The sequence below is a fragment of the Paenibacillus sp. AGC31 genome, assembly GCF_057334655.1.
In genome coordinates this window covers 230,687-288,357 of record NZ_JBHFJH010000032.1, presented here as the reverse complement: position 1 = coordinate 288,357, position 57,671 = coordinate 230,687, and the positions used below count along the sequence as shown (strand labels likewise).

General features: G+C 45.2%; 35 protein-coding genes (2 of these 35 running past the window's edge). 8 read left to right on the top strand and 27 right to left on the bottom strand.

Translation table 11 applies throughout. The annotated features are described in order from the left end of the window. The 11 genes from ACE04G_RS20860 to ACE04G_RS20810 all read right to left on the bottom strand — a co-directional run. Window positions 1-991, bottom strand: partial view of an SDR family NAD(P)-dependent oxidoreductase gene (locus ACE04G_RS20860; protein ID WP_486094680.1) — the 5' portion only. Its footprint begins 10,694 nt before the window's first position; 991 of the gene's 11,685 nt are visible here — the first part of the coding sequence; the start codon lies at window positions 989-991; its stop codon lies beyond the left edge, outside the window. 13 nt (window positions 992-1,004) lie between these two features. Then, window positions 1,005-7,697 carry a beta-ketoacyl synthase N-terminal-like domain-containing protein gene (locus tag ACE04G_RS20855; protein WP_449004450.1) on the bottom strand — a complete coding sequence of 2,231 codons (6,693 nt, stop codon included), beginning with the start codon at window positions 7,695-7,697 and terminating at the stop codon, window positions 1,005-1,007. Between the two features lie 47 nt (window positions 7,698-7,744). Then, the gene (locus ACE04G_RS20850; RefSeq protein WP_339308073.1) at window positions 7,745-13,954 is read right to left on the bottom strand and encodes an SDR family NAD(P)-dependent oxidoreductase; all 6,210 of its coding nucleotides are present in this window, start codon (window positions 13,952-13,954) and stop codon (window positions 7,745-7,747) included. After that, window positions 13,951-17,907, bottom strand: coding sequence for a type I polyketide synthase (locus tag ACE04G_RS20845; protein WP_339308071.1), 3,957 nt, complete (start codon window positions 17,905-17,907; stop codon window positions 13,951-13,953). Before ACE04G_RS20845 ends, ACE04G_RS20850 begins: the two co-directional genes overlap by 4 nt. Before the next feature lie 30 nt (window positions 17,908-17,937). Continuing rightward, complete coding sequence (gene fabD / locus ACE04G_RS20840; RefSeq protein ID WP_221824840.1) at window positions 17,938-21,225, bottom strand: ACP S-malonyltransferase; 3,288 nt, start codon at window positions 21,223-21,225, stop codon at window positions 17,938-17,940. A gap of 20 nt (window positions 21,226-21,245) precedes the next feature. Then, a complete protein-coding gene (locus tag ACE04G_RS20835; protein ID WP_076217160.1) occupies window positions 21,246-21,926 on the bottom strand; it encodes an MBL fold metallo-hydrolase in 681 nt (226 codons plus the stop codon). Window positions 21,927-21,941: 15 nt separating this feature from the next. Next, complete coding sequence (locus ACE04G_RS20830) at window positions 21,942-22,685, bottom strand: diacylglycerol/polyprenol kinase family protein (protein WP_221824842.1); 744 nt, start codon at window positions 22,683-22,685, stop codon at window positions 21,942-21,944. 170 nt (window positions 22,686-22,855) lie between these two features. After that, entirely contained in the window at window positions 22,856-23,692 is an 837-nt protein-coding gene (gene bacA, locus ACE04G_RS20825) for an undecaprenyl-diphosphate phosphatase (protein WP_256704411.1), read from the bottom strand. Window positions 23,693-24,062: 370 nt separating this feature from the next. Next, window positions 24,063-24,944, bottom strand: coding sequence for a membrane protein insertase YidC (gene yidC, locus ACE04G_RS20820; protein ID WP_260633019.1), 882 nt, complete (start codon window positions 24,942-24,944; stop codon window positions 24,063-24,065). Further along, window positions 24,881-25,231 carry a hypothetical protein gene (locus tag ACE04G_RS20815; protein WP_336759800.1) on the bottom strand — a complete coding sequence of 117 codons (351 nt, stop codon included), beginning with the start codon at window positions 25,229-25,231 and terminating at the stop codon, window positions 24,881-24,883. Before ACE04G_RS20815 ends, yidC begins: the two co-directional genes overlap by 64 nt. A 92-nt stretch (window positions 25,232-25,323) precedes the next feature. Then, window positions 25,324-26,943, bottom strand: coding sequence for a DUF4153 domain-containing protein (locus tag ACE04G_RS20810; RefSeq protein ID WP_221824845.1), 1,620 nt, complete (start codon window positions 26,941-26,943; stop codon window positions 25,324-25,326). A gap of 134 nt (window positions 26,944-27,077) precedes the next feature. Here ACE04G_RS20810 and ACE04G_RS20805 point away from each other — a divergent pair, with 134 nt between their 5' ends. The 5 genes from ACE04G_RS20805 (at window position 27,078) to ACE04G_RS20785 (ending at window position 34,997) form a co-directional block, all read left to right on the top strand. Further along, the gene (locus tag ACE04G_RS20805) at window positions 27,078-28,883 is read left to right on the top strand and encodes an ABC transporter substrate-binding protein (RefSeq protein ID WP_449004449.1); all 1,806 of its coding nucleotides are present in this window, start codon (window positions 27,078-27,080) and stop codon (window positions 28,881-28,883) included. Window positions 28,884-28,970: 87 nt separating this feature from the next. Continuing rightward, the gene (locus tag ACE04G_RS20800) at window positions 28,971-29,555 is read left to right on the top strand and encodes a P-loop nucleotide/nucleoside kinase family protein (protein ID WP_449004448.1); all 585 of its coding nucleotides are present in this window, start codon (window positions 28,971-28,973) and stop codon (window positions 29,553-29,555) included. Between the two features lie 298 nt (window positions 29,556-29,853). Next, window positions 29,854-31,896: a serine hydrolase domain-containing protein gene (locus ACE04G_RS20795; RefSeq protein WP_449004447.1), complete on the top strand. Its 2,043-nt coding sequence runs from the start codon at window positions 29,854-29,856 to the stop codon at window positions 31,894-31,896. A 387-nt stretch (window positions 31,897-32,283) separates the two neighbouring features. After that, window positions 32,284-34,362, top strand: coding sequence for a sensor histidine kinase (locus ACE04G_RS20790; RefSeq protein ID WP_449004446.1), 2,079 nt, complete (start codon window positions 32,284-32,286; stop codon window positions 34,360-34,362). Next, window positions 34,362-34,997 (top strand): response regulator, encoded by a 636-nt coding sequence (locus ACE04G_RS20785; protein ID WP_221824855.1) that lies wholly within the window; start codon window positions 34,362-34,364, stop codon window positions 34,995-34,997. Before ACE04G_RS20790 ends, ACE04G_RS20785 begins: the two co-directional genes overlap by 1 nt. Window positions 34,998-35,135: 138 nt before the next feature. Here ACE04G_RS20785 and ACE04G_RS20780 read toward each other — a convergent pair whose 3' ends face one another. The 10 genes from ACE04G_RS20780 to ACE04G_RS20735 form a co-directional block, all read right to left on the bottom strand. Beyond that, entirely contained in the window at window positions 35,136-36,101 is a 966-nt protein-coding gene (locus ACE04G_RS20780; RefSeq protein WP_221824858.1) for a sugar phosphate isomerase/epimerase family protein, read from the bottom strand. 289 nt (window positions 36,102-36,390) lie between these two features. Then, window positions 36,391-38,109 (bottom strand): hypothetical protein, encoded by a 1,719-nt coding sequence (locus ACE04G_RS20775; protein WP_221824859.1) that lies wholly within the window; start codon window positions 38,107-38,109, stop codon window positions 36,391-36,393. Window positions 38,110-38,130: 21 nt separating this feature from the next. Then, complete coding sequence (locus ACE04G_RS20770) at window positions 38,131-39,003, bottom strand: carbohydrate ABC transporter permease (RefSeq protein WP_076249554.1); 873 nt, start codon at window positions 39,001-39,003, stop codon at window positions 38,131-38,133. Between the two features lie 39 nt (window positions 39,004-39,042). Then, window positions 39,043-39,945: an ABC transporter permease gene (locus ACE04G_RS20765; protein ID WP_062834078.1), complete on the bottom strand. Its 903-nt coding sequence runs from the start codon at window positions 39,943-39,945 to the stop codon at window positions 39,043-39,045. A gap of 112 nt (window positions 39,946-40,057) precedes the next feature. Continuing rightward, window positions 40,058-41,659, bottom strand: a complete 1,602-nt coding sequence (locus ACE04G_RS20760) for an extracellular solute-binding protein (RefSeq protein WP_221824862.1) — start codon at window positions 41,657-41,659, stop codon at window positions 40,058-40,060. Window positions 41,660-42,246: 587 nt separating this feature from the next. Beyond that, window positions 42,247-44,490: a helix-turn-helix domain-containing protein gene (locus ACE04G_RS20755; RefSeq protein ID WP_339184510.1), complete on the bottom strand. Its 2,244-nt coding sequence runs from the start codon at window positions 44,488-44,490 to the stop codon at window positions 42,247-42,249. Window positions 44,491-44,511: 21 nt separating this feature from the next. Then, the gene (locus tag ACE04G_RS20750) at window positions 44,512-45,735 is read right to left on the bottom strand and encodes an MFS transporter (RefSeq protein ID WP_260633020.1); all 1,224 of its coding nucleotides are present in this window, start codon (window positions 45,733-45,735) and stop codon (window positions 44,512-44,514) included. A gap of 49 nt (window positions 45,736-45,784) precedes the next feature. Then, complete coding sequence (locus tag ACE04G_RS20745) at window positions 45,785-46,837, bottom strand: ROK family protein (protein WP_221824869.1); 1,053 nt, start codon at window positions 46,835-46,837, stop codon at window positions 45,785-45,787. Between the two features lie 35 nt (window positions 46,838-46,872). After that, the gene (locus tag ACE04G_RS20740; protein ID WP_221824870.1) at window positions 46,873-48,078 is read right to left on the bottom strand and encodes an ROK family transcriptional regulator; all 1,206 of its coding nucleotides are present in this window, start codon (window positions 48,076-48,078) and stop codon (window positions 46,873-46,875) included. A 538-nt stretch (window positions 48,079-48,616) separates the two neighbouring features. Then, complete coding sequence (locus ACE04G_RS20735) at window positions 48,617-49,456, bottom strand: YitT family protein (protein ID WP_017688839.1); 840 nt, start codon at window positions 49,454-49,456, stop codon at window positions 48,617-48,619. 374 nt (window positions 49,457-49,830) lie between these two features. On the opposite strand from ACE04G_RS20735, the gene desA reads away from it, so the two are divergent. The 3 genes from desA (at window position 49,831) to ACE04G_RS20720 (ending at window position 52,721) form a co-directional block, all read left to right on the top strand. Continuing rightward, window positions 49,831-50,889 carry a Delta(5) desaturase DesA gene (gene desA, locus ACE04G_RS20730; RefSeq protein WP_091016855.1) on the top strand — a complete coding sequence of 353 codons (1,059 nt, stop codon included), beginning with the start codon at window positions 49,831-49,833 and terminating at the stop codon, window positions 50,887-50,889. A gap of 87 nt (window positions 50,890-50,976) precedes the next feature. Next, complete coding sequence (locus ACE04G_RS20725) at window positions 50,977-52,125, top strand: sensor histidine kinase (protein WP_445253568.1); 1,149 nt, start codon at window positions 50,977-50,979, stop codon at window positions 52,123-52,125. Continuing rightward, complete coding sequence (locus ACE04G_RS20720; protein WP_036608692.1) at window positions 52,122-52,721, top strand: response regulator transcription factor; 600 nt, start codon at window positions 52,122-52,124, stop codon at window positions 52,719-52,721. Before ACE04G_RS20725 ends, ACE04G_RS20720 begins: the two co-directional genes overlap by 4 nt. Before the next feature lie 185 nt (window positions 52,722-52,906). Here the strand turns inward: ACE04G_RS20720 and ACE04G_RS20715 are convergent, their stop codons facing one another. From ACE04G_RS20715 to ACE04G_RS20690, 6 genes are all read right to left on the bottom strand, one after another. Continuing rightward, window positions 52,907-53,815 (bottom strand): hypothetical protein, encoded by a 909-nt coding sequence (locus ACE04G_RS20715; protein WP_449004445.1) that lies wholly within the window; start codon window positions 53,813-53,815, stop codon window positions 52,907-52,909. A 44-nt stretch (window positions 53,816-53,859) separates the two neighbouring features. Further along, window positions 53,860-54,600: a polysaccharide deacetylase family protein gene (locus ACE04G_RS20710; protein WP_449004444.1), complete on the bottom strand. Its 741-nt coding sequence runs from the start codon at window positions 54,598-54,600 to the stop codon at window positions 53,860-53,862. Window positions 54,601-55,070: 470 nt separating this feature from the next. Beyond that, complete coding sequence (locus tag ACE04G_RS20705; protein WP_221824880.1) at window positions 55,071-55,574, bottom strand: ferritin; 504 nt, start codon at window positions 55,572-55,574, stop codon at window positions 55,071-55,073. A gap of 156 nt (window positions 55,575-55,730) precedes the next feature. Continuing rightward, window positions 55,731-55,850: a hypothetical protein gene (locus tag ACE04G_RS20700; protein ID WP_017688846.1), complete on the bottom strand. Its 120-nt coding sequence runs from the start codon at window positions 55,848-55,850 to the stop codon at window positions 55,731-55,733. Window positions 55,851-55,950: 100 nt separating this feature from the next. Continuing rightward, window positions 55,951-56,208 carry a YolD-like family protein gene (locus ACE04G_RS20695; protein WP_036608707.1) on the bottom strand — a complete coding sequence of 86 codons (258 nt, stop codon included), beginning with the start codon at window positions 56,206-56,208 and terminating at the stop codon, window positions 55,951-55,953. Window positions 56,209-56,361: 153 nt separating this feature from the next. Continuing rightward, window positions 56,362-57,671, bottom strand: the 3' portion of a protein-coding gene (locus ACE04G_RS20690) for a hypothetical protein (RefSeq protein ID WP_449004443.1). 382 nt of this gene lie beyond the right edge of the window; the window shows 1,310 of its 1,692 coding nt (coding positions 383-1,692); its start codon lies beyond the right edge, outside the window — the gene reads right to left on this strand; it ends in the stop codon at window positions 56,362-56,364.

The window sequence follows — 57,671 nt, the reverse complement described above, 5'->3', positions numbered from 1 at the left end:
TGATGACAGGTGAATCTTGTATATTGACCTTTGTGGCCAGCTCTGGTACAGATGAATCCTCTGAACCTGAGCCTGCTACCCCATTTGGATTCTGATGTACTTCGGCCCATTGCTGTATCAAATGAGGATTACGAATACGTTTAGCGGTTAAACGCTCAAATTCAACCAAGGACTTGCCAGCAGAATCAACCACTCTAATATCTGTAGAAATCAGATCTGGTGATGAGACAGAATTATCGTTTATCAATGGTCGAGCGAGCGAGTACACACCAATGGTGTCAGGTAACGGACCATAAATACAGAAGCGTTCAATCATAAAAGGAATATAGGGAGTCTGATCATCAAACATCCCCTGTGCTTTTTCCTTTAAACGAAATGAGGAGCCCGCAAAAGTTGCCCCATCCAAAAAAGCTGCATGTGCATAAAATTCATTGGAGTAAACGGAAGCCTGCTCACTGAGATTCAGACACATAAGCTCCTGATTCTCATATTGGTAGACGACCCCTGAAGTTTGCATAAATGGCCCATGCTCGATGTTGACCTGCCTCGCCAATTGATAAACCTCATCCATGCTCCACTGATCTCGGGATTGAGTTTTCAGATCCTGAATATGGATCACGGGTGGATTAAACTCAGGATCAACAAGAAACATCGTACATTGCATATGTTGTTCTTCACTGCCCTGATCGATGGTACCATTCATCACTTTGTTGCTTGTAATGGTTACCCTCCATTGCAACTCTGAAGGTACAGGTGAGAACGTCACAGCAATCTCGCGATCAAATTGCTCTGATGTCACAATGGGCGTTGTAAACAAAATCTGCCGCAATTCGACAGAGTGTGTCTCCAAATATAAAGCCGACAAACGATAGATCATATCCAGTAGGGTGACCCCGGGTAACGTACAAATTCCGTGTACACGATGATCCTGAACGATGGCGTTGCTGTGGCTTAAACGTTGCACGTATGTTTCTTGATTGCGACCTATCAACGACAGTTCCCCCTTACTGCAATTTTTTCGGTGTGAAGAAAGACAGCATATGCTCAGGCTTACGATGGGTTTGTCCTGAAGACGATCCGAACACCAAGTTTTTCTCCTCAACCTCATCCGGCCAAAACCGGGCTCTATTCCAGATAATGCGATTGAAACGAGGTTCCAGTGTTGCTTTATTTGGGTCTGGTACACCTTCATTGCTGACAAGGATATGAGCGTTATTTCCTCCGAGTCCAAACGCGCTGACACCCGCACGCAACACTTTATTGGTCCAAGGTGTAAGTTCTTGAACAAGGAATAACGGACTTTCTTCAAACCGAAATCTCGGATTCGGATGCGGACAATTTAAACTGGGCGGGATCTGACCATGTACCATACTCAGCAAAACCTTGATCATGCTAACTGCCCCTGCTGCACTCAACAGATGTCCCACATTGCTTTTGACACTTCCCACACCGCAAAGATCCCCCTTTTTCATACTGGTTCCCAGCACTTGGGTTAACGCTTTAAGCTCAATGGGATCTCCAATGACCGTGCCTGTTCCATGTGTTTCTACATAATTGATTGAAGCCGGATCAATATTTGCATCCTTGATGGCACGTTCGATTAACGACTGCTGAGCCTGGGGATTCGGTGTGGTGACGCCCATTGTATGACCATCATTGTTAATCGCAGAGCCATCAATCACTCCGTAGATTTTGTCACCGTCCGTTATGGCCTGTTCCAATCGTTTCATGACGATTACTCCACAGCCCTCCCCAACCCCAATTCCATTAGCGGAGGCATCAAAGGTTTTACATTGTCCATCTGGTGACAGCACCTTTGATGCAGTCAGGGAAAGATAAGGGGTCTCGTCCAATAAAACTTCAACCCCACCGGCGATCACCAGATCTGCTTCCCCATTCTGCAAACTCCGGGCACCCAGATGGATGGCTGTTAGGGAACTGGAACAAGCGGTGTCCACGACCATGTTGGGACCTCTGAGGTTATATAAATGAGCCAAATGTGCCGTAATAAAATTTTGACCTGTGCCAATAATGGTTTGTTTGTTGTCCCGACGTATTTTGCTCATGAAATGACCTGTTCTTGCCCCTGCAAATACACCAACCTCAAGCGACTCAAGCTGACTCTTTCCATATCCTGCATCTGCAAGTGCTTCAGCGCTAACCTCAAGCCACTGCCTTTGCAAAGGGTCCAGATGAGTTGCCAGGGAATGATCCATTCCGAAAAAATCGGGATCAAACCATTCCAGCTCATCGAGAAAAGCCCCCCATTTGCTCATGCTTTTCCCGGCTTTGCCATCAGGATGGTAGTACGTTCTCCAATCCCACCGGGATGACGGAATTTCACGTATACTGTTTTTGCCTGTTTTTAGATTGTTCCAAAATTGTTCCGGGTTCACCGCATCCGGGAAATGACAGGCCATTCCAATGATGGCCACTCGGGATCGAGAACGATCTTTGGGCGGCTGGAGAATCTGTCGAGCCTCATGTCTGTTGATCTGTTCGGGAGATGTACGTGGACTTGTTGCGTATTTTTGCAGCAAAGCCCCTGTCAGTCCTGCAATCGTTGGATAGTCCAAAAAAAGACCAGGTTCCACCACAGGAATTTGAAGTTCGCGTTCCATCCGGCGTGCCAGCTGAGCAATCAAGATTGAATCCATCCCGAAATGTTCGAAGGATCGGTCCGGGTTCATTTTCTCGGGTTCAATACACAATTCCTCGGCGAATATGGAACTTAATTTCATCTGTAATATCTCGGATGTATCAGAAAAAGGAACACCACTTGTCATAGGTATTTCGGACATCGTTTCTGCTTTCACCACTCTGGAAATTCCCAATTTCCCCTCAGTGTCAATGAATTCGCTACTCACGATTGCCGGAAGCATAACTGCACCTGGTTGAGTGATTAGTGCCCAGTCCAGCAGCTTCAATCCTTCTTCATCCGTGATGCTAAGCAGACCGGTTTCGTTATAAGCTTGACTTGGAAACTCACCCATCCCGGATTCCTTCCAGTTCGGCCATTGGATACTGATGAGTGGACTGGTATGGGCATTCGCTTCGGCATAATAATCCATGTAGGTGTTAGCCATAGCGTAATCGCTTTGTCCGACACCAAGTTTCGAAATGGCTCCAGCCACAGAAGAGAACAGGACAAAAAATTTCAAAGGATCGTGACGGAAGCATTCATAGAGTGCTACAGTGCCTAATATTTTGGGAGACAATACGTTCCGAATCGACTCCAGTGGTTTACGAATAAAGGCGGGATTTTCCATGTCGGCTATGCCAGCTGCGTGAATTACTCCTCCGGCTACGCCCATCGTTGAACGTATGTGTTTTGCAGCCTCCAGAAGTTTCTCTTTATCACCTATATCAAAAGACAGTACTTCAATCTGAACGCCCTGCTTCTCCAATTCCAGGATACTTCTAACTTTACTGCCGATCTCATCTTTGTCCTCGCGTCGTGCCCCCCATTCATGTCGAGATGGAAATGGGGTCTGACCCATCAGAACAAGTTTACGGACCCCGTAGTGTCGGACGGCATGCTGCGCACAATGCATGCCTAGACCCCGTGTCCCTCCAGTGACCCAAAGAACGTGATTGGAGGGAAAAGCGAGTCGGTTTTGATTCAACTGCTGTATATTGATGTTTTCGAGTGTATCAAGATAAGCACTGTACCGCTGTCCTTCACGATAACAGACTTCCTGTTCCTTACCCGTATGAGTTAACTCCTGAACGATTTGTGCTGCGACATCAAGCTCACTGTCAGCCGGGTCCACATCGATATGCCGCGAAATAATATGTCTGTACTCACTTTGTAGTATCCTGTAGAGCCCAGCCCGTTCTGCTCCACCTAGATAAATCGATTTATTTTGGAAAGACTCCAGCCCCATAGTGACTCCAAGCAGCTTTAATTCTTTGTGACCACGGGTATCAATCATTTGTTGAAGCCTTGCTAACCAGTAGATCAGTTTGTCCAGCATCATTTCTTCTGCTTCCATCTTTCGCCCACAGCCTGACAGATCTATAAAAGCATCACAATTCATCAAAACATCGAGCAAACGTCCAGAGTCCTGCTCCTCCTCACTCACAAGCACAACCTGGCTGCCCTGTATCATTTGTGAAAGTTTATTGGCAAGCCCAACGGTTTCCAGTGTAGATCCAACCACAACTTTTCCATGCCCAGGATCAGGATTTGTAACTGCCGAATGCTTCCATTGCTTCAAAAGAAGCTTTGCTATTCTCTCCTCTTTGTTGTCAGAAGCAACATTCGAAATCTCACTTTTTACATCTGTTTCAACGGACCTCGTCGCTATCCCAGACCTCACCCAATATTTTTCCCGTGCAAAAGGATACGTTGGCAGAGGTATTCTTTTATACTTTTCTGTCAAATAAAGCCGGTTATAATCCAATTCATACCCTTGTACATACAGTTCTGCAATAGTATGCAGGTTTTCAACATATCGCGAATCATCTAATGATTCGGTAGCTATTTGTTGGATACATTCATTGCCAAAACGTCGAAGAACGGATTGCTCTTGGGAAGGCTGGCCTGATAAATCCGTCGTGTAGATCTGTGATGAGCCTCCGGTGTCCAGCCATTGTTCCAAAATGGAGGCCAGATCGTCCGAATGCTGGACTACACAGGCTGCCCGATGCTCCAAATGCCTTCTCCCCGTCATCAAAGTGAAGCTTGCACTAGCAAAATCAAGCCGGGCAGCCACTTTCCCGTAATGTTGCACCATTCGTCTCACTTGTTCCCTTAACTGTCCTGTCGATTGTGCAGACCACACCAATAGATAACCCGGTTTATGTATTAAAGGAGACAACTCTCCGGGAGGCTCCTCAATGGCAAGGTGAGCATTGGTTCCACTAAAGCCAAATGAGCTTACAAGTGCAGCCCTTTTTTGTCCGGGGGGTGTATGCCATGGAATTAATTGAGTGTTGACATAGAATGGACTTTTCGAAAAATCAATATCTGGATTCGCTTTGGAATAATGAATGGATGGCGGAATCTGTTGATGTTTCAAGGCCAATAATAATTTGATCACACCAGCTATGCCCGCTGCTGCAATCGAATGTCCCATATTGGACTTGATCGAACCTAGTGCAGCATATTGTGAACGACTTGTATACTTCCGGAAACTTCGATTCAGCGCATCGAATTCAATGGGATCACCCAACTTCGTTCCAGTACCATGTGCTTCAACCAATTGGATCTGCTCCGGATTAACACCGAACTGGTCGTATAACTGGCGTTCCAGTCTTTCCTGCGAAGCTCTACTAGGGGCTGTGATACCATTGGTACTCCCATCCTGATTGATACAGCTGCCTTTGATGATCCCGTGTACATGATCGCCATCTCGGATGGCATCCTCCAGCCGTTTGAGCAACACGGCTCCAACACCTTCACCCGGTACAAAACCGTCTGCACGTTCATCAAAGCTATGACACCTTCCAGCAGGGGACAACATGCCCGCCCGACTAGCAGAATTATAAAAATCAGGCGTCGATTGCACAAACACTCCACCTGCCAGAGCAAGCTCCACTTCCCCTGACCATAGAGCTTGACAAGCCAGATGAATGGCAACCAACGAACTAGAACATGCGGTATCCACTGCGATTGCTGGCCCCTGTAAATTCAGAAAATAGGATACCCGGGCAGGTACGATGGATGCAGCATTACCCCAAAAAGCTTGTGCAGGTGCCTGTTCACCGACCAACTTCTCATAGTCTCCTCCGCAATATCCGGTGTAGACTCCGCATTTGCGGCCATGAATCAGTTCCCCTGCATATCCAGCGTGTTCAAGGGTTTTCCACGATTCCTCCAGAAACAATCGCTGCTGTGGGTCCATATGCATTGCTTCAACATTGGAAATTTTGAAAAACAAGGGGTCAAAACAGTCGCTATCTTCCAAAAAAGCTCCATGATTATTTTCCGTTTTCTCTACGGATGATCCTGTCTGTTCCGAAGTCCACCGCGCCCCACGCTGAATCAAGTCATGACCTGCGGCCAAATGCTCCCATAATTCATCCACATTATCCGATTGCGGGAATCTGCCGCTGTAGCCAATGATCGCAATATCCTTGTGTCTGTTGTTGGAACCGGGGGATGTTATATCGCCATCGGAATGACTCTCCATGGCATCATCCAACGTGAACTCTCGCTCTTCACTAATCCGTTCAGTTCGTTGAACGTCGGGCTTCTCGGCACTGCAACCTCCATGAAACTCCATTTGTTGTTCTGGCTCCAGCGGTTTCTCCTGATACATAGGGGCAATATACTGTGCAAGCAGGTTGACACAAGGAAAATCAAAAATATCAGTGGTGAACAGCTCCGTTCCCAATCGTTCATTAATCGAATGAATTAATCGAACACCCGTTATGGAGTCAACCCCATAATCGGAAAAAGCCTCCTCATGGTCGATAAGCTGTGCCTCCACTTTCAAAGATTCGCATAGTGTCCGAACAAGCACTTCCTTTATGTACTTCAGTTTTTCTTCGGATGAACGTGAACTCTCCAATTCAGGTAACCGGATTTCTGACGGTTTTTCCTGCATATTCTGCGAATTACGGCTCGTTTGACTTTGGACCTGATGTTTTACCGTTTGCTCATGTTTCAAGGTTTGCTGACGTACCACGCCATTGCTTGTCCCCATTATCACTTGCTGGCCCTTGAATTCGTCAGTGTGAGCCAGTAACTGAACTTCCCCGAACCCCTCGGATAACAATACGTTTTTCCAAGTTTCCTGTTCAAGCAAAGGTCCTCCGGAAATACGCAGAGCAGGGTCCACATAGCTCCACCACCCATCCAATAACCCAAACGTAAGGTGATTCATAAGCGTATTTTCGGTAATTTCATTAATCAAAAAGACACCCTTACAACGGAGCAATGCCTTAACATTCCTTAAGGCAAGGCGAATATTAGGAGCAGCATGCATGACATTAGTTGCTATCGCTATATCATAGGTCCCCGCTTGCAAAGATTGGGTGGACACCGGTTTGGACAAATCAAACGTTCCGTATGTAAGGTACGGATAACGCGGGCCATATACCTTTTGGGCATGACTTAAAAAAGCCTGGGAAAGATCCGTATAACAGTATTCCAGAATATGGGGATAAAAATCATTCAGACGGTTAAAAACTGCCTGGCTCGTGCCTCCTGTTCCAGCTCCGATCTCCACAAGGCGAATATGTGCACTCGGCTCCCGCACAAGTTGCTGTTTTATAATAGCTGCAACCCGATCTGCCAAAACGGCATTGAAATAATCGGCAGCAGGATTGTTCATGTAAATGTTCTCCACCAGATGCATGGAACTATTCGGAAAAATAATGTCGGTTGCGGACTTCTGACCAGTCAAAATGTCCGGCAGTGCTCGGAGCGTGGCATCCAGCAGTGGAATGTAGGAAGACACATTTGGATCGGATAGCCACAGCAATTTTTTCCTATCCCATTCCTTCCATGCATGAGCCAGGTCCGTATCGTTGGTCTGAATCAAGGGATTTACAGCGTCAGTAGAGGTGCAATAACCGTATTTTCGCAAATAAAGGAAACTCTCCCGCCACCATCTTTCGTAACGCTCGATCAATGAATCAGGTATTTCTGCTACAGCTGCATCTTCACCCCGGAAATTACTCAAAAGTCCTGCAGCATGCAGTCTGCCCCATAATAATTGACCCAACAACTCTTTCAGTTCTGTCATTACACGTTCCCCCCACCGTCTGATAATCCCCGCTCTTCAGACCCCTGTTATATAACCTGAGACGGTACAGCCCCCTGATAGACCATAATGGATTCTTCTTCATCTAAGATCTGTATATCTACCAAAGACTGTTTCTTTATCAATGCAATCTGATCCAGCACACCATTCATCAGTACATCTAGAGCCTCCATCGCTTCAGGAGCTTCGATTGAACCTTGTCCTGCTTTCGCCATGCGTGTCTTATAATATTCAGAACGTACCGAACCCACACTTCCCCAATATCCCCAGTTCATCACTTTGATAGGAAAATCACAGCACTGTCTCAAAAATTGGGCAAATACATCTTTGAACGTACAGCCGGCTACGTAATTCGCCTGTCCGGCCGAATTCAAAAAGGAATTCATGGACGAAAAAAAGAGTACAAAGTCAGGCGACTCTCCGATACACGCTTTGGCTATATTGATGCTGATGTCTACCTTGGTGGAATAAGCTTTCCGAAAAGAAGCTTCGTCCATATATTCCAGACTGCGATCCTCCAACACGATGGCAGAATGAATAAAACCATTAATGGCTTGATGATTCCGCCTAATATTTATACATGCCTGACGCATTGCTTCTGAATCCGTTGCATTAACAGCCATGTAACAGGGCGCGGGGCCAAGCTCGCCCAGCCTTTGCAATTTCGCCTGAATATCAGCATCCATTTCCCTTCTTCCCAGCCAGATGATCTGGGCTTTGTAATGCCGGATCATATATTCACTCCATGCCTCTCCGATTCCGCCTGCTCCTCCAATAACAACGTATACACCCCCATGGCGATAGGAATGAGACTGCCCGGAACTCACAGGAGAATATGTAACGGGCACAAGTTGTTGACGAAACCATTCGCCTTGTCGGTTTACATATGGGAATCCATAGGAATCAGCAGACAGCGAAAACAATTCGTACATATTCTTATCATTCAACTGATCCAAATCCACCTGTCTAACCTTCCATCCGGGTCGTTCTTTGCACAGGACTCCTATAAGACCATGTATCCCGGCATGAGTGGGATCAACGGAATCAAGTGTATGAATGGCGTTTGCCCGCATCGTGATTACAGTCCATTCCATGCTCCGATTCCCATATCCATTCTGAAAAAGTGCCTTAATCAGTCTGTATAGAAGAAACACGCCATCTTCCTGAGCCTCAACCATTCCCTTGACATCAGGCGAGCTTCCAGCCGTGATCGGAGATATCCACACCATATGACGAAGGTTCATGATTAGGTTTAGTTGTTCAGAGATGCGCATGATCGAATCCTGTGGATTCAAAACGATCATCTCGGCATGTGGCAGGTGTTTGAGCAGCTGGGTCAAGTACGAGCTCTTCGTACCTACCAAGCATATTTCTCCCGGGAGATCGTTGAGTACACGTTCATGTTCATACAAGCCGATTGTCTGCTCTTTCCATACAGGGGCCAACATTTGTAACTCGTAAGTCTCCACACCTTTAGTTTCTTCAAGATCTGGAACTTTCGACTCAGGTCTTCTAAAACGCATTGCCCTAACGGATACCCGTACATCACCCTTCACACTAAACAAATCTATGTCATATTCGGTATCCGCGTGCACAGCAGCGCTGCCACTCTCCTGATGGACTCGGACATGAGCCCACATCTCAGCTTCACAGGAGCCAATGATTTGAATTTGTTGTATAGAGAAGGGCAACAAAGGCGTATCTTGCTGCTCGTCCTGAATACTTCCCGAAGTACTTAGCCAGATCCCGATTGCAGCCTGAAAAGCGTTATCCAGAAGTCCGGGATGAATGGTGCCGTCCTGATATCCATCCATAATACCCGGAGGCAAGGCAATTCTGGCCAGAGCTTGATCATGACCCACTGCTACAGATTTCAGACCCTGGAAGTCTGGACCATACTGCATACCCCTGGCTGAAAAAAAGGAATAACATTGCTCTGATGTAAAATTTCCCAGACTACAGCTGCTCAGGATAGTCTCCATTTCGTATGTTTTACGTACTTCACGCTTGGTTATCACAGCAGTCCCTTGGCTAAAAACCACGGTGTTTGTCTCATCCCCCTGAGAACTAGTTGGAGAATGAACGGTGACCTCAATAAATCCATTCGAAGATGGTTTAAGAAGTATTTGAAGCCTTCCCATGCCTTTTTTGGCGACAACAGGTTTGAGCCATACGAGCTTTTTAAGGCTGATTTGTTCGCCCTCTCCTGGTTGAGCAGCCATCATGACAGCGGCTCTGATCAATTCAATATGAGCTGAGGCAGGCAATACGTTATATCCGTTTATTTCGTGATCCCGAAAAAAGGATTCTTGTCCAGTAAATGCAAATTCGTAGCTGTATGCGCGAAAATCCGATCTATTTTCCAGCTTCATCATGAATCTGTTGTCCACTCCCGACCGATGAATCTCTTGGCTTTCTATCCGTTTGACTGGATTAGGAAGCCAGTGCCGTGTCTCTGCAAACGGATAAGTCGGGATGGAAATTTTCCGTTTCCGTTCTCCTTTATCCATTGAAGACCAATCAATCCGGTTGCCAGTTACCCAGAGCTGAGCAAGTTTATGGAGCTCTGCTTCAACCATGAAATCCTGATCTGTGGAAGGCTGATGGTAAGCTATAGCCTGTTCATCTTGTGAGGGCTTGCGCTTGGTTACGCTCCCTTGCCAACATGGAGATAGATTTTCTGTCTCATCTGCAATAAACCGATTAAGCATTTCCACGGTGTCATCGATGCTTGAACTCACCAATGCAAGTCTTTCCTCCATCTCTTCCCTGCCCGTTTGCATTGTAAATGCAACATCAGCCAGGGTAATCCCATCCGTTTGACTCAGAAATTCAACGATTCGCCTCGCATATGCTTTCAATCGATCTCTGTTCTTTGCAGAAACGATGAGTAACTGGGGGCGATTGAATATAATCAGGGAACTGTCATGCTTAGTCACGTATTCGCTGATGACAATATGAGCATTGACACCTCCAAAGCCAAATGAACTTACGCCTGCACTTCTTGGGGCAGCATCATGTTTACGATTCCAGGTCTGCCCTTCCTTTACGATATAAAACGGACTGTTCTCCAACTGGATGTAAGGGTTAACTTCATTTAGCTCCAAATTCGGCAACAATCGGTTATGCTTCATACTGAGTACCACGTTGAGGACTCCCGCCACTCCTGCTGCTGCCTCCAAGTGTCCAATATAGGTTTTTATCGTTCCGACTGCACAGTGCGGAACGGAGGACTCAGAGGCAGAACCGCTCGGCTTACCATGCAACTCATCCCAGTCTTGAACCAGCTGAGAGAAAGCTTTTTTAAGCGCATTTATCTCGATCGGATCACCCAATGGGGTCCCCGTACCATGTGCTTCAATATAATCTACTGTCCTCGGATCAATTCCGGATCTGGACCATGCTTCAACAATAAGTTCTGCCTGTGCATTAGGATTTGGAGATGTCAAAGTGTTGGCATGTCCCCCATGATTTATAGCCGTTGCCTGAATTACTCCATAGATATGGTCTCCATCCGCTTCCGCTTTGGACAACGGTTTGAGCAGCAATGCCCCACTACCTTCGCCACGAACGTACCCATCAGCACCTTGATCAAAGGTTTTACAGCGACCATCCACACTGAGCATGCCTGCCTGATTAAAGGCAATCATCAGCTGTGGACTTGCGATAACACTGATGCCTCCAGCAACTGCCAGTTCACATTCTCCGTTGTGTATCGATTCCACTGCCCGATGAATGGCGACCAGTGAACCGGAACAGGCTGTATCCACGGGTTCACTAGGTCCATGCAGATTTAGAAGATATGAAATTCGGTTAGCCAGAATGGAATGAAATATGCCCAAAGCTGTATGTGCTTCAGTTGGAACGCCTGATTGGTGAATCAGGTCATAATAATCTGAACTAACCACCCCGACAAACATACCTGTTTTACTCCCGGACAACTCCGATGGCCTGTAACCGGCATCTTCAATGGCTTCCCATACAGTTTGCAAATAAATGCGCTGTCTCGGGTCCATCAACCCAGCTTCATGAGGCGAAATTCCAAAAAACGAAGCATCAAATTGATCAATGGCTTTCATAAATCCGCCCCATTTGATGTTGGTTTTGTTGACTTCTTTTATTGGGTCCCCATAATATTGATGCCAATCCCAGCGTTCAGGAGGGATTTCGGAAATGAATGTTTTCCCGGAAACCAAGTTCTCCCATAGTTCATCCATACTCTCGGATTGAGGCATGTGAGCGCCTATTCCAATAATGGCAATGGGTTCTTTATTCCTCCTATGGAGTTCGATAGGCTCACTTGCAATCTCATGTGTTTCATCATCACCGACCATATGCGGAGTCTGCAATTCGAGTTCAACGTGCCCGCCACTCATTCCATGATATCGGGCGATGTCTTCGCCATAAGCTCCGATTAGGTAGGTTGCAAAGGCCCCTAAAGTCGCATATTCAAACACAATAGGGGGCGTTAGATCAATGTTGTACGTTGCGTTGAGTCGATTGACAAAGTCAGTCGTCGAAATGGAATCAAACCCATAGTCGCTTTTATCCGCATCCAGATCCATTTCATGTACATCAACACTGAGAATCTGTGAGGATATGGTCAACATAATTTCTGAAGCCCTTTCTAGTAAAACCTCCTCATTTATGCTGTTCTCTAACAACATTTCTTTTGGAACCGAGTCCTCATCCGCAAACGACGTTTTCTCGTGTACCTTCTGAAATTTGGTTGCATCCCCGCCAACAATCACTAGCTGACTTTCCTTACAATGAAAAGCATCCTCAAAAGCCTGTATAGCATGTTCGCTGGATATCGATGAAACCCCGAGCGTATTTTCCAAAAAAAGACGATGGGTTGAATCTACTCCCATCCCTCCTTCCAACCACAGAGGCCAATTCAGAGAGAGCGTTTGACCCGAACGCATCCCCTCTTTGTTCAACCGATTCCGCTGACGGCAAAAACTGTCCATAAAGCCATTGGCAAAAGCATAATCACATTGTCCAGCGTTGCCCAGAATGGACATGACGGAAGAGCAAACGATGAAAAAGTCCAACTGTTCATGACAAGAAGCTTCGTCCAGCCAAACCGTTCCGTATACTTTAGGAGCGATAACAGCATCCATGTCCACTTTATTTTTGGATTGAAGCATTGAGTCTCTCAATACGCCAGCGCAATGAATCAGACCATGAATGCCCCCAAATCTGGTTTTGCACTCACGGATGAGATTAAAAGCGGACTCACGTTGCGATACATCCGCCGCAATATACACTATTTCAGCTCCAAACTTCCCTAGATCACACAATTGTTGTTCCTGATCCCTACTCAGAATGGAACGTCCAGACAAAACAATGACTCGAGCGGATTGGGCAAGCAAGGAGGCAAACTGGAGGCCGATACCACCCATCCCACCTGTAATCAAATAAACGCCTTGTTTATTCCACTCTACTTGTGAATATTCTGTTTTCGGCAGCGATAGCAATCTCTTCACATAACGTCGATTGCCCCGATAACGTACCTCTACCGCCTGGTCCCGAGCTTCCATCTCCTGTTGGATGAGGTGAAACATATCGACTGGTTCATTTCCCATGTCCAATGTACGACATGTCCATTGCGGGTGTTCCCATTTCACACTGCGCATGAAACTGCTTACAGCTTCATTTGCCGGATCTTCTTTACGATCGCTGGAATAAGCATATAAAAGATGTACTTTCTTTTTGTCAGCACATTTCGCCAGCCATCGGCATGTATAAAATAAGGTGTACACACCCTGGGCGAGCCACTTGTTCAATAGGGTCCCTTCATTTTCTGGAAGTACCGTACCACTCCATCCATGAACGACAGTATCAGGAATCCACTGTAATTCGGACAGCCTGTTGAACAAACGGTCAACATCCTCTTCCTGTCCCGGGCGGACTATAAATGTATTAACATCCTGCTCAATGAATTGATTTCCCTGTAACACACGAATTACGGAAGTGCTCTGGTTCCATTGCTGCATGTGTTCTTCACCAGAAACAAATAACAGAAGCCTTTCACTTTTGAATACGGTACGTTGAAGGTCTTGAATTTCCCAGGATGGATACAGGTACGTATTCTGATGCAGGTTTTTCTTATTGGAAGCCGAAGTATCATGCCGCTCTATTTCCTGTATAAGCTGGTAGGCTGTCTCTGATGAGAGACGTCGTCCCTTCACCATTTCAAGAATCTGATCCAGTGATAACATCTGATCTTTTCTCATCGTTCCTCCATATAAGTTAAGACATCAATAGGTTCAACCTCTCCGGCTTCCAATTTTCGCAAAAGTGTTTTCAATGGGTCCTTCGCATGACTCTTTTTGTCCTGAACCTGTCTTACTGTAAAGTCGCTCATTTCCATGCATATTAGTTCCTGCTCATCAAGCAGTACAATATCAAACTTGAATGCTTTTTCCCCTTGCGTACCCTGCTGCCTGACATATACACTCCCCTTGTCTGGAAGCCGCTTCCACCATTTGACCGCACCTATGGAATAGGGCATACAAGGAGCAGAGCTCACCTTTTGGGCAAGTAACATCGCTGTCTGCAGTGCGCTGTCCATCACTACAGGATGAAGCGTATAAGCGTGTAACTGTTCATAACAAGGGATTGGAAGGACAAACCTGGCAATAGCTTCGTTCTCACCCATACAACAGTCCATAATGGATTGGAAGGAAGGACCGTAGACCAGATGACTCTTTTCAAGTTTGCGATATACTCCTGAAATAGGGTCAACACATCTTCCTCTAATCGCATCGATATCCCGTTTAACCCTATAAGGATTGCCTTGTCGTGTGTCCTGTTTGTTGCCATCTGTCTTTATTCCATACAACGTCCCTTGCCCATAAACTTTTCTAGGGTTCACATCGTCGCCGGTCCATACGTGGAACTGAATTTTTTCCTGGGTTTTAGACAACGAAATGTTTACTTCAACAGGTTGCTCCATGACTATTAGGGGTCTTGACCACACCACATCACCAAAACCGATGACCTCCTGGATGCCTGCATTCTGCACAGCGGCTAATGCCATCTCCAAATAAGCAACACCTGGTAATGTTCGTTTACCGTCTACGCGGTGATCATTCAGAAAAAATTCTTTGCCTGTAAACAACGTTTGATACTTGAATTCATCCAAGGTTGAGGTATTCCGGCCGATCATCGGGTGCAACGCCCTATCCAAGCTGTTCTCATATACACTTGTAAGCATATATACATCGCTAACCGATTGATTAGCTTCATGAGCTACCGTATCATTATGGTCATGTAATCGATGTATTACAGACTCGAAACGCTGAGTAGGCAGGGCAAGCTTGTTAAATGTTCCTGAAGGGAACCATAGGTCCCACCTCACATTCACGCCATGGAGCCATAACTGACCGAGGATATTCCAGAAGTCATATCCCGCTTCATCCTCTTTTAAAGCAAGTTTCAGCTTATCAGGTGCGGCCGATTGAACTACTCCGATGTCAATGATCTTGATGTCTGACGAAATCTTCTCCAGATCAACTTGGCTTTCTTGTGTTTGATGCAGCCATTGCTCAACATTTACAATTTCGGGCACGTTATCAATTCGAGCACATAATCGGTTCTCATTGGGCTCCATATCCCTTTCTCGCTGTTTCAGGTTCATGGATTCGGCAACAACCTTATAGTCCACATTGGAATCCAAAACAAGCCGGGCGACCATTTCAGGAAGTAAGATGTGATCGTTCATCAGATCCAACATTTCTTCGAATCGTGGATCGGGCTCAGTCATTATCGTCAAATTCCATTTGCGGTTCAACTTCCTTAGGGAATAAGCCACAACGGTAACTATAATGAACAACTGCTGAGTGGAAAGCTCCGTACACATCAAGACATCAACAGGCTTTCCAAGCAACTCCTCCAAATTCCAATCGTCCCCACTTACTTTACCTAGAAGATTCGACCATTCATCTACATACTTTCTGAAGGTGAACTGATGAGCGATGAGTGATTGACCCTTAGTCAGATAATATTTAACCCGTTCGTGATCACTTACCATTGGATATTCGAATCGATCATGCTCGCTATTCCCAGAGTCCACACTTTCAATTTGCGAGCTACCCAACAAACGCCGGAGATAAGACTCGCCAAAGGACATCGGATACAAAATATCTTGCACTGTTGGGTCATAGTAAGGCAGACACGGACGATGTAGTTTAATGAAATCAGCTTCATTTTTTCCTGAAAGCCTCAAAAGGATTTCTTCGGGAGCGATCATTTGGTTTACGGCAAGAACAGCCCACATCCCTGTATGCTCCCCTGTCATCCATTCCACTTTTAAGCCCGCATCAAGTAAACATCGAAGTACGGCATATCCAGCAATGAACTGACAGCACGGAAGTGTCTCTTGCTCCCATGGTCCATTGTAGAACATCTGCCGATAGTGATCGGCAAGTGGACGATCACTATCGGCAATTTGATTCAGTAAGGATTGGATGATGTCCTCCACATGCGGTAAACCACGGGTTAACTTGCTAAATTGCTCATAGTTTATATAGGAAAAGTGCCCCATTCTTATTGCCCACTTTTGCTGCTTGGGCATGAAAGGACGACTTGATTCCGAATGCAACTCTTCCTTCAACTGCTGTAAATTGTCTACCATCACAGCATAACGATAAGGAAAAGCCACTCTTCCCGTGGACAATGTTCCACTAATATCACGCAGCGTACACTCATCAAACTCGGATGTTAGCGAGAATGCTCTCCACGATTCAAGCTGTTTTTCCAAATGCCATTTCGATTTGCCTGATAGCGTGAACAGTTGAGAACGGGCGGCGACGGCATCCTTCTGTTTGTTCGAGGGTGCAGTGCACCACTGTTCAATCACCAGATGTGCGTTGACTCCACCAAAACCGAAAGAGCTTATGCCCGCTCTTAAAGGTAAACCTTCGCCAGCACTGTTCCAATCAGTTAGAGCCCCCGCCACTTCAAAAGGAGTATTCTTAAAATCTATGATCGGATTAGGATCGTTAAAATGAAGGTTGGCAGGTATTTTACCATGTTTCATCATCATGATCACTTTCACAATACCAGCCATGCCAGCAGCACTCTCCAAGTGGCCAATATTGGTTTTTACCGAGCCAATCCGACAGAATTGGGTTCGGGAAGTATAGGCAGCAAATGCATTTTTAAGCGCTTCAATTTCAATCGGATCTCCCAATGACGTTCCCGTTCCATGTGCCTCAATATACGTGACCATTTCCGGGGAAATATCTGCATCCTGATAAGCAGCCAAGATGACGTCTTGTTGTGCCCTCATGCTCGGAGCAGTTATGGATGCGCTTCTTCCACCATGATTGCAGGCAGATCCTTTGATAACCCCGTAGATATGATTACCTTCTGCTAACGCATCTTCAAGCCTTTGAAGCAACAACACGCCTGCTCCATCCCCTGGTACATAACCATTGGCTTCCTTATCAAAGGTTTTACAACGTCCATCCGGACTTAACATTCTTGACTTGGAAAATGAGATAAACTTCCAGGGATGCAAATTTAGATTTACACATGCAGCTAAGGCGTAATTGCACTCTTTTCGTTGCAGGGCTTGTTTGGCTTCATGGACGGCTACTAATGAAGATGCACAAGCTGCATTTACTGATATACTCGCGCCCTTGAAGTCCATAATGTAAGAAATTCGATTGGCAAGAATACTTTCATAATTTCCAAGACAAGCGTAGCTATCTATCTCCAATTCGGGAAGGCACGCCATTTGGCGGTGATCTACCGTCATTACTCCGGCATAAACGGAAGTGATCTGATTCTGTAACCTTTGAAGTGAAATCCCGGAATCTTCAATGCATTGCCAGGAAACTTCAAGCATCATTCGTTGCTGTGGGTCCATATTTTTGGCCTCTCGGGGAGAGATACTGAAAAAGCGGTGATCAAAAGAATACACATCATCAAGCAGACCGCACCATTTACCAATGCTCTTATTCGGGGCGTCAATATCTTGAGAATAGAACTTCGATACATCCCATCGATCTGGAGGAATCTCCTTGACAGAATCCACTCCATTCGCAAGATTATCCCAAAACGTCGTATAATGATCAGCCTGCGGAAACCTGCATGCCATACCAACAATTGCAATATCTGTAAGGCGAAATCCTGGATCAATATCGGATGTTGGCTCCATGTTCTTCTTTTGTCGCATCATCACACCCCCCTGTCCCCACAATGCTAAAAGTTAGTTCATCTCAACGGCCATAGCCAATTGTTTCAGGCGCTCTTGCATAACCAAAACCGTATCTTCCATTAACTTTATGCCCACTTCAGCTACGCGGCGGTTTCTCCAGTCCTCCAGCGGTGTGCCTTTCACCCATTGATTAAAAGCTCCCAAGGCAGGACCACAGTGGATTTGATAATCGACCTGATGACCTGCTGTTCCTTCCATTGCAAGCATCGTACTGTGGGCAAAATACCACTTGAATACCAATGCCATTTTGTATTTGGGATTCTGTTCGGCTTTTTGTATTTCCTCCGGAGATCTATACTGAACGACCTGGCGATATACTTCTTCAAAGGTTTTTTTGAAATATTTGTTTTCCAGCTGCTGTTTGTTTTTTTCACTAATGTCATTTAAAGAATCATGCTGCCGGTACAAATCATAGAGCTTGTTCGCTCTGGCGGGGAAAAATACACCTTTGCGGAGAACCTGTACCTTGGCTCCAATCTCAAACATGTCTCCAGCAGGAGCATATTCCGTGTCGTGAATGTTCATATCCTGTAGTAAATCTTTGACAGCGTCACTAGTAGCTGCTTCAACCGTGCATTGATTGATTGAACCTGTTACGATAAAATCCGCTCCGAGCAAAAAAGCTGCTGCTGCTGCTTCAGGTGTACCAATACCACCGGCAGCACCAATGCGGACTTCTTTCGAATAACCGTACTTTTCCATCATTGTATTGCGAAGACGAACCATGGCAGGCAGCAGGACATACGCCACACCCGCATCTGTATGTCCACCCGAATCAGCCTCAAGGCACAGATCCTCTGCAATGGGTACTTTTTTCAGGAGTTCTGCCTGAACAGATGTAATCTTGTTTTCCTTCAACATCTTCTCAACCATGAATTCCGGAGCGGGGCTTAAAAATGCTTCAGCCACTTCAGGTCTGGATACTTTTGCAATAATGCGATTGGTTGCGGATACCCGCCCGTCTGATGAACGCTTCAGTCCATGGGCACGGTACTTGATTAATGCCGGAGTAACACCCATGAAGGCAGAAGCCTCTACTGTATTTACACCTTTACGTAGTAATAAGTTAACCTGTTCTTCTTCACGTTCAGGATGTGTCATTTGATGAAGAAGATTTAACCCATATGCCTGTCCATCCTGCAAATGGTGTTGTATATAATCGATTCCTTCTTCGATCTGCTTCAGGCTTAACCCCCCTGTGCCCAAAAAGCCCATCATTCCCGATTGCCCCACTTTAACAACCATCTCCGCCGAAGCAATGCCTCTGTACATTGCACCTGTCAAATAGGCCATTTTCAGATTATAGTCCTTTTTGAAGGGTTTCGAGCCAAGAGACTCGGCCAGTCGAGTTTCTTGGTTGCCAGGCTGTACAACGGATGATATTGGAGTATCGGGGTGGACTGCTGACGATAATGGTTTGACAGACATGTCTTCAGGACGATATACGATGGGTTCGCACTCTGTCTGAATCTTGGTAACCAGCTTAGTCAGCACATTGCCTGGACCGATCTCTTCTATTGTGTTTACGCCCATGCCCATCAGAACCCGTACCGTTTCAGACCAGCGAACCGGATGTGTAATTTGGCGGACCAAATTGGCATGAATTTCATTTGTACGATAGGGTCGGGCTGTATAATTTGAGATGACGGTCATCGTAGGAGCGGAAAATGTATAACGCTGGAGATGCTGATCGAATTGTTTGGCTGATTTTTCCATATAACGCGAATGAAATGCGCCGCTGACCCTGAGAGGGATATACATCTGTGCACCGTTTTGTTCAAAAATTGGTTTGGCCTGATCAATGATTTCTTGAGGCCCTGCCAAAACAATTTGGGTCGGGGAGTTCAGATTGGCGATATCCAGTTGATACAGTCCAAATCGTTGAAGAATTGTCTTCAATGCACTCTCGGTTAAACCGATAACCGCGGCCATCCCCCCTTTAGGGGCCATGCTCATGATTTCTCCTCTTTTATGTACAAGCTTCAATCCTGTAGCAAAATCAAATACGTCTGCGGCAAAAAGCGCATTGTATTCTCCCAAACTGTGGCCCGAAACCAAACTTGGCTTTCTGCCCGTTTCCTTGATTTTATGTAGATACATCATGGCATTAACAACAAACAAAGCCGGCTGCGTATATTCTGTCAGGCTCAATTGCTGAGACCGATCGTACAAGCACAGTTCCTGAATGGAAAATCCAAGAATATCATCCGCTTGCCGGGTCAACTCTGGAAACTGCTCAAATAATCCTTCACCCATGCCCAACTTCTGTGATCCCTGCCCTGGAAATACATATGCCCACAAAGGTTCATCCCCTCCAGTTTCATTCGAATTGGCGTAACGACTAATGATCTCTTCCACATGTTTTGCATCCTGATGGAAGGGAGTCATGGTTATATATGTTCGTTCCTTCCTGTGGCTAATCTGATTTATGAGGCTGGAAAGTGTACCCGAAGGCCCCAAATCCAGAAATATACTATCCGGTTTCTCTTCTCGTATATGAGATATCGCCTGAGAGAAAAGAATCGGTTCCTTGACAACTCGCCAAAAATGATCGGTTGATACCTTGGTGACAGCTTGTCCGGTCAAGCTAGAGACAAGCGGAATCTGGGGTGCATCGTAAGACAGCTTGTCCAGATAGGCTAAATACTCTTTGGCCGCAGGATTGATACATGCTGAATGGAAGCCATGAGTAACAGACAGTCTGACATGAGAAATCCCTTCGCCTTTTAGCCAATTCTCCGCTATTGTAAGCCCTTTCAACTCCCCCGAGATGACTAGATGATTTGACGAGTTCACAGCAACAAGCTCACACTCCGCATGTAGCTCCGGATTAGTGTCATAGATGTCACGACTATGCAATACAGCCAGCATGCCTCCCGGAATACAAGTCCTGTGTATAATTTCAGCTTGTCTATACACTGCTTCCAGTCCCGCCTTGGGAGTTATTACGTTGGATACAGCCGCTGCAGCGAACTCCCCCAAACTGGTACCAACAACGGTTGTGGGTATAACCCCGTTCTCCATTAATGTCCTTGCAAGCGCATATTCCAGCATATAAATGGCGGGATGTGTAATTAGAGTTTCTTCGAAACTATCAGAATAAGGCCGATTTGAATCATATAATTCCTGTATAATGGATCTGCCGCCGATGTCTTGAACCCAACGATCCATCTGCTGCATCCATCGGCGAAATACCGAATAACTCCGGTATAATTCTTTTCCCGCTTGAAGATATTGTGAACCCTGACCGGAGAACATAAAAACAATGTTTTCTTTCATATGCCACTCCTCTTGTTCCTTCACACAAAGCTTTTGGCATCCGGCTGATTCCTTCTCATCCGGAAAGCAATAAACTGTTCTTCATCGAAAATATTAAAATATATGTTTCTCTCAAGCAGCATCTGAAGTGTCTGACCCGGTTCAATGCCAAATGAATGTGCAGGGTATACCCTGACGGAAGGGTGTATTTGCTGCCGTATTTTTTGCAAACTCTGATACATCGCACCTGGATCCCCTCCGCGTTCGGAGCATATGCCACATCCCTCTGCAAACAGAGTATCTCCTGTAAAAATATGATTTGTTAATGAATAGCATATAGAGCCCGGCGTATGTCCTGGGGTGTTTATACAGGATATTAGTGTATTGCCCATTAAAACGGCATCTCGATCCTTTACAGGCTTCAAATTCTTACAGTGGTACCTAAAAAAATCAATTTCGGCACCCCCCATATAAACCTGAGGATTAAAACGGTCGAGCAATGCCCCCACAAGATGTACATGATCCGTATGGGAATGTGTCAACAGGATGTGTGTGAGTTTGGCCTGCTCAGCTTCCAGGGAATCCAGAATGGCTTCGAGGTCCCAGGAAGGATCAATAACCGCTGCCTCCCGGGTCGTTTCATCAACGACAATATAGCTATAATTAATGAATGCTTCATAACTGGATTTAATAGAAATCACCTTGTATTCACTGGTTGTCATATGAAGTTCTCCTTGTTAAACAAATGAAATGATCATGTACAAACACGCAAAACCAACGATAAGTATAAACGGTGTATCTACAGTATGGGGTGAGAATGCCTCAGCTAGAGTTACAGCTATAGGAAGAACCAGCAGTGCAACAACTAATTGTGGAACTGTAAAACTGCTTGCAAACACCAAAAGGATCAATACTGCGGATAAGAACACACATAAACTGCCTTCGATACTTCTCGTAAACTTTTTCTTCGAAAATAAGGCATGAACACGATATTTATGTTTTCCAAAGCGAATACCGATCGGTTCGGCTAGCCCGTCTCCTAGTCCATTGATGATAACGGGAATAAAGGCCAGCGTACCATAACCTATGCTTTGAAAATACAGAAAGCAGGGTGCCAGAACGACGTAGCCGGCAATTAATTGCGTATTCATCCACAGCAAAGTATGAGGACGATCTTCCGGACGATCAAAAGAAGCAAACATGCGTTGAACCAATACACTTTTCTCGCGAATTGGCTTAATATAAATGAGCATAATAACGCAGTTCATCAGCATTCCGACGATAAAAATGGGCCCGGTATATCCTGTACTGGAACTCACGATCAATTCAATAGCCATTGGTGTAATAAAAGACATGAAATGAACAATTTTACGAGCGTAATTCACACGCAACTGATATTTGAGTACAATCGTACCGATCAAAAATTGGATTCCATACAGTATGACAAACATGATGCTTTGCTTTATGATGAATGGTGTCATATTTTGCGCTCCCACCCCAGTAGATGAATCTCCCTTGATAACTACCTATTTCCAAAAAAAAAGCAAAAGGGAATCTTTCCTTTTCAATGTGAGTTGATAAAAACACTGATCATGGATAAGACTCCCGGCGACGGTTAATTTATTCACATGTAATAGATAATAAGAATGCTCTAGTTTAGCAAAAAGATCCAAAAAGCGGCTGCCAATACAAAACGATAGATTGCAAAAGGAATCAGTTTAATCCGGTTAATCAACTTCAGGAAAAATTTAACTGCAATCATGGCTACAATAAAAGCAGTCACAAACCCCGTAATAAATAAGGGAAGATCATCAACCGACAGATAATCCCAGCTCTCGTATAAATCCTTCAGTGAAGCTCCGAACATAATAGGAAGTGCCATTATAAACGTAAATTCCGAGGCTGTTTTGTGACTCATGCCTGCTAGCAAACCTCCCGATAGCGTAGCACCCATTCTCGAAAAACCGGGAACAAGTGCAAAGCACTGGAACAGACCTACGATTAAAGCCTGCCGGTACGTGACTTGATCCAATGTTTCTGCAGCCGGCTTTTTTGGTTTAAATATTTCGGCTGCAATCATCAGAATCCCGCCAAGGATTAACGTTACAACAACCGTTTGAGCACTGAACAAAACCTCTTTTATGTAATCGTAAAAAAATACGCCCCCAACACCAAAAGGGATAACACCAATAATGATATGAATAAGTGTTAATTTTTCCGTAGACTTTGTCGCTTTCCGATCTTCTCCAACATGGATACCGAGGATGCTGAGAATTCGTTTCCAGAACAGAAAAGCCACAGCCAGGATTGAACCGAGTTGGATTACAATCTCAAATGTCGAAGCACGCACAGTACCCTCGAAACCTAGCAAATGTCCCACCAAAATCAAATGACCTGTAGATGACACTGGGGCGAACTCCGTAAGTCCTTCCACTATACCTAGTATAAGCCCGATAATAATATCCACTAATTTTCCTCCAGATCCAATGAATTAAATTTATCGTGGTATGAATTCACAAAAATCGTTATATTTTGATAAACATTTACACTAGATTCGCTCCTCCCCAAAACTCTTAAACAAAATGGTAATGGATGCATCAAATTTTGTCAATAAATCCAATGAATAAATTTTATTTGTTTTTATTCCATAAATCTACCTCATCATGTTCAAACTGGACTTGACCTGAAAACCCCTTATAGAATAAATATGTCAACCCCTTACCTTATATACTAAAACCTGTTGAGTGATGAGAATTGTTCTTTGATCACTCGTTTCCACTCTCACGAAAACACCCTATAAAGTAGACGACGTGTCTGCTCCATAGGGTGAAATAGCGTAGTTGTGATGTCGCCTCAAGTCACTGTGACTTGGCGTGTTTTCTGGACTTGTTATGTTGCACAGACTTGATCTTTTTCACCTCAATCGTAGCAGGCTCCTGCGGATGTTCCACCGGGTACATTTTGCGGAACAATAATGTCTGTAGTACAAGGAATGACCCCCCAACTGTCCAGTAGAGCGGCATCGCTGCCGGAGCTGTAAGAGAAAAGAATGCCATCATCAATGGGGAGAGATAACCCATAATAGCGAACTGTTTTCGCTGCTCAGGCGCCATATTGGCTTGTGATACCTTGGCTTGAATCAGATATATGACCGCGACCACCACTGCGAGTACGTAGTCCGGCGCTCCCAGTTTGAACCACAGGAACGAGTGGGAGGATAACTCCGGTGTAAGTCGGATGGCTGTGTAAATACCTGAAAGTATAGGCAATTGAATGAGCATCGGCAAGCAACCAATGTTCAGTGGATTGAACTTATGTTTCTTGTACAGCTCCATCGTTTCCTGAGACAGCTTTTGCTTATCAGCAGGGTCATTTTTGCCTTCATATTTTTTCTTGAGCGCATCTATCTCGGGTTTCATGGCGTTCATAATGACTCGTGTTCCCTGCTGGGACTTGGCTTGACGCATCATCAAGGGTAACAGCGCTAAACGAATGACCAGCGTAATCACGATAATCGCGACCCCGTAGCTTCCGTTAAATATAGTGGCAATGTGCTGAATCAGGTACGACAGTGGAAATACGATATAGTGATTAAAAAATCCCGGTGTCGACGAAGTAATCTCCGACACGTTGTTGCTGCATCCGGCAAGCAGCATGACTGCAAACAAAATGGCAATCAGGCCATAGATCCGTCCCTTGCCCGATCTAAAAGTGAATCCCTTGTTGGTCTTGTTTTCCATATATATCCTCCTCGTTGATTTGTTGACCAATCGTTCAACGAGGAATGACAATCTGAATCATCTTCATCGGGCGCTTCTCTTCGTCTGATCATGCGGCTCCAGACTTCCTGTCTGTGTTGTCTGTCCAAACTCAAAGCGGGAAGTACTGGTTCAAGTCCACCACCGGCGCTACCTTCCATCCAATACTCTGTCATGCCACAGTGAAGATGGGCGATATAGGCATAACTGACGGTGAAGATGAGTCCAATCGAGAATAAATACGGTAATAGTTCCTGAAGTTCAAACAAGGGATTCACCCCCTTTATAGGTTAGTTTTTATATTATAACACTTACATATTGTTTTTGCATAAATCCGTACGTGAAAACAACTACTATTCAGCTATTCCGTTCTCAATTTGGACAACTCTAGCTCAGCTCGGTGTCTTGCCACGTTATAAGAAGGCCAGGAACAATCTGATGTATCCATATCCAGATATGCTTGACGTTCCAGCATTTCCCTCTTGAGATCCGGAAACTCCTCCAGAGCAAACTCACGAAGTAACGGAACTGCATCTGCTGACAGACTCGCCAGATAGGTTGCATCAATATTGCCAGTCTGATGATAACGTTCAATATTCAGCTCGGCAATCCGTTTATCCATGCCCACATAGTTGACTGCAACATAAGCTGTGAGCGCCAGCACAATATACCAGCGAATCAGCGGTATTGATGTGTACCGTATACGAAGGCCGGCAATCAGCAACAGGAGTGCGAGGAAGATCATGAATGCGTGTACCAAGAAGCGGATGTACGTATATCCATATGCCTGCTCATACAGATTCAGGCGCATAAACGCGGAATACAACATAATTGCTGAACAACTGACCAGAATCAGGAGAAGTACCTGATGCACGATGGAACCCGCTTTGCCACTCGAACGGGTATACTGCAAAGCAACAATAAGAATAAAGAAGTTAATACCTGTGACGAGAATTAACTCCGCGAATCCACTTCTCGCATAGTCTGCGTAAGACAGATCTACCGGAAGATGCCCCTCTCCTGCACCAAACAGATACGAAAACTGTACAAGTACAAACAAAACGTACACACAGTTAATGACAATCAGCATCGTCCCCACAATGATAGGGTCCAATCTGAATGGTTCCCGCTGAACCGGAGTGCGTTCGGGCTCGGGTGTAATCTTATTGGTAACCTGACCTTCAGTGGCCGGGTCCACAGGAGAGAATATATAGGTGTGATCACGCTTATCAACCGTGGATGCTGCTCCATTTTTCCAATGTGCGTTCGCTCTCTTCTCTGCCTCATATTGCATTGGCTGTACAAATCCCCATACATAACCGAACAGCAATACACCTGCGATGACAATCCAGATGATTCTCGGTATCCCTGGAGTAAAAGCCAATTGATTCAGCCACTCCGGAAAACCGGCTAAATACTGATCAAAGATCCCGTCAGCAGAGGACAGTAATGCAACGACTATAATGAGGATAGGCAAGGACGCCACAAGACCAATGAGTACTTTGAAAACAACTGTTTTCTGGGATTTGCCCATGCCACGCCCGCCTGCTCTCACAGCAATAGCAGCAACAGTCCCCCAATGACGTATGGCTTGAGGCAGCAAGTGGTCAATAGCCGTACCAATCAAGCCAATCTCCCACCACTGCTTCCGTTTTCTGCCCATCAGATACGTCATATGTAAGATAACTACGCCAGGTATGACCAGAAAATTAAGAACATACAGCAGTTCATTGTCGTATAACAGGAACGTTAGTGACAACAATAGCACTACAGCCGCTACAAAAGCATCAATGAACTTGAAAGACCTCATGCGATCCCGTGCAAACAGATACATGAACACATAAAAGAGAATTACAAAGATAGGATACGATACGCCAATCTCATTACCATAGAATAAATACTGGTGAATGATTGCCAGCATCCAAGCAGACAGTAGCGTGATTAGAGCGCGTTGCGGTGAAGCCATTATTTTATCAATCATGGGAAAAACCTCCATTAACCTTTCTATGCTATATTCTAGATGATAAAATAGGAATATAAATAGAAATTAAATTCGACAAAACTTCTTATTTTAGAGGAATACGTCAGAGTTCACCTCCAGGAGGGAATCAACACTTGAAATTACATCAGCAATATCTGCTGTTGCATCGCCATTACGGCCACCACACAGAACATGAACTTACACTCGCCGATCTCGCTGAGTTGCTAAATTGTACACATCGCAATACGTTAACGATTGTCAAAAAGATGGTTGCCCATGACTGGGTTCATTGGGTTTCCCAGCGTGGCAGGGGTCGGCGTTCTTCACTTACCTTGCTTGTTCCGGCTGATCAAATCGCCGCAGAATATATGATGCAGGCCATGAATCGCCGGGAATTGCAGGAAGCTGCCGAGCAGGTGAGCGCATTCTCCAGTTCAACAATCATGCAGGTTCATCTAAACCAGTGGTTGCTTGGGTATTCAGGACATCATACGGAAGCCGGCACCAATAATGAGCAGATTGATACGCTTCGGTTGCCCCTGCGCCAACAGCTTCATGCGCTTGATCCGCTGTACATTAATCTATTAGCTGAATCCTTTGTTACCAGCCATGTCTTTGACGGGTTGGTTCAGCGGGGCGAACAGGGAGAGATTCTCCCATGTCTCGCTCATACCTGGGATGTCAGTGCAGACCGAAAGACCTGGATCTTTTATTTGCGAAAAGGTATTACATTTCACGATGGTCAGTTGTTGACGGCCCATGATATTGTTCATACGTTTGAACGGCTGCAATCTACAGATCGCCGGACACTGTACCGTGATGTAAGTAAACAGATTCTATCTATTGAAGCGGTCGATTCCTTAACCGTGTGTTTCCAGCTTAAAAATCCTCATGAATTGTTTTTGTCCTTCCTGACAACAAGTCGTGCGGCGATTGTACCCTCATCAGGAACAAACGAACATAAGATGAAGCATTCGAGTGATGTGCATGGGATGCAAAAACCTGTTGGGACGGGACCGTTCAAGGTCACCGCCTGGGATGATCACTTGTGCAGACTTGAAGCCTTTTCATCGTATTTTCAGGGTAGAGCCCATATGGACCGGGTAGATATCCTGCAAATTCCGTGGAGTGCCTCGGCAAAAATGGATGATAGCCAAGATATCGAAACTCCGTTCTTTCATCTTGTTCATAATCCGTCTTCGTCTGCGGGTGCAGACTGGACACAGATTAGTGCAGGGGTGATGGTTCATAAATTACTCACGTGTAATACGCAAAAAACCGGACCGTTAAACGATCCGGAAGTAAGAGCACACCTTCAGTCATGCCTTGCTGGAATGTATAGAGATGACGGACGTGGAGATAACTCTGAGGTCGTGGAGACTGATTTTAGTGCCGTGAATACCAAGAAAGTCCAAGTCCACTCGGAGGGATTTAGCGATATATCGATGAGTTCCGTATCCTCCAGTCCCGTCTCCCTGCACATTGCAACCATCCCACAATATCGCAGGGATGCCCAACATCTGGCGTCCATACTGGAGCAGTGCGGTTTCTCCTGTACTGTCCGTACTGCTACGATGGAGCAGTTCAAAGGAAATCTGCGGCTGGAGTCTGATCTGATTCTCTTCTCTCTCATTCGGGACAGGGACGAAGAACTGCGAAGGTATGATCTCTACTCTACGTTATCTGAGCATCTGGAAGATTCTACTCGTATAACGATCCATGAGATCTTGCAAACCATCGTAGCCTCTCCCATCGCTGCGGATCGAACTCGTGAATTAGACCGCATTGAGCAATTTTTGGTTGGTCAGAATTTACTGTTCCATTTATCCGAAAAACCGGTAGAAACCGCTTATCTGCCTTCGGTACGTGGTATATCTTTCAACAGCCAGGGCTGGGCGAACCTGCGTCATATCTGGTTTCCTTCGCAGGTGATGAAGTGAGATTGTTATGGATTGTGCTAAAATAAGCAAATGATATTAGCTCACATCTTACACGCACTTGCACCATACTAAGGAGGCATTACATTCATGAGCAAACTAATTTTCTTTCTCGGCGGGGCCGGAAGCGGCAAGACCACCCTTGCCAAAGCCCTTTCCCGTAAACATAAAGCGGCTTTCTTTGATATGGATATTCTGCTTCGTCCCGCGGCTGAGGCGATCATGACCCTTCAGGGACTTGATCCATCCGACCGAGATTCGCCTGAATACAAAAGGTTATGCCGTGATCTTGGGTACCGCATTACGATGGATGCTGCTCTGGATAACGTTCAGTTGGGTATCGATACGATCGTTGTGGGGCCATTTACCAAGGAAATCGGTACCCCGGATTGGATTGCTCAGGAACTTGCACGAATTGGACATACCATGGATGATACGGATGTGCGTGTTGCCTATATTTATCTGGAGAATGAAGCGTTGTATCACAAGCGGATCACAGCAAGACAATCCCCACTAGATGAATGGAAGTTAGCCAACTGGGATGCCTTCACAGCTTCTCTTGTCCGTAAAGAAATAGCCTGGCCCCTCCCTGCTTCATCCGTCGCTTATATTGATAATTCCAGTGATGATCCTGCGATTGCCTATTCTGAACTTGAACGACGGATGTACGAGTAGTTTTATAAAATCTACTTCCCACATGTCGCTTCGCATGGAAAATAAAAAGACGAAACAAAAAGAGGTATTTGTCGAGATCCCTGTTGGGTCCATCATGACAAATACCTCTTTTCATATATTCAAGATCATTCAAAACTCACTCTTCATCCTCAACAATTGCGGGATCACGCAAAAAGGTTTGCGGAAGTCCTGCCGTAATAAGCGCGTACTACGGAATCGCCATCACATTTGAACTGATAGATTATAGATGTACTTAGATGTAAGAGAACGAACATATCTCAACTCAAAGGAGAATTTCATGAAATCTCACGTAGCAACATGTCCAACTCGACAACAACAAGAACAGAGCTCCAAATCAAATCACAGGTGGAAACGTGCCATAGCCAACATCCTCCTGGGTGCATCTCTGAGTTTTACCACAATAACCAGTGTATCGGCAGAGAGCAGTCCCCCTCTTCCTCAGGTAAGCCCTCAGGAAACTGAATCGTTCATCAATCAATTCTTCGCCCAGCCTGAAGTGAAGTCTGCTCTGAAAGGTGCGGTAGTCACCGTTGTTCACGATCAACAGATCGTGTTGAATAAAGGATATGGCTATGCCAATGTGGCAAAACAAATCCCCGTCGACGCCGACTCCACTCTATTCCGTGTAGCCTCCATCTCCAAAACGCTGACAGCAACCGCCATTATGCAATTGGCCGAGCAAGGTAACGTAAAGCTTGATCAGGATATCAGCGCATACACAGACGCTTTGCATCTGACCAACCATACCGGAACATCGTTAACATTGGAACATCTGATGACCCACACCAGCGGGTTTGATTTCACAGATGCAGCAGCTACAGACAGAGAACTTGAAAGTTCTTATCCGCTTGAGCAATTCATCCAAGACAACAAACCGTCCGTTGTTCGCAATCCAGGAGAAGTTTTCCGTTACGACAATTACGGCTATGCACTCTTGGGTTACATCGTTCAGAAACAGTCCAAACTTCCGTTTGAGACTTATGTACAACAACATATATTTAACCCTCTTCATATGTCGGATAGCCATTTTACCCTAAGCAAAGACACGCTAGGAAAACTCGCAACTCCTTATGGCGCTGAAGGACAGGAGCTTCCGCAATACCCCAATATACCGGACAGCTCCCCTGAGGGCGGATTAATTACAACTGGACGGGATATGGCTCACTTTATGCTTGCGCAGCTCAATCAAGGTTCGTACCAGGGTGCACGTATACTCGAACCGTCATCCGTCCAAGCGATGCAAACGTTGGATGTGTCCATACACCCGGATATACCTGGCACAGGTTACGGATTCGAATCCACCTATTCGCAGTATAATCATGGACGGAAAGTCGTGAGTAAAGCAGGCGATCTTGACGGATTCCACTCCAATCTGTGGCTGTTGCCTAACGAGAAGACTGGACTATTTATCGTCTCCAACAGTGATGGACCAGATGTGCGAGAAGCGCTTTTCCAAGCATTTATGGATCATTTTTATCCAAACAACGAGACGCATTATAGTGATTATAGCGTACCCAAGTCTTTACTTCTTACCTACGAGGGACTATATCGAGATATCCGTCTGCCCGCATGGTTGTATGATATTTCAGCAACAGAGAAAGGTCTTCAGGTTATAGATGCTTATGGCACTCACACTTTAACACCCGTTAAGGACATGTTGTTCATGGATGAGGACGGTAAGCTTGCTGGTTTCAAAAAAAATCAGTCAGGTGAAATCACATACTTCTATTACAACAAGTCAGATAGCTGGTCCGAGAAATTGCCAGAAGCCAAGCCTTATGAAGATGTGCCAGAAAACCATCCCTATGCTCCATACATCTATCGCTTAACACAGATTGGCCTGTATCCACAGGATCAATCCCTATTTGAACCGGAGAAACCTGTAAGTCGTGGGGAGTTCGTAACACAGGTTGTGGGCATAAGCGGGATGTCCATTTCAGCTCAATCACCAAAATTTAAAGATACCCAATCAAGTCCCTATGCCGCCTACATTCAAACAGCGCTTGAACTGGGTATTGTGCAAGGTAATAGCCATGGATTGTTCCATCCCGAGCAAGCCATAACAAGGCAAGAGGCAGCGGTGATCATATCGAGAACGGCACAACAACTCCTTGGCGCACCTGCCGTAACTGCCAATCTCATCGGTTCACAGGATCGTTGGGCTGAAGAAGGTGTCCAGTTTGTGGTTGCTCTAGGTCTCTACGGTCCGGAAGTATCCGTATCCAGCAGCGGTGCTGTGGATTATAGATCGAAGCAACCTATGCTCAGGCAGGAATCATCAGTTTTGATGTACAAAATGTTAGGCACTCTGCTACATTAACATAGAGTGATGCTCGGCAAGCCATGTCATTGCTGCATGGCTTGTTTTTCCACTTCATTTTACCAATGATGCATTTTATAAGAACGGATGATTACTCGCATGCGACTAAAACTTTCATTACATAGATTCATGAAAACTAAATTTAAATTCGTGTGGTTTGTAACTATGTTGTGCTTTATACTGACAGCCACGTATATCCATATCTCTTCATTTTCAAATCCTTATATCGGACTTTCGTTAACGCCAAATGCCTCTAATTCTTGGGCAGTACATGATGTAGATCCGCAAGGTTTAGCTTATACATCCGGAATTAGATCGGGTGACACCGTTAACTCGTTGGCATCCAAAGGAGAAGTCCGGTTACTCCATCAAAAAGGTGTATTCTTAGTGACTGAAGCCTTCACCATCGGCGTTGAGAATTCTCACGGTCAGGCATCCGAACATACCATGAAACCTGGACCACATGAATGGTTCAACATCGGCTTTTCATCCATAGTAGAATTATTGCTATTACTGACCGGAACCTATGCCTTGTTTAGCCAACCCGGTTCACGAGTGATGCGCCTGTTCTACCTCCTTAACCTGTCCATGGCCATATGTATACTGACGATATACACATCCCAGTTGCCTTTATCCAATTATATTCTGGCCTTTTGTGCGGCATGGTTACCTTACTGTCTAACTGCTTTTTATGTGTCTTTTGTGTTCCGTACCCGTCTGCATCGTTTCCGGTGGTTACTATTCATCAGCAGAGGTATTGCAGTCGCTTATTCTGTAGGCCTGGTATTTCTGTACATCAAGCAGTGGATGATGACCGATGTTCAGTTCAATCAAGGTATTACTACCGTCAGTACTCCTGCTGCACCGTCTGGTCCAACCAATATGCTTAACTTTATTCTTTGTGCAACCCTTCTGATCTTAATCTGGATGACATGGGTTAATCGTAAAAGCTACAATCGCAAGGAGCAGAACCAGCTATTGCTCATGTTAACAGGAATACTTGTTAGCCTGATTCCCTTCATCATCTGTTTTGCTATTCCAACCCTGCTTCAAGGTGAACCATTATTGCCTGTAGAGTACACATTAATTGGATTTCTGCCTTTATCATGGATGTTCACTTATGTACTTGTACAACGGAGTATGCTTGACCTCAAACTGGTTATGCCAAGATTGATGATTCATGGACTATATGTTTTGATCGTATTTTCACTGTTTCTGGCTGCTTCTCACCTGCATTCGTTAATTCATATCAGCTTACTGTTTGTCTCGTTTTTGCTGATCACTTGGGCGTATCAGTACACGCTCACCCGCTCACGCAAGAAAAACAAACTTAACAAAGACTGGTTGGAACACCAGCAACTGCGGTTGACTGTGCGAATGGCTGAGCAGCAAAACATGCGGGACATGATTCACGTGTTTGCCGAGATGTTCCACAAGATGCTGGATATTGAAGGTGTAATTGTCATATGGATTGATGATAAGCACAGATATTCTCAGGAAGGTACAGGGATTTTTACTTCCATTCAGAATATAGATAACCAGGCGTTGGATATTGAAGTTTTACGACAAAAATATGATTTGGCACAGGTTTGGGAGCTGTCAGGTGAACCAACGACGGAGATGGCGGGATTTCTGGGCATTGGTCACAAAGAAAATCGCACCTTTTTTTCAGCAGAAGAGCAGGATATCATTGATCAAGGCAGGCTGGAAGCGATTCGAATGCTCGTCAATGGCAGACTCTTATCCGATCTTAAGAAGCGATATGAACACCGTGTAGATCAGACAACGCTTCATGAACACCAGATACGCCGTCATCGGGAGTTCAATGATATTTTGATGGAAGTCCAACAGGCAGAGCGTATGAAAACCTCATATTTCCTTCATGACCAACTGCTTCAAAACCTGATTTTCCTGTCTCGTGATTTGGAGGAATTACACGATACCGGAGAGACGCGTAAGGATCAAACGGCTGTTTGGCTGGAGTGCCTGTATGCTTCCCAGAGAGATATACGTCAATTATGTGATGATCTCTACCCTCATATTATGGATCGAAGCGATCTTGAGGAAGCGTTGCAATGGCTTATCCGTACACTTCAAATGCAAAGTGGGATCAGAATGGAACTTAACTACAACGCCCTCTTTGAAGAGTTAAAGTACGAACCTCTAAAGTCCACTGTTTTTCGGACGATCCGTGAACTCATTATGAATGTAATGAAACACGCCGAAGCTGCGTTTTGCTCCATTCAGGTACATACAAGGGATAATGACTTGATTCTCCAAGTAGAGGATGACGGCTTGGGATTTAATGTTCATACCACATTTGATACTGCAACAGGGCACTTCGGTTTGATATCCATACAAAGCAGCATTCAACATCTGGGTGGAGAATTCACCATACATTCCAGCCTTGGCAAAGGAACCTCCATCAACATTCGTTTGCCTTTAACCAAAGGAGCTATTGAATAATGAACGAACCAATCACAGTCGTACTGCTTGATGATCATCCTCTGGTCATGGAAGGCCTCAACAACCGTTTGAATCGTGAACCAGACATACAGGTAGTGAAGACATTCAGCGACCCATTGCTTTTTTTATCCGAAGTAGAGGCGCTGCGGCCAGATGTTGTTGTGATGGATATCCGCATGCCCCAGCTTGACGGGTTCGAGGTTGTGAGAAGATTGAAAGATCAATACGGGTTATCCGTTAAAATCATACTGTTATCCGGATATAACTATCACGAATTCCAGTTAAAAGCTTATGATCTGGGCGTCCATGCCTACTTGTCGAAACAAGCAACGTATGGACAGATTATTAACGCCATTCACCAAAGTATGTTGGGTCATGTTCTTATTCCAGAGACCATGTTATCCCCTAATCTGGAGGAATCACTCACGGCAACAGAACGGGAAATACTTAACCGAATTGCACTGGAGATGACCAACAAGGAGATTGCGCAGGATCTGGCGATCAGTCAACGTACAGTGGAGTATCATATAACCTCTATTACACAGAAATTCGGTGTGAAATCTCGAATTGGTGCTGTAGTCAAAGGCTATCAGGCAGGGATTCTCGGTGACGTAACACTCCCAGAGAAACGGTAAAAACATATACCACTTTAAAAAGAACAACAAAAGAGCGGCAGAACACCCTGTAATGCAACCTGAGGTTTGTTCTGAACCGCTCTATCTGTTGGTTTACTTTCCCTAATAAAGTGCATTCATGCTTGGTACGTGTGCTCCCTATGCGCGCTGACGCGCCGCATGACGTTCAGCAATACGAGCCGTGATTATTCCATGACTCTCATCGATTTCTTCCGGTGTACACGCGGCTTTCAGCTCATATACTTTCACTGGTGAACGATCAATGATATCCAAAAATGAATCAAAAAAGGTCATGTCTTTACTATGAATGTATGGACACCAATGATCTGATAACCCTAAGGTTTCATGAATATGCACGCCAACCACGTGATCAATCAATGTGTTAGCCTCACGTACATTATCGTACAGCCCCATTCGATCCATCATCATGCCGTGACCAATATCGTACCATAGACCAAGCGGTGCGCCCTTCATTTGCCCAATAATCGTTCCGGCTTCATGCAAAGTCGGCATCTGATAACAGCGTGAACGGGTCTCAATACCGAAATTCACCCCATATCCTCGCTTTTCAGACAAGTCACATACCTCTTCCAGACTCTCCTGAATCCGGCTCAGGTAATGTGCGCTGCCATCTTCCCGCTTCTCCAGCATCTCTTGCCATAAAGATTGATATGCCGGTGAGTCCGGCCCCTGATCGTGGTATATCTTTTTCAACGCTTCATCTATGTTGTATTCAAACGGAACCTCACCGGGATGTACAACAACAGCCTTGGCACCATAACGATGTGCGTACTCGGCTGAGCGAAGTAACAGTTCAATCGCCCGTTTGCGGCGCGGTTCATCATCGAATCCAAGCAGGATGGAATCCGTTCCGTAATCCGGATCAGCCACATGCGGAAATGTATTATGCACACTGGATACACCGATCTCTCCCCGTTCAATCATCGGCTCTATCGTCTGCAGCATCTCTTCCGTAACGTTATAATTCAGTTCAACCTGTTTGAATCCGAGAGACTTGATCTCCTCAATCATGCCTTGTCCGGTCGTATGACGTTTGATATTCCAACATGTTGAGAACGAATATTCTTGTTTGTCTGTGTACATACTTGGTCCCCCTGACACTCATTCTATCGGCCATTCATATTCCATTTATCTCTATCTATATAAGTTGAACCAATAAACTTTACACTAGATCACTCCAATTGCAGTACCATCTTCCGATCGCTGTTATCCCCAGATTTTTTTGATCCCCTTCTCCAAAGGGAAAAATCCGGTGATAGCTTATGCTTCCGATGCAGCTTTCTTGCAGAAAGCTTTCAGGCGAACGCTCCGCTTCTTCAGATCGGTTCTGCACTCTTCGTTCTCGTGTAAATGTTCAGTTCATCTTATCTACCTATTTATTCCTCAAACCGTTGTCTTCACGGAGAGTCAATTCAAATCTCATCTTGTTTGCCGTCTTCCCAGGCACATAACGATAGATGATCTCCGCATGATTCACGTACATTAACACAGATGGTTCAGGCGCTTCAGCCTTCACGGCACACGTAAGTCCAGGGAACTGCCATAACGCTGGTGTAATATCCTGCTGACGAAGGGATGGCCCTCTGATTTCAAAATAAACATCGATCTCTTCCTCCGTATAGAGCTTCACATCAATGGTTAACGAATCAGGTGTGAGATCCGCATCGAACGTTATTCCGCGCAGATGACTATTCCACCCCTCGCCCACCTCACGGCGGATCAAGCGAAGATAATAACGCTCCCCCGTCTCTGTCTGCCAGTGGATCGTGGCTGGATGCATCTGGCCGTTGGTATTCACACTTCCCGACATGGCCCCGATCATCCGGTCCTCACCAATCCAGGCTTTGGCTGTACACAAATTCCGATTGGACGTTGGATCATTGCGCTCACACAGTTCCATGAACTGTTTCTGCACAAGCCGATCCTCTTGATGATCCTTGAAATATGGCACGGCTTCAGCGGGCACATCCACCCCAAGGAGCGCAATCAATGGATCATGCCCAGATTCACAGTTGATTCCTGCCAGATATTCATAGCCTTCACCGAGCAAGAGATAGATAAATACACCGATCGAACTATGTTCTCGCATCTCCATGTCGTACGCCCGAGAGAACGGGCCGGAGAGATTTTCGAGGTTGGCATTGTAATATAGCGCAATGTTATTCCACAGCCCATGTTCAATCCGGTGTCCAATTTCGATCAAACGTTCGGTGAGTCCATACTTTCGATACATGCCAAGCACGGACAGATCCACCCCATAATACGTTGTCGTATTGAACTCCGCGAATGTACCATCGTATTGTTCAAACTCTTTTATCAACCCCTCCGCCTGTTCATCCGAATGCTGAATCCAATCTGTTCGGTTCAAACGATGGCCGTAGTAGTGGGTGATGAAAATATGCATTAACTCAATATTGGTGTTCATCGGGATTACGTCCGATAACCTGCGTTCTATTGATCCTTGAACAGCCAGTTCCATCGCATAATCCATCCGTTTCACGAGTGTCTCCGGCAGTAGATCGGCGAATTCAGCAGTTACAACCACACAGACACAAGCGATAAACTCACGCCAGTTGGGATCATAGCTGATCCAGACTGGTGGCAGAACCTGATTCACTGCCGAATAAAAAAGGTTTTTCAGTTGTTTGGGGTCTGCTGCCTCTGTTAGCAGAGAACCCTCTTCCTGTAGTTTATGGATAAACTGCGCAGACACCTTCTCAAAGGTGCGTTCCAGGAAATAGGCCGTGCCTGGCGCAAAAGATTTCCAAGCGTAGTGACCCGCTGGTGGATGCACATCATTGGGTCGGGTCGCGAAGGTCCCGTGATAGATCTCATCCGGAGCGTCATATTGAACATCGAGCACCTTGTGGAACACTCCTATCGCGCGTTCCACATCACCAGGCTCATTTCGAATCAACAACCCGAGTGCATAATGTGCACTCGCTCGTGTGCTGTGCTGCGATGAATCCTCCTCTTCAAAACTCCGAAGCAGATCCAATTCCTCGTCATAAAAGCTATCCATCATCAACATGGACTGATTTATAAGATACTGCTGCTCTTTCGACATCTTCTCTACCATTCGTTGTGTCATGTCATGGACCTCCCGAGACTGTTAACCTTTTACAGCACCTACCATTACGCCACTGATAAAGTACCGCTGCAACCACGGGTACACAAGCAGGATCGGTAACGTGGAGAATATAACACTGGCTGCTTTCAGACTCTCAGGCAGTACTTGAACAGCACCAATGCCTTCGTTCTGCATCAATTCTGTAATCTGGTTTTGCTGAATCATCTGATACAACTTCAATTGCAAAGGATATAGCTCAGGCTTCGTAATATACATGAGTGCATCCTGGAAACCATTCCACCGTCCTACCGCGTAGAATAAGCTCAGTGTCGCCATAACCGGTAGGGACAGCGGCAAGATAATGCGCATAAGTGTTCCGAAGTGGCTGCTTCCATCAATGCCTGCTGCTTCTTCCAGACTTTCAGGAATACCTCGGAAGAAGGTAATGAGGATAATCATGTAGAACGGACTAATCAATCCAGGCAGAATAAGTCCCCATGTGCTATCGAGTAAATGTAGATTTTTGATCAGAATGTACTCGGGGATAATGCCGCCACTGAAGAACATCGTCACCACAATGACAAGCATGAACCACTTGCGCCCTTTCAGATTACTCTTCGCCAGTGGATAAGCTGCTGCGATAGTCATCACCATGCTTAGCACCGTACTCAGGACGGTCAGCCAAATGGTATAGATCAGGGAACGAATCATTGATCCATCTGCAAATACTTTGGTGTACGCCTCAAAGGACAACTCTTTGGGGAAAAAGGAAACTTCTCCTGAACCGATCGCCCGGTTTGAACTGAGCGAGATCGCAATAATATGAATGAATGGTGCAAGGCACAGCACCATCGTAATGATAATAAGAATGACGTTTACCGTGTTGAATATTCGATTCGCCGTGTTTTCAGACATCTCACTCACTCCTTACAGATCATATGTGAATCTAATCCACTACATAATGCTCTCATCAGTTAATTTCTTGGACGTGTAATTCGCTCCCAGTATGAAGACAAGTCCAACTAATGCCTGGAACAAACCTACAGCTGTTGCGAGCGTGACCTGACCAGATTGTAAACCGACACGATAGACAAACGTGCTGAGTACATCCGAGTATTCACGTACAGCCACGTTTCCGATAATAAACGGTCGGTCGAAACCGATGGAGATCATGTTGCCGACATTGATGATCAATAAGGTAACAATCGTTGTTTTGATGCCTGGCAAGGAGATATGCCAGATTCTGCGTAACCGACTTGCTCCATCCACTTCAGCCGCTTCGTAGAGTTCCCGGTTAATGCCCGTCAGGGATGCCAGATACAGAATCGTACCCCAGCCTGCACTCTGCCACACACCTACCGCAAGATACGTAAAGAGCCAATAGTTTTTGTCTGAAAGGAAAGGCAATGGATCAAACCCCATGCTCATTAAGATATTGTTAATGAAACCGGATTGCGTACCAAATACCTGAAGTACGATTCCTCCAATAATGACCCACGAAATAAAGTGAGGAATGTACAGTAAGGTCTGTGCCAACTTTTTGAACCAGGCCTTCTTCAGCTCGAATAATAAGATGGCCAGTATAAGCGGCGCCGGGAAGGAAACCAGTAAATCCAGCATGTTTAGCACTAACGTGTTGCGTAATGCCGTGTAGAACCCCTGATTTTGAAAAACTTCTCTGAATGCATCCAAACCAATCCACTCACTACCAGAGATCCCTTGAAAGAAGTTAAAATCCTTGAACGCAATCTGCACGCCATACATTGGCCCATACTTGAAAATAATGAAGTAGATCATGGGCAGTAGGAGCAACGCATATAGTTGCCAGTTTCTGCGGAAATAGATGCTTGTTTTCATAAACCTTCCCCCCATGTCATTCAGGATTCTTCATCAAGGCGATGTTGCCATCGCCCTAATAAAATCCCTGTTCTTTGTTGTCATACACATTTAGATGTGATCTCTACTCTACTTATTTCATCGCTTTGTAAGCTTCTGTACGTTCATCCAGGATTGCTTGACCACCGCTCGCCATGTAGTCCTTCATCATGCTGTCATACGTGGCTTCAAAATCAGCGGGTTTGGAAATGGTAGTTTTGACGAAAAACTCCATGAACTTGTCTTTTAAACCGTTACCGTAACGTGCTTCTGCATCAATCGGTTTGGAGAAACGTACTGGTTGAATGGTGTCCGTGTTAGAGATCGCTACCGACTTGCGCATATCATCCCGATACTTCGACTCTACCTGTACGACATAGGCCTCTTCATTTTTCTTGTCATCCCCAACGTATTTACCGTTCACGATAATGGCAATGTCACCGGAATTATAGATACGGCCTGCAATTTCAGGAGAAGCATCATCTTTGATCAGTGGTACCCCATCCACAAGTTCATAGTTCTCGTTTTCAACACCGAATTGCAGGTCGAACAGGTTGTTGCCCGAAGCCATCCAATCCAGATACTTCATCGCGGCTTCCGCATTTTTGCTCGATTTCGGGATCATGACATACATCGCATTGGGTGCATATGCCGGTTTGGCAAATTTGCCTTCCGAGTTTTTAAATGCATCAATTGGTGTAATCACTGCACCCGGTTGATTGGTTTGCAGGTTTTTGTACGTACCAGAGATATAAATCTCCCCTGCATCCTCAGTGTAGAATCCAACTTTCCCGTTAGATACATCTTCCCACAGCTTTTTCTTGTCTTTGTCGAGTCCAAAGTCCTTGCTCATTAATCCTTCATTATAAAGTGTGTTCATATATTTCAGGGCGTCCTTGAAACCAGGCAACAACGTTGGATAGTCATTGGAACCCAGTTGCTGCGTTAATGTATATTTCTGTTCTTCCGTCAGCGGTTCAATGAATGACCAGATCAGTGGTTCATATTGAGCCGAGGCAATCGACATCCCCATCGGAATAAGTCCTGTACCGACTTTACCCGGATCTTTTTCCTTAAAGGCCTTCAGTGTTGTATGCAGCTCCTCAGCTGTCTCAGGGGAAGGCAATCCGAGCGCGTCCAGCCAGTCCTGACGGACATAGGATGCGTACTTGCCAAGTACAAGACGTTTACCTGGAACCGCGAACTGTTGTCCATCGTATTGACCGTAGGCCAGCGTTTCATCTCCCAGGAACTTCTTCAGGTTAGGACCACTTTGATTGATCAGATCCGTAAGTTCGGTCAGACCTCCTTGCTCTGCATACCGGTTGAATGTTCCCGAATCGTAGGTAAAGACGATATCAGGTACTTCAGAGCCACTCGCCATCAGAACATTAAGCTTCTGTACTTCCTCCGAACGTGGTACTGGAACAAATTGAACATCGATGTTGTTTGGATCACCAAACTTCTCTTGAATGAAGCGAGTCAGATAACTGTCCGAAATGGTGTAGCCCGCCGGGGTGTTTCCCCGGTCGAAGATTTCTACTTTCAAAGTTGTTTTTTCCCCCGAACCCGACTCTCCTGATGAAGATGTCGATTCGCTTCCTGATGAACATGCAGATAATAATAGAGCGAACGCTGTTACCACTGCGAGGATTGAACTTGCCTTGCCTGCCTTACGTCTTTGAAATAATCTCATTTGACCTTTCCCCTTTCGCACACTCTCTGAATGGATTCACATGATTGCCACTCCACTTTGTTCATCCCATTTTGTTGCACCTGTGAATGTCACTAATCATTACATACGATCTGATATTTAGACAATAAACTATTTTCAAAATGTAAAACTCACGGTTTTTAAGTTAAATACTGCGATATATAAACATAATTCCTGACAATATACAATTTTCACACCTTTAATGTTAACTACAGTAACATAAAATGTTGTATTCTATTTGATTTCTCATACCCAATCTGGCATCCCCCAACTTGCAATAATCTTTTTTCCATTAAATATCTGTTCAAAAAATGAAAAAGAGACCACATCTTATGTGATCTCCTTGTTTAGCAACACGAGTAGAACGATTCGACGTATTAATTCCTTGGCGGAAGATTAAACTTCATTTGACCAAACAAAATATCGATGGCATTTCCCGCATGTAAAAAATCTCCTGCAAAGGAAGACAAGGTTAAGGACCTTATTCCCTCATACAGGAGATTTCATGGATATCTCTAGGATTATTCGATTTCCCCCGATACCCGGATGTTCTAACACGTGCAATTCCGTTATTGATCTCCTTGTTTTCCACTCTGCTTGCGGTAGTCCCCTGGTGTCACGCCCATAATCCGTTTAAATACTCTGCCGAAAGAGATGGCATTGGCATAACCCACTTGCAGAGCAATATCCTGAACAGCCATATCGGATGCAGACAACAGACGGCAGGCCTTTTCGACCCTCAGTTTTACCAGAAAATCAACAAACTTCATTTCAAACTCTTCCTTGAACAGATAACTCGCATATTTGCCCGAGATCTGGAACCGATCACTCAAATGTTTCAGCGACAGATCCGGATCATCAAAATGCTCTTCAATATAGATCCGCAGCTCGTTGATCATCGCGCGATGACTTTTCGTTTCATTTACAGACACATAATTGCGATAAACCTCTTTAAGCCACTCCTGCAAAATCTCTTGAATCCCCTCCAGTGTCTCCACCTGCTGGATATCACTGCGAAGACGAGTCAGGATTTCCTCGGCAAATTGGCTTTGCAACCGCTCAGACAGCTCCCCGAATTCACGGGACAACATCTGGATTAACGCCTGCAGCAACATGCGAATATCGTGATCTGTAATCTGATCTTCGCTGAACGCAACAAACATCTGGTCCAGCTGCGTTCGCCAACCATCACCGGTTAGTCTAAATTCACGGACAAAGTCTGCGAGCATCTGCAAATACTTGTACGATTGCAGCTCAATACGATCCGGCAGTTGCTCACTGAGAACGATGGCATCTTTACCAAGCGTAAGTCTATGCTGCAAACCCGCATCTGCACTCGCATAGGAACGAGTAATCTCCTCCCAGCCCGGTACGGTTCGTCCAATCCCGAACGTAAACCGTAAGCGGAAGTTTTCCGCAATCCACATATGCATCTGCTTAGCCAGATCCATAAGTAATTCACGATCCAGTCCTTCCTGCTCATCCGATGCAATCACTACAATAAGCCTGCGGTTCCCAAACCATTCAGCCCAACCGCCGAACTGGGTCTCATTCTGCACAAGTTCTTCCACTACGTTCATAAGCGCAATCTTCAGAATATTCTGATTGGTCGAGAGATCGTCACCATTCATCTCCGCAATGAGGACTGCAACACTCTTCGGTTCCATGAATCGTTCCTCTAGCGGTTGCAGATGGCGAAGTCGCTGACGGAACGAATCCATTCGCTCTCCTTCCATCAGATCAACAAGCAACTGTCTGCGATGAATCAGCAAGTTTTCATGATGTTGTTTCTCATAGTCAACCGTCTGAGCAATCAGATGTTCCAGCGCACGATCGATGAGTGCCAGTTCATCTTTGACGGATGGAGTTGCTTCATCCTCCTCGGCACGTGGCTGTAACGCCTGAATTCGATTCATGATCAGCTGAATGGGGCGTGTATTTCTGCGAGTAATGTAGATTAGTCCAGCCACCGCACCAACAATCGTTAATAATCCAATACCGATCCACACATAAGAGACAAGGGATACCCATGAATACAGCTGTCCGGATTGAATACCACTCTCAAAGATCAGACCAAGCTTGTCCGCAGTCACACGATTAAGGATTTCACCTGCTGAAGGGTCCATTTGATGGGCGGTATAGATCAGATTGTCGCTTTTATCCCGAACCTGAAGAACAGATAACTTTTCATTGGTCATGTTATCAATCTGCCGTTCCACTGCATACATGCGGATGGTAATGACGAGTAGTCCTTCCCCGCCCCACGGTAAAGGAAGCCATTTATTCATGCTAATCACCTGTGAAGGTACGTCGAAGGAACGTTCCTTATAATCACGTGGCAAGTTCCAACCGAGGTTCTCGCGATCTTTCAAGGCTTGCTCAATATAGTCACGATCTTCGAAATCTTCCAAACGCATCATGCCTCTGGGCGTAAGAATCTGGGAATCGGACATACGATAGAGATAAATGGATTGAATCATATCCTGCTGATCCAGCATACGTCCCAGTCCACTTGCCGCATCATAGATGAACTGACTCGATAATTGTCCCTGTCCAGCTTCCAGAAAGCGACTATATGTCTTGTTTGCACCAATGTCTTCAAGCAACCGAAGTTCAATGTCACTTAGCGAGCGCTCCAGTGTATCCACGATATAGCGGGTGGAGATCATGTCGGCTTTTTGAGTTTCGTTACGTGAGAGTTCGTTGACAATCAGGAAGGAGAGAAAGATCAGAATGGAAATCGTAAGCAGAAAAATAGGAAAATACGAATACATTAACTTGGTGTGCCAATTCCGCTTCAGATTTACTTTCATAGGCTCCAACTCCTTCCATCTCTATTCTAATGAGTATACTCTTCTCTGTTCTTTGGCCTGCCTGCTGACGATATACAGAATCACTGATCCTAGTGCTGCACTGATCGTGCAAGCCAGATACATCAGTGATGGACCGCCGGAATCGAGCAAATATCCGTTAAGCATATTACCAACAATTCCGCCCAGGCCAGCAAATACCATGTTAAATAAACTTTGACCTGTGGCCTGCATCTCCCGTCCCGTAACGGAAGCCACATATTCCACAGCTGCAATATAAAAGAATCCGAAGGATAACCCATGCAGCACCTGAACGCCAATCATGACCTCAGGCGATGGCCATAGCCATTGTATTCCCCAACGTAACATATACGCCCCCGCTGCAAGCAGCATCGTCCGTTCATGTCCCCATTTTCGGAGTATGAATGCCGCTGCCAACATGGATGGAACATTAGTAATTGACGCCAGCAACAGTGCTGTACCTGTCATGGTCACAGAACCGCCAGCCATCTGAAATGAAATAACAAAAAAGGAGTTAAACGCAGTGAGCGTTTGGTTAATCAGGAAACAACCTGTTAGAAATAGAAGGAATGTCCGGTTTCGGAGCAATCTTGCCAAACCTACGGAGAAGGTTACCGAGGACGAGGATATGCTCGTCTGCCGGGGAAGTGTACTTGCCAGTATAGCGCTCAGAATGTTAAACAGGAGAAATGGCAGCCATAACATGTGAATGGAAAACTGGGAGAGATACATCCCTGCGGCAAATCCCCCAACTCCCGTTCCTATGCTGCCGAAGAGTCGGATCATGCCATATGAGGTGTTCGCGGCTCTCGCAGCTGTAACCGCATAGGAGTCAGCAACGGGTATTTGAGTCACTTGGAATATAGTGCATAAAGTATAAATCAATATTAATATAAAGTACACTTGAATATTGTAGAAATACGCTAACGATGCAGGAACAAGCAGGCTTATCACCAGTACGAACCGTGTCTTTTTAAACTTGTCTACCAGAATTCCCCATATAGGTTGAAGAATAATGGATACAAGTGTGCCAAACGCCATAATAAATCCGGTTTCTTTACTGGAAAACCCTTGTGCTACCAATATGGGATTAATGTACGGATTAAACATCCCCCCGGCAAGCCCCATAAACAGATATAGCCCCTGCAATTGGAGTAAAACACGTTTTGCATCATTGGAATCGGCTTTTGTTTTCTCTGTGTAAGCCTTCATATGTCTACTTCTCATCCGGATCTCCATCCTTTATGTCTGTAGTTGCTTCGCCTATTCTCTATTTTTATGTGCGTGTCAGACTCGACTTGATTGCAGCCAATGCCCCGATTGCTCCTGCTTTGTTCCCCAGTTCAGCTACAGCTAAAAGTGTAGGCAGAACAGTATAACGTTGGAGGCGTGTATGCACTTCATTTAGATAATAGGATGGGTTGGATGCAGCCACGCCACCACCGATCACTATAATGGAAGGATTGAGTAAAGCCGTAATATTCGCCAGACCTCTAGCCATATAACGCATGGGCAGTTCCAGAATTTCCAGGGCAGCAAGATCACCCGATTCCGCTGCTTTGAACACATGCCTGGCTTCAATCTGTTCCGATTCCCCTCCTGCCAGACTCATGATCACGGATAAGGAACTTCCCTTTCCATCAGCAAAATACCGCCTTGCCTGTTCCGTAATTCCGGTACCTGAAGTCGCTTGCTCGAATACACCAAATGAATCAGCATCCGCAACGTAGCCTGAATGAAGCCCTTCGTCTCCTGCAATAAAATGCCCAATCTCGCCGGCTGCTCCATGCTGACCACTGTATAGCTGTCCATTCAGAACTAGTGCAGCTCCAATGCCGGTTCCAACCGTGACCATCACGCAATGGCGATGTCCCTGCGCTGCCCCTTGATCATATTCTCCCATTGCGGCCATATTCACATCGTTATCCAACATGATGTTCCCGGTGTAATACTTCGCAATAATAGGACGAATATCTTGCTCAGGCCACTGAAAAGCTGGAGCATTTCGCAGTATTCCTTCCTCCTGCAGAATCACACCAGGAAATCCCAAACCTGCACCTGAAAGTTGATTCAGACTGCACCCCACCTCACGGCAGAACGTTTCCAGTTCAGCGAATAACCATCGGAAAAACACATCCGGCTGATCACTGGCAAGAGTAGGCAAGATTCGTTCATGAACTTCATTTCCAGCCTGTTGTGATGACAAGAGCATTAATGTTTTGGTGCCTCCAATGTCAATACCTGCAATCCAGCCGGATGGATCCCCTCCAACCGTACCATTCTGATTGGACTGATAATCATTACTTACGTTTTTTACGGATTCTGTCATGCCTTTCCCTCCTCACATGTTGTCTATCCAATCTCTTATTCCATGGCTTCCTGCTGAAGGTTCAGCATCGTTTGTTGTATGGCTACTTGTACCGCACCAGTGACAACAGCCTGCTCACCAAGCTTGGAACAGATTAACTGTGGTTGCACCGGGAATTGCTCAGAGATGATCTGCCTCAGTAAAGGCAATAACACATCACCGTTTCCTCCTACACCTCCGCCAAGCACAATGAGATCCGGAGCAAGCACAACGCTAATCTGACGCAGAGCGGAAGCAATCTTCTGGCTGTATTGTTGTAGAATCTCTACAGCCTCTACTTCTCCACTGCGTGCAGCTTCGAATAACTTCTCAGGAGTCAGGTGTCTGTGAAGAACATCCGCACCCGAATGAGCAGCCTCCAATAATAGTTCATCATGCTGATCTAGATCATCTTTTGCCAGTTGCATCAGACCATCAGCGGACAGCACTTCCTCCAGACGTCGGCCATCGTCCACCAACATCTCCGCGATCTCTCCAGTTAAGCCACCTAAACCTCGAAGCAGTTGGCCATGTACCATGATGCCAGCGCCCGTCCCTGTACCGATGGAGAAAAAAACAAACAAGGGATACCCTGCTGCTGCACCACTCCGATACTCCCCAAGCGCCGCAAGATTCACATCATTTTCCAGTATTACTTCACAGGGAAAAGCTCCTGACAACGACTCTAGAGAGAAAGCTTCTTCCAGACCCGCTAACGGGTCCACAATACGATTGATACGCCCTGAATCAGGCAGCACTACGCCTGGTATACCGAACCCGATGCACTGAATCTGATCCCAGTTCAGATGATTCTCATCAAGCAGTTCGTTCATATGGCTTCGAAGAAGCTCCAGCATTGTCGCTTCTGCTCGCTCATAAGCTCCTTGAACAACCATGGGATATGTTCGATAGGCAATGATCTCTCCATTCAGATCGGATAACGCAATCCGAATACGTGTTGCACCGATATCTATACCACAGACATAATAAGCCGTTTCATTGAAACGAATGAGGGTTGCTTTTCGACCCTGAGCGTTGTCAGCTCGCCCCATTTCCTTCACCAGATTACGGTCAATCAGATGTTCGACCGCCAAAGATACCGTTGGTTTACTAAGTCCGGTCTGACGGCTGATATCCGCTCTCGACATGGTTCCCTGAGTTATAAGAACATCCATGATGAGATTTTCATTCAGATTGCGAATATATTGCGGTGTGCCAGCCATATTATCGCCTCCTCCTATAGTTAGTTAAGTTTATTAACAAAATAATTAAATTCAATATATCATCGTGCTTGGTAGGTGTACAGCTTTTTGTCATTGCACTCTTTTACTAGAAAGAATCACACCTTCACCTGTAACACAAAAGCCTAATAAAGGAATTATTATACAATAATAGACGTTTATACATTTCCGAAACAGTGACCTGTTCATAGAATACCTTATCACGATCAGGGAGGTTTTAATATGTACAGAAAGCATCATAAATGTCATCATCCAAGACCAAAGTGTTTTTACAAAAAAATTACGAAAACTTGTGTTACCAAAGTTAAATATGTCCCTACAAAGTGTAAAAAACACTGTCATGTCACTGTTGAATATTGTGGAGTCAAAAAAAGAAGACATTACTAATACTCTTTTGCCCTTCTCTTCGGAGAAGGGTTCTTTCTTATCGAACTAGATTAATACCGCATACCATTAACCTACCAAAAAAAGTTGCGGTGATATTCACCGCAACTTTTTCTTCCTTATATACATATATTCATCAAGTTTTGGAGAGCTCAATAAATCCTTCACCGAAAACATCACGCACGTCATGAATGGTGATAAAAGCAATCTCATCTTCTGCTCGTACAATCTTCTTCAGCATAGAAACTTCCTGCTTGCTAATCACAATGTATAGAATTTCTTTCTTATTTTTTGTGTAATAGCCATGACCGGACAGGACGGTTACTCCGCGATCCATCTTCTCAATGACTTGCTTTGCGATTTCATCCTGTTTGGAAGAGATAATCATAACGGCTTTTTTCGGATTGAGCCCTTCAATAATGAACTCCATCGTTTTGGTTCCAACAAACAGCAAGACAATTGTACACATTAATCCTTGTGGTCCAATGATGAAGTATGAGGAGAAAGCCACAATCAGATCGAAGAACAGAAGTCCGTAACTGATATTCCAATCCAGATATTTGTTGGCAAGTCGGGCCAGGATCACTGTTCCCGCCGTTGTGCCTCCCACTCTAACAATCAAGCCAATACCAAGACCGGCAAATAATCCAGCAAAAATGGTATTGATCCAGAGTTCATCCGATGCAATCGTCCAACTCTCCGTCAGATGCAGGAACAACGAGTTAAATACCACTGCAATAATTGTATATACCGTAGTCGTTTTATCTAGAAACCGATATCCCACAATTAACAAAATACCGTTCAGGATCAAGTTCATCAGTCCAGGGGACCATTCAAACAGGTAATACAAAATAATCGTGATACCCGTGACGCCGCCTTCAGCCAAATCGTTCGGGATGACAAACAGGTTCACCGCCAGTGCAAACAGAAATGCACCTGCCATAATAAATAGGATATCCGTAATTCGTTTCTTCATTATGCATTCCATCCAATCCATCAGAAATCAACCTAATCGACCCGTCTCATAAGTTGTCATAACCACTCAAGGATAGATTTTACCATGCTCCCAACAAAATTTGTATACATAATACAAATTGTTGCGTAATTTGTGCAAAGGAATTAGTAAAACCTGCTCTTCTGTCTTCTGTAGAGCTATTGAGTATCATACACCCATGACAAATGTCATGGTCCATCGTTGATATTCATCATTACAGAAGGCTGACGTTTATGACTTACTGTCATGTTCGGATTGTTTTACAATGATAAAAACGCTTCCCACAGGAAAGTCTAGCGGGAAACGCCAAGTTGTAGCTGATTACAGTTATAACGATTGAAGGAGGACACAATTTTATGAACAGATCAAAAGAAATGGCCTTAAAAAAAGAAGTTACCCCTTACGAAAAAAATGATCTCAGACTAAGTATCCGCCAGTTAATCAATACATTGCTCCCGCTCTTCTTGTTATGGGCTGCAGCTTACTTTAGCTTATCGGTTTCCTACTGGCTGACCTTCCCGATTGCCTTGGTGGCATCCGGATTTGTACTGCGGACCTTTATTATTTTCCATGACTGCTGTCATGGTTCATTCTTCAAGAGCAAACGCGCCAATGATATTCTCGGTACCATTACTGGTGTATTAACAGTTACACCCTATCAGCAGTGGAAAAACGAGCATTCTATCCATCACGCAACAAGCAGTAATCTTGACAAACGTGGTGTAGGTGATATCTGGGTTATGACGGTTGACGAATATAAAGCAGCTTCTCCTTGGGGTCGTCTCTTCTATCGGATTTATCGTAACCCGTTTGTATTGTTTTGTATCGGACCCATTTACGTGTTTCTGTTGGCTTACCGTTTTAACCGTAAAGGTGCTAGACGTAAAGAACGTATCAATACACACCTGACTACCGTATTGATCGTAGTGCTCTATGCATTCATGTCCTGGTTAGTCGGATGGCAGGCTTTTGTAATGGTGCAGGCACCTATCTTCTTCTTCTCCGGTTTCTTTGGGATCTGGCTGTTCTACGTTCAACATCAGTTCGAAGAGACGTATTTTGAACATGAAGATGAGTGGAGTTATGTAAAAGCAGCTGTTGAAGGCAGTTCTTATTACAAATTGCCAAAATTATTGCAATGGATCAGTGGTAATATCGGGTTCCACCATGTGCATCACTTGAGCCCGCGTGTACCTAACTATTTCTTGGAAGAAGCACATAACGCAACACCACCTTTGCAAAAAGCAACAACTATTACACTACGTTCCAGTCTGGTTGCCCTGCGCTTCCGTCTGTGGGATGAAGATTCCAAACAGTTTATTAGCTTCAGACAGCTCAAAAACTTATCCCGCAAGCCGTATGTTCAACCGCCTATCCGAGTAACCAATCCAGCGGGTCTGACAGAGAAGCCTTAACTCTGTCGGATTCGTTTTCTTGTGTTCAAGCCATAGTCATGCTACAGTCATGCTAAAGTTGAGTACAAGTGCAAGGAGGAGAATTCCATTCAAAAGTGGATGCAAAATTTTTATAAAAAAACAGGGCTGAACCTTTATGTATGGCTCGCCTTTTTCATCCTGCCATTCTATTTTATATCGCAATATTCTAAATTATGGACGATGGTAACCGGCATCATCATTATCCTCGTCTTCTTCGTCTGTTACCTGCTCGCTTTCATCACCAAGGGCTGGCAGGTGTACATGTGGATTGGAATGCTTATTGCCATATCCATTACAATGACGATCGCCTATGATTATGCGTATTTCTCATTGTTTCTTGCTTTTTTTATTGGGAATATTAAAAATAAAGCCGGATTCTTCACCCTCTACTCGGTGAACCTGGGAGCCAGTTTCGTAACCATTAATTACGGTTTCATTAATCAGAGTTCTCTGTTGGTGAGCCAACTCCCGTTTGTATTCATCAGCTTAATGGCCTCCATCCTGCTCCCAATCAGTACGTATAACAAAAACAAAACTGAACATTTGGAAGGCCAATTGGAGAATGCGAACAAGCGACTTGATGATCTCGTAAAAATGGAAGAACGCCAGCGTATCGCTCGTGACCTGCACGATACACTTGGACAGAAGCTCTCTCTGATCGGTCTGAAAACCGATCTGGCGAGACGGCTGCTCCGCAATAATCCCGATCAGGCCGAGATTGAATTGAACGACCTCAGACAAACGGCAAGTACAGCTCTGAAGGAAGTCCGGGAAATGGTCACCACCATGCGTGGTACACAATTGGTCGATGAACTGTTCCGGGCGGAGCAGATTCTGAAGGCCGCTTCGATTGAATTTATGCTGGAAGGTAATCCGAAGTTACAGGATACGTCACAATTGAATGAAAATGTGCTCGGTATGTGCTTGAAAGAAGCTGTTACCAATGTCGTCAAACACAGTCAGGCAACAACCTGTACTATCATCATTAAAGAAACACTAGCGGATAATGTATTAACCGTTCAAGATAACGGTGTTGGAATAGAACGAACTCGCAAACAGGATCGGCGCGGAACAGGAATTTTGGGCATGAAGGAACGACTTGAATTTGTGAATGGTTGTCTGGATATTCGCTCTGCAACAGACATCCCGGGTACAGCGATCATTATTCATGTTCCGAAACTCGTTCGCAAACCGATAAAGGAGGCAGAATCATGATTAGAATTGTAATCGCGGAAGATCAGCGCATGATGCTCGGCGCCTTGTCTTCTCTCCTCAATCTGGAGGAAGATATGGAAGTCGTCGGACGTGCCAGCAACGGCCAGGAAGCCCTTGCCCTTGTCCAGGAGCTTGCACCAGACATCTGTCTGATGGATATAGAAATGCCCGTGAAAAGCGGCCTTGAAGCCGCAGAAGAACTCAAAGGAATGAGCTGTAAGGTCATTATCCTTACCACTTTTGCCCGGACCGGATATTTCGAACGTGCCCTAAAGGGCGGTGTCCGTGGTTACCTGCTCAAAGACAGTCCAATTGAAGAACTTGCCGAGTCGATCCGCCAAGTTATGAATGGCAGACGCATCTTCGCTCCGGATTTGGTAGATGAAGCTTATGTAGAAGAAAACCCTCTTACAGAACGGGAGAATGCCGTACTAGGCCTCATGGCAGATGGGAAGAACACCAAGGAAATCGCCGGGCATCTGTTCATCACAACGGGCACGGTGCGTAACTACATCTCCATTATTCTCAACAAGTTAAATGCCAGTAATCGCATTGAGGCCATCACTCGCTCCAAGGAAAAAGGGTGGTTCAAATGAAAGAACCGCTTTAACCCATTGAAACAAAAATAAGCATGTACCCCGGCTGCATAAGCTGCGATAACATGCTCAAAATAAAAAGCTTGGCCCAGCAATTTCTTCCTGGGCCAAGCTTTTTTATGTGTATCGTAACAATCCAACACTCATCTCTTCTACATTGCAGAATATCCGTAAACACTCAAGATTTATTTTACAGATACAACCATGCCAAGAGCTTCTAATGGCACCTGATCGGTCTTAAGCTGATGAATTTGGTTACCGTCCTGCCATGAGATCGTTACATGAACAGACTGTCCACCACTTGGATATTCAACCTTGATATATCCTTTATCTTTGGGTACAGGCAAGGTATGTGACTCCAGGTACTCCACCATTTTCTTCGCTATGCCCGGATTATTCATTTCATCTTCGGAAACCGAACGAATTTCCAGCGTCCATCTTCCTTCTTGCCAAGTCAGATATTGACTGCCTGCGGCACCTTCACTCATGCCTTTGATGCCATGTCCCAGATCCACAGCCATATCTGCTGGAATATCTTTCAGGTCCTTCTCAGGGAAAATTTCTGGCTGATTCGGGTCCTTATAGGTCTTCACTTCATAGGAAGCCAGTACAGGTATCTTACTGTCGGATGCAGTTAAGGATTGATCATTAATGGCAACAGACTGAGTGGTAGCGTAGAAGTTTACTTTAAATGCATCAGCAGTATTGGACAGTATTGCCGCACCCAAAGACGTACCCTTGTCCAATGTGAATGAAGTGGGTAACGCTGCATCCTTCATCTTCAACTGGTTGCGAACTTGCTTGATCACATCATTTACACCTGATTGACCAGTGGCAACCTGGTTGTCATTTGCCTTGGATCCTGATGTGTTTTCATTATCTGTTGTGCCCGTATTCTCTTTGGTTCCCGTTTCATTTTCATTAGAGAAATCAGCACCACCACTGCCGGTCTCGGTCTGCTCACCCACGGTTGTCGTTGGTGAAGAACTATTCTCTGATGATGCTGCATTTGAATCCGGTCCGCCACATCCTGCCAGAGCAAGTAAAACGGCTGTCGTTACTGGAATCGTGATCCATAATCGTTGTTTCTTCATGATGTGTACCTCCTTCGTTGTAACCAATCGAAAAATTAATAAGATTAACGCTTGTCATTCCAGAAGTTAACCGGCTGTACTTTTTTGCTTAATACTTCAAAATGATACCCTTCTGCCTTCAATGTTTTTAATACTTGCGGTAATACTTTCAGCGTCGCTTCCTGGTCGTGCATAAGCACAACTGGCGTTGTTCCGCTCTTTTGCACATTGTGGATCTGTTTCATTACACTGTTATAGACTTTCTGATGATCTTTCTGGTATTTCCAGTCTTCCGAATCCACATTCCAATCCCATAGATGGAATCCACCCTGACCCAGCAGTACATTCCGGAATGCCGGTTTGAGATAAGGTTTACTACCATATGGCGTCCGCACGAGACTTGTTTTAACTCCAGCAACCTTGTTCATACTTACATTGGCCTGTTGCATCTCTTTTAATCCGCTATATGCAGATTTATAGAATTTGCTTGGAACGTGAGTCACACCATGCAGACCCAATCCATGCCCGTCAGCTACGATTCGTTTGGTAGCCTTCTGAAATTTCTCCATCTGAGGACCCAGCATGAAAAACGTTGCCTTCGCATGATACTGATCCAGAATATCCAGTAACTGACCCGTATGAGCGGTTGGCCCATCATCAAACGTCAGGTATATGATTTTGGAATTTGCTTTGCTTGCACCATCCTTGGATGCAGCAGATTTGGCAGATACCGACTGCGGCAATAATAGTGGGATGATCAATAGAATTGCAAGTGTGACCATGATAGATTTACGAATATGTAGCATAATTAAAAGTCTCCCTTATGTGTTATATTTCCCCGGGTGTCCATGTTTTCTTACCTTCATCCCTTGGCGATTAATCCTAATACTATCAAAGATAGGGGCTCCTGTTCTCGCTCCAAAGGCTACGGTAGAGTTACACTTTTGTCAGATAAACCTAAAATTTAATACGAATTTGATAGATTTGCGCAAAATAAGATCCCGTCAGGATAGATCAATTGTGACATATCCTCTATTACCCACATTCAGAATTTTGATAGACCTTTACTCCAATTCAAGCAAATCAATATAATCATTACATATCGTTGCATGCAAAAAAGCCTGCACAAGTGCAGGCTTCTTTGTCTTCAATCAGCATATGGCATCAAACCATCATCCCTTGCAAGGAGATTGTCCGATTGCATTCAGGATCATTACCTCATGCAGTATGTAAATGGTGTTTTGACGCTGGAATCTTATTGACTCCCTACATGCATTTATTCAGCAGGAGCAGTGAACGAACGTTTGCCAAACTCGGCATCCAGCATGTAGAAGGCATTGCTGTCTTTTTCAATGCGGCGCAGCTTCTGAATAATGTTGTCAAACAATGCTTCCTCTTCAACCTGCTCATCAATGAACCATTTCAGGAAATACATCGTTGCATGTTCACGTTCATTCAGAGCGATGTCAGCCAGATTGTAGAATTTTTTCGTGTTTTGCTGTTCATGAGCATAACCATGCTCAAATACATCCAGCATCGAAGCATATTCATTCTTCGGTTCTGGCAAAGCCTCAAGTGTGGCACGTTGTCCACGATCATTCAGGAATTTGTATATTTTCATGCCATGGAATCGCTCTTCTTCCGCTTGCACGATGAAGAAGTTCGCAAATCCATCCAGACTTTTGCTGGAACAATAGGCTGCCATAGCCAGATATACATGAGCGGAATAAAACTCAAAATTCATCTGTTCATTTAAAGATTCTGTTAACGCTTGGCTCATAATCAAAACACCTCTTTCTTTCTCTAGGGATGGTTATATTCTAACATAACGTAAGCAGGACTTACACCGATTTTCTACAAAATTCGCCAATGACTGAACGAACAAAAAAGCTCTGCCGCGATGGCAGAGCTTCTTTCATTCTTAAGAGATATGCAATTATACCAAGAACGCTTTGGAGATGATAACCAACAGGATGAACAGAACCAGAATGGCACCTACAGAAGTGAAACCTCCGTATCCGTAGCCTCTTGTTTCTCCACCTAATACTTCGCTCATTGACCGTACCTCCTCTGCAACAGGTATGGGATATCTTATGCAGGAAGAACGACTTTGACAGGGCGGATGCCCTAATTATTCAATTTGCTGTTTTTTTCGTTCAGTACCGGGGAGATTGCACACGCATGATATCCAGAAAAGGCACCTTCGCCGTGAACTCTTCTTCGGTATACTCTACATGCACGAGTCGTGTACGGGAGTCCATTTTGACGATGACTCCTTGCACCTGATCTTCTTTGCCCCATACCGTCAACAGTACTTCCGAACGTTCCCGAAAGGCTTCAACCAGCTGGTTTCCCAACTCTTCAAGTTCAAACTCATCCCGTGTAGGTCTTTTTGCTACTTTTGCTTTTGCCAATGTGGCTGCCTCCTCTACTCCGACGTCCCGATTCCACGGGTTGATTGCCGAGTTCATATTCAATTAGTATACCATTCATTTACGTTCGTGTAATCTCATGGCATCCAGAATGAGCAAATTCCTCAGGCAAGTTACCGTTAACCGTGATACCTCCTATTCTTCTCCATACTCCACAATGATGCTGTACTCATTCGAACGGGTTTCGCCAGCCCGTTTTTGTCCATTCCATTCATACGTGTACCTGGCAATCAAGGCTCCTTGGAGCGTACCCGTCTTCTCAGAAGCTAACTTCGCTACATAGGAGATGTTCTTTTCCGTTCCAGGCTCAATCACACCCACATGCAGAACCCGTGGTGTGGAATACTCTGGTAAGCTCAATTGGATCTCACCCGTAGCTTGCCCAAGCCATCTGGCACCCTCAGGTAGAATACTCCCAAGTTGTACACGTGCCGGCAAATTGCCCGTATTCCCCACACGTACCTGAAAAGTGACCGTACCTCCCTGCTCGACCAAAGTGGGTGTCACTTGAACATAAGCCTGAATTATCGGGGCTTTTAATTCAACCACAGCTTCATTGGATGTAATCATCCGCTGCACTGACCGTGAATCCGGCAACCGAAATGTATACATCAGGCTAGCATGATTCACATACCTGTAGTCATCAGGCATCGATTCATCTCGATCTGGAAGTTTCGCTTCGAACTGAATATTCAGAACCGACCGTGCTGTCAACGTCCCCAGATTAAGCCCTTTAGCCAAATTGGATCCGGGACGTTTAACCCCATTCCAGCCCAGACTGCCTTCGATAAATGTCACACCTGTTGGCAGTACATCGAGGAGAGTTCCATCCACCGCATAACTGCTTGCATTGGAGACGGTAATATTATATTGGACGGCATCACCCAATGTGGCCGTTAGCGGGAGTACACTTTTCAGCACAGAGACCTGGGGCTGTATCACTTCCAGGGTAACCTGATTGGAGTAGACCGTTTCCTGCTGCCCTGCCGAGATATACGTCAGTGCAGCTACACTTGATATTCCGTTCGCATCGCTTCCCGCCATAGCCTGAACCCGATATTGGATCCTAATTGAGCTTCCAGGCAAAATCTCTCCAAGTTGTATGCCCGTATCAGGCGTTACTTGTGGCGCAAACATTTCATCTACGATGACACTGGCAGGTATAAAAACAATACCTCGTGGCAAAGAAATCGTTACTTGGGCATTCGTAGCTGCAATAAAACCCGGATTGCTCACGATGACGGTGTACATGACAATATCCCCTGAGAAGGTATAAATACGATCCGCCTGCAAGGATATCTCCAGCCGGGATGAGACCAGATTGACCTCCACGATATTGGATTGTTCCATACCCGTAACCGTTCTGCCTTCCGGTGTCAAAAACTCATAGTTAACCTGTGCCTGATTCAGCAGCTTCAGTGCCTCAGGTAAACGCAAGATTACAA

Bases quoted from the DNA above. Each gene is read 5' to 3' on its own strand.
- ACE04G_RS20855 (WP_449004450.1), bottom strand. From the start codon at position 7,697: ATGACAGAACTGAAAGAGTTGTTGGGTCAATTATTATGGGGCAGACTG.
- ACE04G_RS20850 (WP_339308073.1), bottom strand. From the start codon at position 13,954: ATGAGAAAAGATCAGATGTTATCACTGGATCAGATTCTTGAAATGGTG.
- ACE04G_RS20845 (WP_339308071.1), bottom strand. From the start codon at position 17,907: ATGATGCGACAAAAGAAGAACATGGAGCCAACATCCGATATTGATCCA.
- fabD (WP_221824840.1), bottom strand. From the start codon at position 21,225: ATGAAAGAAAACATTGTTTTTATGTTCTCCGGTCAGGGTTCACAATAT.
- ACE04G_RS20835 (WP_076217160.1), bottom strand. From the start codon at position 21,926: ATGACAACCAGTGAATACAAGGTGATTTCTATTAAATCCAGTTATGAA.
- ACE04G_RS20830 (WP_221824842.1), bottom strand. From the start codon at position 22,685: ATGACACCATTCATCATAAAGCAAAGCATCATGTTTGTCATACTGTAT.
- yidC (WP_260633019.1), bottom strand. From the start codon at position 24,944: ATGGAAAACAAGACCAACAAGGGATTCACTTTTAGATCGGGCAAGGGA.
- ACE04G_RS20810 (WP_221824845.1), bottom strand. From the start codon at position 26,943: ATGATTGATAAAATAATGGCTTCACCGCAACGCGCTCTAATCACGCTA.
- ACE04G_RS20800 (WP_449004448.1), top strand. From the start codon at position 28,971: ATGAGCAAACTAATTTTCTTTCTCGGCGGGGCCGGAAGCGGCAAGACC.
- ACE04G_RS20795 (WP_449004447.1), top strand. From the start codon at position 29,854: ATGAAATCTCACGTAGCAACATGTCCAACTCGACAACAACAAGAACAG.
- ACE04G_RS20785 (WP_221824855.1), top strand. From the start codon at position 34,362: ATGAACGAACCAATCACAGTCGTACTGCTTGATGATCATCCTCTGGTC.
- ACE04G_RS20780 (WP_221824858.1), bottom strand. From the start codon at position 36,101: ATGTACACAGACAAACAAGAATATTCGTTCTCAACATGTTGGAATATC.
- ACE04G_RS20775 (WP_221824859.1), bottom strand. From the start codon at position 38,109: ATGACACAACGAATGGTAGAGAAGATGTCGAAAGAGCAGCAGTATCTT.
- ACE04G_RS20770 (WP_076249554.1), bottom strand. From the start codon at position 39,003: ATGTCTGAAAACACGGCGAATCGAATATTCAACACGGTAAACGTCATT.
- ACE04G_RS20765 (WP_062834078.1), bottom strand. From the start codon at position 39,945: ATGAAAACAAGCATCTATTTCCGCAGAAACTGGCAACTATATGCGTTG.
- ACE04G_RS20760 (WP_221824862.1), bottom strand. From the start codon at position 41,659: ATGAGATTATTTCAAAGACGTAAGGCAGGCAAGGCAAGTTCAATCCTC.
- ACE04G_RS20755 (WP_339184510.1), bottom strand. From the start codon at position 44,490: ATGAAAGTAAATCTGAAGCGGAATTGGCACACCAAGTTAATGTATTCG.
- ACE04G_RS20750 (WP_260633020.1), bottom strand. From the start codon at position 45,735: ATGAGAAGTAGACATATGAAGGCTTACACAGAGAAAACAAAAGCCGAT.
- ACE04G_RS20745 (WP_221824869.1), bottom strand. From the start codon at position 46,837: ATGACAGAATCCGTAAAAAACGTAAGTAATGATTATCAGTCCAATCAG.
- ACE04G_RS20740 (WP_221824870.1), bottom strand. From the start codon at position 48,078: ATGGCTGGCACACCGCAATATATTCGCAATCTGAATGAAAATCTCATC.
- ACE04G_RS20735 (WP_017688839.1), bottom strand. From the start codon at position 49,456: ATGAAGAAACGAATTACGGATATCCTATTTATTATGGCAGGTGCATTT.
- desA (WP_091016855.1), top strand. From the start codon at position 49,831: ATGAACAGATCAAAAGAAATGGCCTTAAAAAAAGAAGTTACCCCTTAC.
- ACE04G_RS20720 (WP_036608692.1), top strand. From the start codon at position 52,122: ATGATTAGAATTGTAATCGCGGAAGATCAGCGCATGATGCTCGGCGCC.
- ACE04G_RS20715 (WP_449004445.1), bottom strand. From the start codon at position 53,815: ATGAAGAAACAACGATTATGGATCACGATTCCAGTAACGACAGCCGTT.
- ACE04G_RS20710 (WP_449004444.1), bottom strand. From the start codon at position 54,600: ATGCTACATATTCGTAAATCTATCATGGTCACACTTGCAATTCTATTG.
- ACE04G_RS20705 (WP_221824880.1), bottom strand. From the start codon at position 55,574: ATGAGCCAAGCGTTAACAGAATCTTTAAATGAACAGATGAATTTTGAG.
- ACE04G_RS20700 (WP_017688846.1), bottom strand. From the start codon at position 55,850: ATGAGCGAAGTATTAGGTGGAGAAACAAGAGGCTACGGATACGGAGGT.